Below are 46,151 nucleotides of genomic sequence, written 5' to 3' on the forward strand. Positions count from 1 at the left end.
TTAATTCCGGATTTGGCGTTTTTCACAATGCCATTGTTCAGCAAAAACTCAGGGCTTACTTCTGTACCCGCTGCAAAACTGTTCAAATCTTCGATATTCAAAACCGCATACTCTTTACGAGTAGGATTTACGAAACCGCGTTTAGGCAAGCGACGATACAGTGGGTTTTGACCACCCTCGAAGCCCGGACGTACACCACCGCCGGAACGAGCGTTTTGACCTTTATGACCACGACCAGAAGTTTTACCCGTACCGCTACTAGGACCACGACCCAAACGTTTACGTTCTTTGCGGGAGCCTGGAGCTGGGGAAAGCTCATGTAACTTCATCGTTCGTTGCACCTCCTTGATTATTGTTAAAATACTTTATTTCTTAAGCCTCAATTTCTTTAACAGAAACCAAATGGCTAACTTGATTAATCATCCCGCGAATAGCTGCATTGTCGGGTTGAACTACTTTATGGTTGATTTTACGCAAGCCGAGCGTTTTAACAGTCGTTCTCTGATTACCAGGACGGCCGATCAACGAACGAACGAGGGTAATTTCTAATTTCGCCATGATATTCCCTCCTTAGCCCAGCAGCTCTTCGATGGATTTGCCGCGCAATTTTGCAACTTCTTCAGCGCGTTTCAAGCGGGACAAACCTTCCAAAGTCGCATTGACCATATTCATGGAATTCGAAGAACCCAAAGATTTTGTCAAGATATCACCTACACCAGCAAGTTCCAGTACAGCACGAACCGGACCACCAGCGATAACTCCAGTACCTTCCGATGCCGGTTTCAACAGAACCCGGCCAGCACCGAACTTACCTGTAACAAGGTGAGGAATTGTTGTTCCTACGAGTGGAACGTGAACCAGGTTTTTCTTAGCATCTTCAATACCTTTGCGAATTGCATCAGGTACTTCGCCAGCTTTACCGATTCCAGCGCCTACCCAGCCGTTGCCGTCGCCCACTACTACCAGAGCACTGAAGCTGAAACGGCGTCCGCCTTTGACAACTTTAGCTACACGATTAATATTTACTACTCTTTCAGTCAGTTCCAAAGTATTCGGATCTACACGCAAGTCGTTAACCTCCTTTTGAGAAATGTCTTAGAATTCAAGGCCTGCTTCGCGAGCTGCATCAGCCAAAGCTTGAATCCGTCCATGATACAAGTATCCACCACGGTCAAATACGATGTTAGCATGACCTTTTTCTTTCGCACGTTTAGCAACGAGTTCGCCAACTTTACGAGCTGCTTCTACACTACCGCCGTTTTTGATTTCGCTGCTCAGTTCTTTATCCATAGTGGATGCAGATACCAATGTTACACCAGCTACATCATCAATCAGTTGTGCGTAGATATGCTTGGAAGAACGGAACACGTTCAAACGAGGACGTACAGCCGTACCTTCGATTTTCTTACGTACACGCAGATGTCTTCTGACACGTGCTTTATTTTTATCTTGTTTTGTAATCATCTCAAGTTTTCACTCCCTTCAGTTTGCCTTTTAAAACTTTATACTAAGACGCACTGGATAAAAAAGAAGTACGAAGTCTTTCCAGCAGAAAGACCGCACAAAGTCGGTAAGAAACTTATTTCTTCTTACCGGCTTTACCTTCTTTACGAATGATGCGCTCGCCTTCGTATTTAATCCCTTTACCTTTGTACGGTTCAGGTTCACGAACGGAACGAATTTTAGCAGCGTAGGCACCTACACGCTCTTTATCAATTCCGCGAACGATGATTTTAGTGTTCGAAGGAACTTCGAATTCGATGCCCGCTTCCGGTGTGATTTCAACCGGGTGAGAGTATCCAACGTTCAGAACGATTTTATCTCCGGATTTGCTTGCACGATATCCGACCCCAACCAGCTCCAGAGATTTTGAAAACCCTTCAGTTACACCACTTACCATGTTGTTGACAACGCTGCGGGTTGTTCCATGCAAAGAGCGGTGAAGTTTGTTGTCCGAAGGACGAACTACATTAATTTCATTGTTTTCCACAGTAACGGACATGTCTTTATGAAGCTCACGAGTCAATGTTCCTTTAGGACCTTTAACTGTGATTGCTGTGTTGTTCAAAGTCACGTCAACACCACTTGGTACTGTGATTGGTTTACGACCAATACGGGACATATCTGTTGCACCTCCTATCTTTTAAACGTTATCTTACCAAACGTAGCAAACAACTTCTCCGCCGGCTTTGGACTGACGCGCTTCTTTGTCAGTCATGATACCTTTGGATGTTGAAATGATTGCGATCCCGAGTCCACCCAGTACGCGTGGAATCTCATTGCTCTTCGTGTAAACGCGAAGACCTGGTTTACTGATTCTTTTCAAACCTGTAATAACACGCTCGTTGTTCGCACCGTATTTCAAGAAAATACGGATGATCCCTTGTTTGCTATCTTCAACAAATTCCGCATCACGAATGAATCCTTCACGTTTCAGGATGTCGGCGATTTGTTTTTTCATTGTAGATGCAGGCATTTCTACTGTTTCGTGACGAACTGTGTTCGCGTTACGAATACGAGTAAGCATATCTGCAATTGGATCAGACATAGTCATTGTGTATAAACCTCCTTCCCAAACAGGACTTTTTACCAGCTTGCTTTTTTCACGCCAGGAATCTGGCCTTTATAAGCTAATTCACGGAAGCAAATTCTGCAGATCTTAAACTTTTGCAGTACCGAATGTGGACGACCACAACGCTCGCAACGAGTGTAAGCACGAACTTTAAACTTTGGTGCGCGTTGTTGTTTGACTTTCATTGAAGTTTTTGCCACTTAGCCTGACACCTCCTAAATAGTTTCGGAGAACAGGGTGTCTTTAAAATCAGACGCCCGAAACGTTATGCCAACATTATTTTGCGAAAGGCATGCCCAGCTGAGTCAGAAGCTCACGGGACTCTTCGTCAGTTTTGGCAGTCGTTACGATAACGATGTCCATACCACGAACTTTATCAACTTGATCATACTCGATTTCCGGGAAGATCAACTGTTCTTTCAGACCAAGCGTGTAGTTACCACGTCCGTCAAAAGCTTTTGTCGATACACCATGGAAGTCACGTACGCGAGGAAGAGTAATGTTGAACAATTTGTCCAAGAAATAATACATACGCTCGCCACGAAGTGTTACCTTTACACCGATCGGCATGTTTTCACGCAATTTAAAACCTGCAATAGATTTTTTTGCGCGAGTGATTACTGGTTTTTGACCAGCGATCAGCTGCATGTCGTTGAGAGCTGAATCAAGCACTTTGGAGTTTTGGACTGCGTCGCCAACACCCATGTTGATTACAACTTTCTCGATTTTAGGCACTTGCATCACTGTTGTATAGTTGAACTTCTGCATCAAAGCAGGAGTGATTTCTTTCAAGAAACGTTCTTTCATTCTTATTGTAGCCATGAATCATATACCTCCTTTCTTCAAAAAATAATTAGTCGATCACTTCGCCAGAACGTTTTGCAATGCGCACTTTTTTTCCGTTGTCCAAAACTTTGTAACCAACACGAGTTACTTTTCCGCTCTTCGGATCAATGTGCATAACGTTGGAAACGTGAATCGGAGCTTCTTTCTCGATGATGCCGCCTTGTGGATTCAGCTGATTAGGCTTTTGGTGTTTTTTAATCATGTTAACACCTTCCACAAGCACACGGTTTTGACGAGGGTAAGCAGCGATAACGCGACCTTTTTTACCTTTATCTTTACCTGTAATCACCAGAACAGTGTCGTCTTTTTTGACGTGCAGCTTGTTGTTATGGGATTCCAGAACTTTTTTCACTTTTGGCATTTCGTACACCTCCTACGGGCACATTTTAAGGTGAGTTTAGATCACTTCCGGAGCCAAGGAAACGATTTTCATGAAGTCCTTGTCACGAAGTTCGCGAGCAACTGGTCCGAAAATACGAGTACCACGTGGGCTCTTGTCTTCTTTAACGACCACTGCTGCGTTTTCGTCAAATCCGATGTAGGAACCGTCTTTACGGCGGATAGAACGTTTAGTACGAACAACAACCGCTCTTACTACATCACCCTTTTTGACAACGCCGCCTGGTGTTGCTTGTTTTACGGAACAAACGATCAGGTCACCAATTTGAGCTGTACGACGTCCCGTACCACCGAGCACACGGATACACATCAGTTCCTTCGCGCCGGAATTGTCAGCTACAGTCAAACGTGTAAATGGTTGAATCATTTATTTATCCTCCTTTCGGAAAAACTACACTACATTAGATTATAACAGCTTTTTCAACGATTTCGACCAGTCTCCAGTTTTTGTCTTTGGACAAAGGGCGAGTTTCCATGATTTTAACAGTATCACCAATTTGTGCGGTGTTGTTTTCATCATGAGCTTTGAATTTCTTAGTTACTTTAATGCGTTTATGGTAGAGATCATGTTTTTTGTAAGTTTCTACAGCAATCACAATCGTTTTATCCATTTTGTCGCTGACTACTTTACCGACTAATACTTTACGGGCATTACGTTCGCTCATTGTTGGCCTCCTTCCTAATTACAGGCGGATTTTCCACCCGGTCTGATATCTTAGCTAATCCCAAGTTCTCTTTCACGGATCACAGTTTTAGCACGAGCAATTTCCTTACGCACAGCGCCGATCCGAGTCGGGTTATCAAGCTGACCGGTAGCGAGTTGAAAACGAAGGTTGAAAAGTTCTTCTTTAAAACCGGAGATCTTTTGTTCGATTTCAGCAGTGGTTAGGTTGCGGAATTCACTAGCCTTCATTTGCTTCACCACCCAATTCTTCACGTTTCACAAACTTAGTTTTGATTGGCAGTTTGTGAGCGGCAAGACGCATTGCTTCACGAGCAATCTCTTCCGGAACACCAGCAAGTTCGAACATAATCTTGCCTGGTTTCACTACTGCAACCCATTTTTCTACGTTACCTTTACCACTACCCATACGAACCTCAAGAGGCTTCTGAGTAATAGGTTTGTCAGGGAAAATTTTAATCCAAACCTTACCACCACGTTTGATGTAACGAGTCATCGCAATACGAGCAGCTTCGATTTGACGGTTAGTAATCCATGCAGGTTCAGTAGCTTGCAAACCGTACTCACCAAAGTTCAGTGTAGTACCGCCTTTTGCACGACCCTTCATATGACCACGTTGTTGTTTACGATGTTTTACGCGTTTTGGTACCAACATGATTAGTTGCCTCCTTCCTGAGGAGCTTGTTTCTTAGCTGGAGGAAGAACCTCTCCACGATAGATCCATACTTTTACGCCAAGACGACCGTAAGTAGTATGAGCTTCCGCTGTACCATAGTCAATGTCGGCACGAAGCGTATGCAGTGGAACAGTTCCTTCGCTGTACCCTTCGGAACGAGCGATTTCGGCACCGCCAAGACGTCCGCCTACTTGAGTTTTAATTCCTTTTGCTCCGGAACGCATAGTTCTTTGAATTGCTTGTTTCAAAGCACGACGGAAAGAAACACGACGTTCCAATTGTTGTGCAATGCTTTCAGCAACCAGAATTGCATCCAGTTCAGGATTTTTAATTTCAGAAATATTGATGTGTACCTTTTTACCGCCTGCGATTTTAGTAATTTCATTACGCAGATTTTCAACTTCGGAACCACCCTTACCGATAACCATACCTGGTTTCGCAGTGTGAATCGTTACGTTGACACGGTTAGCTGCTCTCTCGATTTCAACACGGGATACAGCGGAGTCTTTCAATCTTTTTTTCAGATGTTCACGAATTCTAACGTCTTCCAGCAAAAGATCACCGAAATCTTTGCCTGCATACCATTTGGATTCCCAATCACGGATAATACCGATTCGGAGTCCGACGGGATTTACCTTTTGGCCCACACGTTTTCCCTCCTTATTTTTCAGATACCACCAGAGTAATATGACTGGTGCGTTTGTTGATGCGACTTGCACGACCCATTGCACGCGGGCGGAATCGTTTCATTGTAGGACCTTGGTTTACAAAAACCTGAGATACTACCAATTTATTTACGTCCAAAGAGTAGTTGTGATCTGCATTTGCAATCGCAGAATTCAACAATTTCTCAACGACTGGAGAAGCGGACTTTGGAGTGTGACGAAGAATTGCGATCGCCTCACCAACCTGCTTACCGCGAATCAAATCGATAACAAGTTTCACTTTGCGAGCAGAAATCCGTACGGACTTAGCATGTGCTTTTGCTTCCATTGAGTTTACCTCCTCTCAAACACTACGCTGTGTTGATTATCTTCTTGTTTTCTTATCGTCATCCGTATGGCCTTTGTAGGTACGTGTTGGAGCAAATTCGCCCAATTTGTGTCCGACCATATCTTCCGTTACGTATACTGGCACGTGTTTACGACCATCATATACACCAAACGTATGTCCGATAAATTGTGGGAAAATCGTAGAGCGACGGGACCAAGTTTTGATTACCACTTTTTTGTCCGACTCATTCAAAACCTCTACTTTTTTCAACAGGTAACCATCAATGAATGGTCCTTTTTTGAGACTGCGACCCATTTATGAATCCTCCCTTCGTTAAAACGTAGTCGTTCTTTAATATGTTAACGTGCGACTCAAGCGCACGTTTTATTACTTAGTACGACGACGAACGATGTACTTATCAGATGCTTTACCTTTTTTACGTGTCTTGTAACCAAGGGTTGGTTTACCCCATGGAGACATTGGAGATTTACGTCCGATTGGAGCGCGACCTTCACCACCACCGTGCGGGTGATCGTTAGGGTTCATTACAACACCGCGAACTTCAGGACGTTGTCCCAACCAGCGACTACGACCAGCTTTACCGATTTTCACCAGTTCGTGGTCTTCGTTACCTACAGAACCGATTGTAGCGCGGCAAACTTTCAGAATGCGACGAACTTCACCAGAAGTCAAACGAATTGTAACATACTTTTCTTCTTTACCAAGAAGTTGGGCTTCCGTACCAGCGGCGCGAACGAGTTGGCCACCTTTACCCGGTTTCAATTCGATGTTGTGGATAACCGTACCTACTGGAATGTTTTCCAACGGCAAGGAGTTACCGATTTTGATATCGGAACCCGCACCGGATACCACTTCGTCTCCTACTTTCAGACCTTTAGGAGCGATGATGTAACGTTTTTCACCATCCACATAGTGGATAAGTGCGATGTTGGACGTACGGTTTGGATCATATTCGATCGTAGCAACGCGGCCCGGTATTCCATCTTTGTTACGTTTGAAGTCAATAATACGGTATTTACGTTTGTGTCCGCCGCCTTGATGACGAACTGTAATTTTACCTTGGTTATTGCGTCCAGCTTGCTTGCTCAGAGGTGCCAGCAACGATTTCTCGGGCTGATTAGTTGTAATCTCCTCGAAAGTAGATACAGACATAGCACGTCTGGCCGGGGACGTTGGTTTATACTTTTTAATTGGCACTGAGTTTCCCTCCTTACTTTACAGTTTCAATTATACCGTTTCAAAAAACTCAAGCGGCTTACTGTCTTTGCTCAGCGTTACGAACGCTTTCTTCCACTCGCTCGTATAGCCGGAATGACGTCCGTAGCGTTTTGGTTTTGCAGGAACACGAAGCGTATTTACGTTACTTACTTTCACGTTAAAAATGGCTTCGATTGCTTTTTTTACTTCGACTTTGTTAGAACGAATGTCAACCTCGAAAACGTATTTCAAGTCATTCATCATACCAGCCGTACGTTCGGTGATAACCGGACGTTTGATAATATCACGAGGATCCTTCATTACGCGAGCACCTCCTCTACCTTCTGAACTGCTTCCTTCGTAATGATCAGTTTGTCGTGTCCGAGCACATCAAGAACATTAATGCCGTCTGCGGCTACAAACTTCACACCAGGAATATTACGAGCGGACAGTGCTACATTATCATCATAGCTAGGAGCTACGATCAATGCTTTACGATCAGCTTTAAGGTTATTCAAAATGGCTGCGAATTCTTTCGTTTTAGGTCCGTTCAGTGTAAGAGCGTCCAATACGATAATTTCATTCTCAATCACTTTGGATGACAACGCCGATTTGATCGCCAGACGACGAACTTTTTTAGGCAATTTGTAAGCATAGCTGCGTGGAGTCGGACCGAATACAGTACCGCCACCAACCCATTGCGGTGCACGGATCGAACCTTGACGAGCGCGACCAGTACCTTTTTGTTTCCAAGGTTTACGTCCGCCACCACGTACTTCAGAACGTCCTTTTACTTTGTGAGTACCTTGACGCAGGGAAGCCAATTGCATAACAACAGCGTCATGAAGAACGTGCTTATTCGGCTCGATACCGAACACTGCGTCGTTCAATTCAATTTCACCAACTTGGCTGCCGCTAATATTAAATAGTGCTACTTTTGGCATTTCGTGTTCCTCCTTTCTTCAGTTGTTTATTTTTTCACCGTTTCTAATACTTTAACGAAGCTATTTTTAGGTCCTGGAATGGAACCTTTCACGAGCAATACATTACGTTCTGTATCGATCTTAACAACTTCAAGACGTTGGATCGTTACCGTTTCATGCCCCATGTGTCCTGGAAGGTGTTTACCTTTAGGAACGCGGTTAGCTTGAATGGAACCCATAGAACCTGGACCTCTGTGGTAACGCGAACCGTGTGCCATTGGTCCGCGGCTTTGTCCCCAACGTTTGATAACGCCGGCAAAACCTTTACCTTTAGAAATACCTGTTACGTCAACGAACTCGCCTTCTGTGAAGACATCAGCCTTCAGTTCTTGGCCAACCTCGTACGCAGCAAGGTCGATGCCACGAAGTTCACGAACGTAGCGCTTAGGTGCAGTATTTGCTTTTTTCGCATGTCCTGCTTCAGGTTTGTTGGATCTTTTTTCTTTCTTATCAGAGAAACCGAGTTGGATAGCTTCGTATCCATCGTTTTCCAGATCTTTCTTTTGCAGAACAACACAAGGACCTGCTTCGATAACCGTAACAGCAAGTACGTTACCTTCAGGGGTAAACACTTGAGTCATTCCGAGTTTTTTTCCTAAGATACCTTTCATGTTGACACCTCATTTCTTTTCCTAATTACATATTACAATTTAATTTCGATATCTACACCGGACGGCAGGTCCAAGCGCATCAAGGCATCCACAGTTTGTGGAGTCGGGTTAACAATGTCGATCAAACGCTTGTGTGTGCGCATTTCGAACTGCTCCCGGGAATCCTTGTACTTGTGTACCGCACGGAGAATAGTAATGATTTGTTTTTCAGTTGGCAGCGGAATTGGCCCGGATACACCTGCGCCCGAACGTTTAGCTGTTTCAACAATTTTCTCAGCGGATTGATCAAGAATTCTATGATCGTAAGCTTTCAAACGAATACGAATTTTTTGCTTTGCCATTTTAGTCCCTCCTTCTATCGCCCAATTTGGTATCGGACATACTCCGTGAAAATTTTCCGACAGCCCTCCCATGGCAAAGGGGCCGGGTGTGTCAGTAACCTCTCACATCATCGCACAGTCACAAACAACATTAGTTATTATATCGAATAGTTCTGCCTATTGCAAGCAAAAACGAAAAAACAATGCATCTTATTTTCAAGAGATGCAGTTGTGCTCGCAGCTCGCGATTTTCCCCAAGAGAAAAGCCCCCGCACCAGGGCAGGGGCTCGTTTAGCTTCGTTCCAATACAACGTTACTCGTTCCAGTACACTGTTGCTCTATTTAAAGGCTAAAGCCTTCTTATTTGGAGATTGTTGCTACAGCACCAGCGCCAACTGTACGTCCACCTTCACGAATAGAGAACTTAGTTCCTTCTTCGATAGCGATCGGGTTGATCAGTTGAACAGTAACTGTGATGTTATCACCAGGCATTACCATTTCGGAACCTTCTGGCAAAGTAATGATACCAGTTACGTCAGTTGTACGGAAGTAGAACTGTGGACGGTAACCAGTGAAGAAAGGTTTGTGACGTCCGCCTTCTTCTTTAGTCAAAACGTAGATTTGAGCAGAAAATTCTGTATGTGGGTTAACAGAACCTGGTTTAGCCAATACTTGGCCACGCTCGATTTGTGCACGATCTACACCGCGAAGCAGTGCGCCGATGTTGTCACCAGCTTGAGCGGAATCAAGCAATTTACGGAACATTTCTACGCCTGTTACTACGGATTTACGGGATTCTTCTTGAATACCGATGATTTCGATTTCGTCGCCCACTTTAACTGTACCACGCTCTACACGGCCTGTAGCAACTGTACCACGACCAGTGATGGAGAATACGTCCTCGACAGGCATAAGGAAAGGCTTGTCAGTGTCGCGTTCTGGAGTTGGGATGTAAGTGTCGATTGTTTCGAACATTTCAACGATTTTTTTAGCCCAGTCGCCATCTGGGTTTTGCAGTGCTTCACGAGCGGAACCGCGAGTGATTGGAGTGTCGTCGCCTGGGAAGTCATACTCGCTCAGCAAGTCGCGAACTTCCATTTCAACCAATTCCAGCAACTCTTCGTCTTCAACCATGTCGCATTTGTTCAGGAATACAACGATGTAAGGAACACCAACTTGGCGGGACAACAGGATGTGCTCACGAGTTTGCGGCATTGGGCCGTCAGCTGCGGATACAACCAGGATCGCTCCGTCCATTTGTGCAGCGCCAGTGATCATGTTTTTAACATAGTCGGCGTGACCTGGGCAGTCAACGTGTGCATAGTGACGGTTAGGTGTTTCATATTCCACGTGTGCAGTGGAGATTGTGATACCGCGTTCGCGCTCTTCTGGAGCTTTATCGATTTGATCGAATGCTACAGCAGCACCACCGTAAGTTTTGGACAATACAGTTGTGATTGCAGCAGTCAAAGTAGTTTTACCATGATCGACGTGACCAATAGTACCGATATTAACGTGCGGTTTGTTACGTTCAAACTTAGCCTTTGCCATTTGAACAATTCCTCCTCAATAACTTGTTTTATTTTAGGCTGCCGGATGCCTTTTTGGTAAAACCTTAAGCATACCGGTCAGCTGATACATTGTATTACTCGCCGCCTTTGGTTTTGGCAACGATCTCTTCAGCAATGCTCTTCGGTACTTCTTCATAATGAGAGAGTTCCATGGAGAACACGCCGCGTCCTTGTGTACCGGAGCGAAGTGTAGTCGAGTATCCGAACATTTCGGACAAAGGCACCTTCGCACGAATGATTTGAGCTCCACTGCGGGAATCCATACCTTCAATCCGACCACGACGGGAGTTCAACATACCCATTACGTCACCCATATATTCCTCAGGAACCGTTACTTCAACTTTCATAATCGGCTCGAGCAATACTGGTTTACATTTGTCTTTCGCTGCTTTCAGCGCCATTGATCCGGCAATTTTAAATGCCATTTCATTGGAATCGACATCATGGTATGATCCGTCCACGATTGTAGCTTTAACGTCCACAAGCGGGAAGCCTGCGATAACGCCGTTTTTCATTTGTTCCTCAATACCAGCAAGAGCAGGAGCGATGTACTCTCTAGGAACAGAGCCGCCGACTACCTTACTTTCGAATTGACTACCAGTACCTGGCTCGAGTGGTTCGAACTCAACCCATACGTGACCATATTGACCACGACCACCGGACTGACGAACGAATTTACCTTCGACACGTGCTGGAGCACGGAACGTTTCACGGTAAGCAACCTGTGGTTTACCCACATTTGTTTCTACCTTGAACTCACGACGCATACGGTCAATGATGATGTCCAAGTGAAGCTCACCCATACCCGCCAAGATGGTTTGACCTGTTTCTTCGTTAGTATGAGCGCGAAGAGTTGGATCCTCTTCAGTCAACTTACCGAGAGCTACAGACATTTTATCTTGGTCAGCTTTGGTTTTAGGCTCAACCGCGATTTCAATAACCGGATCAGGGAAGTTCATGGACTCGAGAATAACAGGACTCTTCTCATCACACAGTGTATCACCTGTACCTGTATCTTTCAAACCTACGGCAGCCGCAATATCACCAGAGTAAACTACAGTGATTTCTTGACGACTGTTCGCATGCATTTGAAGAATACGTCCGATACGTTCGCGTTTACCTTTTGTTGCATTCAATACGTAAGAACCGGATTGAAGAACACCGGAGTATACGCGGAAGAATGTCAACTTACCAACGTAAGGATCCGTCATGATTTTGAATGCCAATGCGGAGAATGGCTCTTCATCGGAAGAGTGACGTTCAACTTCCGTACCGTCTTCCAAATGCCCTTGAATACTTGGCACATCAATAGGAGCCGGCAAATAGTCGAGAACAGCATCCAACATCAGCTGAACACCTTTATTGCGGTAAGAAGATCCACAGATAACTGGGAAGATTTTAACTTCTACAACACCTTTACGGAGAGCGGCTTTAATTTCGGCAACCGAAATTTCTTCGCCTTCCAGGTATTTCATTGTCAATTCTTCGTCCAGTTCAGCAACCTTCTCGATCAATTCATTACGAAGTTCTTCAACTTGATCTTTGAATTCCGCAGGAACTTCTACTTCTTCGATATCTTGACCAAGATCATCTTTGTACATATGAGCTTTTTGTTCAACGATATCGATAATACCAGTAAAATCATTTTCTGCGCCGATTGGCAATTGAATCGCAACTGCGTTCGCTTGAAGGCGATCACGCATGTCAGAGACAACATTCAGGAAGTCGGCACCAATGATATCCATTTTGTTTACATATGCGATCCGTGGAACGCCGTAGCGATCAGCCTGTCTCCATACGGTTTCGGACTGAGGCTCAACGCCTTCTTTCGCACTGAAAACACCAACTGCTCCGTCCAATACACGAAGGGAACGTTCAACTTCAACAGTGAAGTCAACGTGCCCCGGGGTGTCGATGATATTGACGCGGTGACCTTTCCAGGCAGCGGTCGTCGCAGCGGAAGTAATCGTGATTCCGCGCTCTTGTTCTTGTTCCATCCAGTCCATTGTCGCAGCGCCTTCGTGAACTTCACCGATTTTGTGCGTACGGCCTGTGTAGAACAAGATCCGCTCTGTTGTTGTGGTTTTACCCGCGTCAATATGAGCCATGATCCCGATATTACGTGTATTTTTCAAGGAGAACTCTCTTGCCATGAAATGGGTCTCCCTTCAAAATTGAAGTTATTTTTTTGAGCTGAATCCTACCAACGATAGTGAGCAAACGCTTTGTTCGCTTCAGCCATTTTGTGCGTGTCTTCACGTTTTTTCACGGAAGCGCCTGTGTTGTTGGAAGCATCAATAATTTCAGCCGCCAAACGCTCTTCCATGGTTTTCTCACCGCGGTTGCGGGAGTAGTTTACGAGCCAACGTAATCCCAGGGACGTACGTCTTTCTGGTTTTACCTCGATTGGTACTTGGTAGTTGGCACCGCCGACACGGCGTGCTTTAACTTCCAGGACTGGCATGATATTCTTGATAGCTGCTTCAAAAACTTCCATCGGGTCATTCCCCGTACGTTCTTGGATAAGCTTGAACGCATTGTACAGAATGCTTTGAGCAACGCCTCGTTTTCCGTCGAGCATGATGCGGTTGATCAAGCGGGTAACCAACTTGCTGTTGTATACCGGATCTGGCAACACGTCTCTTTTGGTAACTGGACCTTTGCGTGGCATGGATATCCCCCTTTCTTACATGTTAAACCGACATACGCGGTTTATATTCATTAGGATTTTTTAGCTTTAGGGCGTTTTGCGCCGTATTTGGAACGAGCTTGCATGCGGTTGTTTACGCCTGCAGTATCCAAAGCACCGCGAACGATGTGGTAACGCACACCCGGAAGGTCTTTTACACGACCGCCGCGAATCAGCACTACGCTGTGTTCTTGAAGGTTATGTCCAATACCTGGAATGTAAGCAGTCACCTCTACACGGTTCGTCAAGCGAACACGAGCATATTTACGAAGTGCGGAGTTTGGTTTTTTCGGAGTCATAGTACCTACACGAGTGCACACTCCGCGTTTTTGCGGGGCACTGATGTCGGTAGCTTCACGTTTCAAGGCATTAAAACCTTTTTGCAAAGCCGGTGATTTCGATTTCTCGATTTTGGCTTGACGTCCTTTACGAACCAGTTGGTTAATAGTTGGCATGTTGGTTGCCACCCCCTTCCTCAATTTTTGCTGTTACTTTACAAACCTTATCTAAGCCCACAGACCCAGGCGGTTCATAAAAGAACAAATGAAAAGTCTTTGCCGCCAAGAATAACAATTCCTTAGACAAAAACGTTCCTTACCCTATTGTTTTACGATAGCAGCCATTGCGGCTCCCACTTCAATCCCACATGCAGCTCCGAGATTTTTCATTGTGTCTACGAGAGTCACTTTGACTCCTTGCTTGTTGCACAAAGCAATGATGTTGGAAGTGAGACGCTGATCTGCGTCTTCTGCCACATATACTTCTGAGGCAAAGCCCAATTCTACCATAAGAATGGTTTGTTTGGTACCGATTTTGACATGAGCATCTTGCAGTCCTTGTTCTTTAGACATATCTCATTCCTCCGAAAAGACCCAATAGCATATAGGCTGCTCACGCACCTTTGCTATATTAGCATTGACTATAAGTAATGTCAAGACAATTATAAACTATAATTCATTTAAACAGAATAGTACGATTCATTTTTGAAAAGCACCGGAGCACCGTCTGCTGTAGCTTTTATGCAAAGCTTATGTCTACGGTGTTCCGGCAATCATACTATTTTTATATTACTCGGCCGAAATTGGTTCGAGCTCCTCAGATGGAGACTGCCCCTCTTCCGGTTGGGCAAATTTCACGCTACGGTAACGGTTCATACCTGTTCCCGCAGGAATCAATTTACCAATAATTACGTTCTCTTTCAGTCCAAGCAACTGATCGACCTTGCCTTTAATAGCTGCATCAGTCAGGACACGAGTAGTTTCCTGGAAGGATGCTGCTGACAAGAAGGAGTCAGTTTCCAGAGATGCCTTGGTAATACCGAGCAGTACCGGCTTGGCTACCGCTGGTTCTTGGCCGCTGAGAATCGCTATCTTGTTTGCATTTTCATACTCATGGACATCAACAAAGGAGCCTGGAAGTAAGATCGTGTCGCCCGCATCAATGATACGGATTTTACGCAACATTTGACGAATCATAACTTCTACGTGCTTGTCGTTGATTTCTACGCCCTGGTTCCGGTATACGCGTTGAACTTCCTGAAGGATATAGTTCTGTACCCCGCGAATACCTTTAATACGCAGCATTTCTTTAGGATCAATCGAACCATCCGTCAGTTCGTCCCCAGCTTCAACAGTCATACCTTCGCTTACGCGCAGGCGGGAACCATACGTTACTGAGTATGTTTTCGTTTCGGCTTCACCCTGAATGTCGATCTCACGGCGGTCTTTACCTTCACGAACTTCTTTAACTGTACCGTCAATTTCACTAATAGTTGCCTGACCCTTAGGATTACGTGCTTCAAAAAGCTCCTGGATACGAGGCAAACCTTGTGTAATATCGTCACCCGCTACGCCGCCTGTGTGGAACGTACGCATAGTAAGCTGTGTTCCTGGCTCACCGATGGATTGTGCAGCGATGATACCAACTGCTTCACCAATCTCAACGTGTTTACCAGTAGCCAGATTGCGACCGTAACATTTCTTGCAGACGCCATGTTTAGCACGGCAACTTAGTACAGAACGAATCTGAACTTTGTGTACACCAGCTTTAACAATCGCTTCAGCTTTATCGGAGTCAATCAATTCGTTACGTCTAGCCAAAATCTCGCCAGTCTCAGGATGACGTACTGTTTCAAAGCAATAGCGACCTTCCAGACGGTCATAGAGATCCTCAATTACTTCTTTACCGTCCTGGATACGACTTACTGTGAAGCCTTTATCCGTTCCGCAGTCTTCTTCGCGCACGATAACATCCTGCGCCACATCTACGAGACGACGAGTCAGGTAACCGGAGTCAGCCGTACGAAGGGCTGTATCCGCCAAACCTTTACGCGCTCCGTGAGTAGAGATGAAGTACTCGAGTACTGTCAGACCTTCACGGAAGTTTGATTTGATTGGGAGTTCGATAATACGTCCGGATGGATTGGCCATCAGACCACGCATACCGCCGAGCTGAGTAATCTGTGATTTGTTACCCCGCGCTTTGGAGTCCACCATCATCATGATGGAGTTGTAGCGATCCATGGACTTCATCAATACTTCAGTAATATCATCTTTCGCTTTAGACCAAATATCGATAATCCGGTCATAGCGTTCTTCATTCGTAATCAGACCACGACGGTACTGATTCGTTACAACTTGCGCTTTGTCTTCGGATCCCTTAAGAATCTCTTGTTTTTCCACCGGCACGATTACGTCCGACACAGCAACGGTTACCCCTGCACGAGTGGAATACGTAAAGCCAAGCTGCTTGATTTTATCCAGAATTACAGCTGTTTCTGTTGTATGGTAAGTCTCAAAACAACGTGCAATGATATTACCAAGGTAATCCTTGCCTACCCCGCTAGCTTGCGGAGCGTTTTGAATGGCTTCTGTAAGATTTACACCCTTCTCGTAAACAAAGAACTCCTCCGCAGTACCATAAAGCAGGTTCGCACGGGTAGCATCATTGATGTACGGGAAGCTTGCCGGGAAAATTTCATTAAAGATAATTTTACCAACCGTTGTGATCAACATCGCTTCCTGTTGTTTTTCCGTAAAGCTCGTTTTATTCAAAGCTTTAACCGGAATAGCTACACGAGCATGAAGTCCAGCTGTACCACGTTGGTAAGCCGATATAGCTTCATTCATGTTGCGAAGGATCATATTGCTTCCTTCTTCTTCTTTGTTATCCATAGTCAGATAGAAAGAACCAAGAACCATATCCTGGGAAGGTGTAACAACTGGCTTGCCGTCTTTCGGATTCAAAATGTTGCCGGATGCTAGCATAAGCAAACGAGCTTCAGCTTGGGCTTCCGCAGACAACGGAACGTGAACAGCCATTTGGTCACCGTCAAAGTCGGCATTATATGCAGTACATACGAGCGGATGCAGACGAATCGCACGGCCTTCAACCAAAATCGGTTCGAACGCCTGGATACCGAGTCTATGCAGCGTAGGGGCACGGTTCAGAAGAACTGGATGCTCCTTGATTACTTCTTCCAGCACATCCCATACTTCTGCACTCACACGCTCAACTTTACGCTTCGCGCTCTTGATATTGTGCGCCAAACCTTTGTTCACCAGTTCCTTCATAACAAAAGGTTTGAACAGTTCCAGTGCCATTTCTTTTGGCAAACCGCATTGATACATTTTCAAGTACGGGCCTACAACGATAACGGAACGACCAGAGTAGTCAACACGTTTTCCGAGCAAGTTCTGACGGAAACGTCCTTGTTTACCTTTCAGCATGTGGCTGAGGGATTTTAAAGGACGGTTACCTGGACCTGTAACAGGACGACCACGACGACCATTATCAATCAAGGCGTCAACAGCTTCCTGCAACATCCGTTTTTCATTTTGCACGATAATATCTGGCGCACCTAGATCTAACAACCGTTTCAGACGGTTATTACGGTTAATAACACGACGATACAAGTCGTTAAGGTCAGAGGTAGCGAAACGACCACCATCCAACTGTACCATCGGACGAAGCTCAGGAGGAATAACAGGAAGTACGTCCATGATCATCCAATCCGGTTGGTTGCCCGAGTTACGGAATGCCTCAATAACTTCAAGGCGTTTGATCGCACGGTTACGACGTTGTCCTTGAGCTGTACGCAGCTCTTCTTTCAAGAATTCTAATTCTTTGTCTATATCCAAATCTTGAAGAAGCTTTTTAACCGCTTCAGCACCCATACCTGCCTGGAAGCCATAGCCGTATTTCTCACGGTAGCTACGGTATTCTTTCTCGGACAGGAGTTGCTTTTTCTCCAAAGGCGTATCTCCTGGATCGGTTACAACATAAGATGCGAAGTAAATGATCTCTTCCAGAGATCTTGGAGACATATCAAGAGCAAGACCCATACGACTTGGAATGCCTTTAAAGTACCAAATGTGCGATACAGGAGCAGCCAACTCAATATGGCCCATACGCTCACGGCGAACCTTAGCGCGAGTAACTTCTACTCCACAACGGTCACAGACAACACCTTTATAACGTACACGTTTGTACTTACCGCAATGACATTCCCAGTCTTTCGTAGGTCCGAAAATTTTCTCGCAAAATAGTCCTTCTTTTTCCGGTTTAAGCGTACGATAGTTAATCGTCTCCGGTTTTTTGACTTCTCCGCGGGACCAAGAACGAATCTTTTCGGGGGAAGCAAGCCCGATTTTCATATATTCGAAATTGTTAACGTCCAACAAGGAGCAACCCTCCTTAACCAAATCCTGAGTTTTTAGGTTTGATACCGCCCAGCAGCACCGGGCGGTATCAAGAAACCTGATCCATCCTAGAATGGATCAAGGTATATAACAAAGCTGATATGAGTCAGTCAGCAGTCAAACTACTCTACGCCAACCTCAGAGCCTTCCAGATTCAAACTCAACTTATCGCCGGTTGTGTCATCCTCATCATCAAGCTCTCTCATTTCGATCTCTTGTTCGTCTTCAGACAGAATCTTCACGTCCATACCCAAGCTTTGCAGCTCTTTGATCAAGACCTTAAATGATTCTGGAACACCCGGTTCAGGTACATTTTCACCTTTGACAATGGATTCGTAAGTTTTAACACGTCCAACCACATCATCAGATTTCACAGTCAAAATTTCCTGAAGCGTGTACGCTGCACCGTAGGCTTCCAATGCCCATACTTCCATCTCCCCGAAGCGCTGTCCACCGAATTGAGCTTTACCACCCAATGGTTGTTGCGTAACGAGAGAGTAAGGACCTGTAGAACGAGCATGGATTTTATCATCGACCATGTGCGCCAGTTTGATCATGTGCATGACACCGACAGTAACTTCACGTTCAAAACGATCACCCGTACGTCCGTCATACAACACAGTCTTACCATTACGCTGCATGCCTGCCTCTTCCATTGTATCGAATACGTCATATTCCTTGGCACCATCGAATACTGGAGTTGCCACATGAATACCAAGACGCATTGCAGCCATACCCAGATGGACTTCAAGCACCTGTCCGATGTTCATCCGTGAAGGTACGCCCAGCGGGTTCAGAACGACCTGTACTGGTGTGCCATCCGGCAGGAACGGCATATCTTCTTCAGGCAGAATACGGGCAACTACACCCTTGTTACCGTGACGTCCAGCCATTTTATCGCCTTCGGAGATTTTACGTTTTTGAGCAATATATACACGAACCAACTGATTTACACCTGGTGGCAGTTCATCGCCATTTTCACGTGTAAATACCTTTACATCTACAACAATCCCGTCTGTTCCGTGAGGAACTCTCAAAGAAGTATCGCGAACCTCGCGTGCCTTCTCACCAAAGATTGCGTGTAAGAGACGTTCTTCAGCTGTCAATTCAGTCACACCTTTAGGTGTTACTTTACCAACGAGAATGTCACCTGCGCCAATTTCAGCACCAATACGTATGATTCCACGCTCATCCAAGTTGCGAAGCGCTTCTTCACCGACATTTGGAATGTCGCGAGTGATTTCTTCCGGTCCAAGCTTCGTGTCACGAGCCTCGGATTCGTATTCCTCAATATGGATCGAGGTGTATACATCTTCCTTAACCAGTTTCTCACTCAGCAAGATCGCATCCTCGTAGTTGTAACCTTCCCAAGTCATGAAGGCAACGACAACGTTACGTCCCAACGCCAACTCACCCATCTCTGTAGAAGGACCATCCGCAAGAATATCGCCAACTTTGACAATATCTCCTCTGTTCACAATCGGACGTTGGTTGATGCAAGTTCCTTGGTTAGATCGCATAAATTTGTGTAATTTATACTTAACAATGTCGCCCTTCACCTCAGCGCCATCTACAGTTTCGATACGACGCAACCAAATTTCGTTAGCCGAAGAACGTTCGATAACTCCGTTGTATTTGGATACAACGCAAACACCGGAATCTTTTGCAGACTTGTGCTCCATTCCTGTTCCGACCAATGGAGACTTCGGAATCAGAAGCGGGACAGCCTGACGCTGCATGTTGGAACCCATCAATGCGCGGTTAGAGTCATCATTCTCCAAGAACGGAATCAGTGCAGTCGCGACCGATACGACCTGTTTAGGCGATACGTCCATGTAATCGACACGGCTACTAGCCATCGGAATAATGTTATCAGACTGTTTGTTATAACGGACAATGACAACCTCATCCTTAAAGGTGTTTTCCTCCGTCAATTCCGCATTCGCCTGAGCTACGATGTAGTTATCTTCCTCATCAGCAGTCAGGTAATCAATCTGATCTGTAACTTTTCCGGTTTTCGGATCTACCCAACGATAAGGAGCTTCGATAAATCCGTACTCGTTAATGCGTGCAAAAGTGGACAAAGAGTTGATCAAACCAATGTTTGGTCCCTCTGGTGTCTCGATAGGACACATGCGGCCGTAGTGACTCGGATGGACGTCACGCACTTCCATGCCCGCACGTTCGCGCGTCAAACCGCCGGGTCCGAGTGCGGACAGACGACGTTTGTGCGTTAATTCAGCAAGCGGATTCGTCTGATCCATAAACTGAGACAGCTGCGAGCTACCAAAGAACTCTTTAATCGAAGCAATTACTGGACGTATGTTAATCAATGCCTGTGGCGTAATTACATTAGCATCCTGAATCGACATTCTTTCGCGCACTACGCGTTCCATACGGGATAAACCGATACGGAACTGGTTTTGGAGCAACTCACCTACAGAACGCAAACGACGGTTACCCAAATGGTCAATATCGTCCGTACTTCCGATTCCGTGAAGCAAGTTAATAAAATAACTAATGGAGGAAATAATATCGGCAGGCGTAATATTCTTAACCGATTTATCAATATTTCCGTTAGCAATCAGTTTTACTACTTTACCATCCTCAATTGGTGAGAACACATCGATTGTTTGAAGTGGAATATCATTGCTTTCTAGCACACCACTCGCAACATGATACGTACGATGTCCTACTGATTCCTCCAGTTGGGCCAAAATCTCGTCCAACAGGCGGCGATCTACCATTTGACCGGCTTCAGCGATGATTTCACCAGTTGTTGTATCAATCAAAGTCTCAGCAAGTCGTTGATTGAACAAACGGTTTTTAATGTGAAGCTTTTTATTGATTTTGTAACGGCCTACGTTGGCCAGATCATAACGTTTAGGATCAAAGAAGCGAGCAACTAGCAAGCTCTTTGCGTTATCCAGTGTAGGCGGCTCACCTGGACGAAGACGCTCATAAATTTCAATCAGCGCTTTCTCGGTGGAATCCGTGTTGTCTTTATCGAGTGTGTTGCGGATATATTCGTCATTGCCGAGCAAATCCAGAATCTCAGCATCAGTGCCAAAGCCCAGCGCACGCAGCAACACCGTAACCGGAATTTTACGGGTACGGTCAATCCGGACATAGATAATATCCTTCGCATCCATCTCCAGTTCGAGCCAAGCCCCCCGGTTAGGAATTACCGTTGCGGTGTATGTTGTTTTCGCATTCTTGTCGACTTTTGTGCTGAAATAGACGCTGGGAGAGCGAACCAACTGGCTGACAATAACCCGTTCCGCACCGTTAATAATAAACGTACCCGTTTCAGTCATCAGCGGGAAGTCTCCCATGAATACTTCCTGCTCTTTCACTTCCCCGGTTTCTTTATTAATAAGCCGGACTTTTACCCGAAGCGGTGCTGCATACGTAACGTCGCGTTCCTTTGCGTCGTCAACGGTATATTTGGGTTCTCCGAGAGAATAGTCGATAAACTCCAGAATCAGATTTCCAGTGAAATCCTGAATTGGAGAAATATCCCGAAACATTTCCCTTAATCCTTCCTCCAAAAACCAATCATAGGATTTTTGTTGGATCTCAATCAGGTTCGGAACCTCGAGTACCTCATTAATACGTGCATAACTGCGCCGAGTGCGTCGACCATATTGAACAAGATGTCCTGCCAACTTAAACTCACCCCTCATGTCTACTCACTTTAAAAATACATTGCGAACCTCTGTTTGTGACCTTATAATAAGACACATACAGAAGATTCAATCTTACAAATACAGAAAAGCCCTTACTCGAATGCATTCGAAAAAAGAGCACCGTATCTGCAGAATCCTCTTACCGGAAGATCTTCATCACTTGTAGATTTGCCCAAAATGGTTGTATTATACGTAATAGAGATAAATAGTATACCTACTACGCATAAATCTATTGACATTTCAACAAACTAAAGCCATGGAGGGCATCCTAATACTGACATTTTATAATAATATCACAGACCAGGATTCAAGTCAATGGTCCTATTGCATTTTCTTAAAAACTTTTTTCAGCCTTCAAAATTCGATAACCTTTATCCTTTGTAACTTCCTCTACATGACCGAAAAGGCTCTCTATCTTAGCACTCGCCGAAGGGGCCCCCTGCTTTTTCTGAATGACTACCCACAAAGCTCCACCTTCGTTTAAATGCTCATAAGCAAGCTCAAAAATGGTATGCACTGTTTCTTTTCCTGCACGTATAGGAGGATTCGTCAAGATCACGTCAAAGCGTTCATCCTTCACTTCCGCAAACAAATCGCTTTGCTTAATGGTGACATTCTTAACCCCATTACGTTCCGCATTCTCTATCGCAAGTTGAACGGCTCGTTCATTAATATCAACCATTGTAACGTGTCCCTCTGGGACAAGCGCGGCTGCCGCCAGACCAATCGGGCCGTAACCGCATCCTACATCCAATACCGAGGCTTGTACAGGAAGCTGCATCGCTTCAATCAGCACACGACTCCCGTAATCAATTCCCTGCTTCGAAAAAACGCCTGAATCGCTGGCAAAACGGTATGACCGACCCCGCAGCACTGTTTCCAGGCTCCGTCGTTCATGTGCCGTCTCTGGCCGCTTGGAGTAATAATGATCAGCCATTCATGCCCACCTCTTTCGGTTGTACTACCATCATAGCCTTTACAATAACCTTTCAGACATGCTGGTACTACCGTTTTACAGCAACAAACCCCTTGAAGATCACCTCAAGGGGTTTGTTTTAGTCCATTGTCTGCTAGAAAGCAGTCAATTATTTTACTTCTACAGAAGCGCCTGCTTCTTCCAATTTTGCTTTAATGGATTCAGCTTCTTCTTTAGCGATTTTTTCTTTCAGTGGTTTTGGAGCGTTGTCAACCAGTTCTTTTGCTTCTTTCAGGCCAAGACCTGTGATTTCGCGAACTGCTTTGATAACGTTGATTTTGGAAGCGCCAGCGCTTGTCAAGATTACGTCGAACTCGGATTGCTCAGCTTCAGCTGCGCCACCTGCTGCGCCACCTGCTACAGCTACTGGAGCTGCTGCAGTTACGCCGAATTCTTCTTCGATTGCTTTCACGAGATCGTTCAGTTCCAATACGGACATACCTTTAATTGCTTCCAAGATTTGCTCTTTACTCATGGTTGAACCTCCATTTAAATTCGTATTTTTTTGTTCTCAACTGCTATACAGCAGGTTTAATCCCTAACTTATGCGCTTTGCTCTTCTTTTTCTGCAACAGCTTTAACTGCAAGCGCGAAGTTGCGCACAGGAGCTTGAAGCACGCTGAGGAGCATGGAAAGGAGACCTTCGCGGGATGGCAGTTCTGCCAGTGCTTTGATTTCCTCAACACCGATAACGCGACCTTCTACAACTGCACCTTTCAGTTCCAGTGCATTGTTCTTCTTAGCGAAATCGTTCAAGATTTTAGCTGCAGACACTGCATCATCTTTGCCGAACGCGATTGCAGTAGGACCTGTCAATACTGCGTCCAGTTCAGTCAATTCTGCTGCCGCAGTTGCACGGCGGAGCAGTGTGTTTTTCAGCACTTGAAATTCGATTCCGGCTTCGCGAAGCTGCTTACGCAGCTCAGTTACTTGGGCAACATTCAGACCGCGATAGTCTGCAACCACAGTCGTTACGCTCTCGCGCAATTTTGCAGCTACAACTTCAACAGCTTCTTGTTTTGCTTGAATCACCTTTGCATTTGCCAAACTGTACACCTCCTGATCAATTTATCCGCTTTGTTCAAAGCACCCAATCTGGTGATCTTACAAAGCTTGCTTTCATAAGCATGAAAAAAGCCTCCGTAGAGTACGAAGGCTTGATAAATCTACATGGACGGGACAAGCCCGTCACATGAAACGTTCTATCATAACACCTCGGTAGGAAATTAAGCCCAAAAGCACCTACTGTCTACGGTAAGCATATTCAACTTTAATGGTCAGTCACAAGGACTCACAACTTTTATAGAATAACAAATTTGATTGAACATGTCAATCAAAATATTATCTGTAAACAGATGCGTTCACACGTGCACTTGGTCCCATAGTCGAAGAAATAGCGATGTTTTTCAGGTATACACCTTTAGCAGCCGCTGGCTTCGCACGGTTCAAGGCTTCAACCAAGGCTTTAAGATTCTCGTTCAGCTGTTCAGCACTGAAGGAAGCTTTGCCGATTGGCGCGTGAATTTGACCGGCTTTGTCGAGACGGTATTCGATTTTACCGGCTTTAATTTCTTGAACAGCCTTGGCAACGTCGAAAGTAACTGTGCCTGCTTTAGGGTTAGGCATCAAACCTTTACCACCGAGCAAACGACCCAGTTTACCAACCTCGCTCATCATATCAGGTGTCGCAACGCAGACGTCGAATTCGAACCAGCCTTGTTGGATTTTGTTGATCATATCTTGATCGCCAACAAAATCAGCGCCAGCCGCTTCCGCTTCTTTCACTTTGTCACCTTTTGCAAATACCAGAACGCGTTGTGTTTTACCCGTACCATGCGGCAGGACAACAACACCACGAACAGCCTGGTCTTGTTTACGGGAATCTACGCCCAGACGAACTGCTGCTTCAACGGTTTCGTCGAATTTAGCAGTCGCAGCCTTTTTCACCAGTTCAACGGCTTCTAAAGGCTCGTAAGTTACTTCGCTGTCAATCAGCTTAGCAGCTTCCAGGTACTTCTTACCATGTTTAGCCATAATGTTTTCCTCCTTATGTGGTATTAGCGGATATTCCTCCCACACTTGCCGGACAGTCAAACTGCCGGCACACGTAGATTAATAAAATTAATCTACGATGGTGATACCCATGCTGCGAGCAGTACCTTCAACCATACGCATTGCCGATTCTACGGAAGCTGCGTTAAGGTCAGGCATTTTTTGCTCTGCAATTTGACGAACAGCAGCGCGATTTACAGTTGCAACTTTCGTTTTATTCGGTTCACCGGAACCTTTTTCGATTTTAGCAGCAACTTTCAACAGAACAGCAGCCGGTGGAGTTTTGGTGATGAACGTAAAAGAACGATCCTCAAACACCGAAATTTCAACCGGAATAATCAGGCCTGCTTGATCAGCAGTACGAGCATTGAACTCTTTACAGAATGCCATGATGTTGACACCTGCTTGACCCAAAGCTGGACCTACTGGAGGCGCTGGATTAGCTTTCCCTGCAGGAATCTGCAGTTTTACCATTTTAATTACCTTTTTTGCCATGGATGACACCTCCTTGACTCAATAGTGGTAGACGGACCTATCGATCCTCCCACAAGAAACCTGTAAGAAAAATCTATATTTTCTCCACTTGAGTATAATCCAACTCAAGCGGGGTTTCCCGTCCAAACATGTTGACGTGAACTTTAAGCTTGCTCTTCTCAACCAAAATTTCTTCCACGGAGCCCACAAAATTCGCAAAAGGACCAACTTTAATTCGCACGGATTCCTTAACATCGAATTCAATCTTCGGTTTCGGCTCTACCATGCCCATATGCTTCAGAATCTGTTCAACTTCTTCTGGAAGCAATGGCGTCGGTTTGGAACCCGAGCCTGTCGACCCTACAAATCCCGTAACACCTGGTGTATTGCGCACAACATACCAAGAGTCGTCGGTTTGGACCATTTCGACTAAGACATAACCAGGGTAGACTTTACGCATAACGGTTTTTTTCTTACCGTCCTTGGTTACCAGTTCTTCTTCCATAGGAACAAGAACACGGAATATCTTGTCTTCCATGCCCATGGACTCAACGCGTTTTTCCAAATTGGCTTTGACTTTGTTCTCATACCCTGAATAGGTATGAACGACGTACCATCTTTTTTCCATATCAAGCCACCTGGAACCCTTCCTAGATAATCGCTTCGATCACAGCGGAAATGCCGATATCGAGAACCCAAAAATAAATCGTGACGAACGCAATTGTCCCTATGACAATCAACGTATAGTTGGTCAGTTCTTTACGATTGGGCCAGCGAACCTTCTTGAGTTCAGCCCAGCTTTCAGAGAAAAAGGAAAACAGAGACTTGAAACTGCGTTTCACGCCGACTACACCTCCAAAAACTATCTGGTTTCCCGATGAGAAGTCTGTTCGTTACAGGACTTACAGAATTTCTTCATCTCCATGCGGTCGGGGTGATTACGCTTGTTTTTCGTCGTTGTGTAATTTCTTTGTTTGCATGTTGTACAAGCCAAAGTAATAATTACCCGCATGATGTGCACCTCCCGAAGACATCCAACACCGGAAGTCTCATAATTGATCCTAAAAAAAACCGCGAATTTAGGCCTACCTAAAACACTTTATCACACGGGGTTTTCCATGTCAACGAATGTTTGCATACAATTCGCAGTCCCGGCTGTGGTGCATTTTAACATCTGTGCATCCTTTAAAACTGTTCTCTGAAAAGCTGCTTCAAAAATCAAGGCGATATCTATTATTCATCTTTTTTAGTATAAATCATTTGTAACACTTATAAACCTGCATAGCCTACCTATAACGAATAAAAAAAGACTCGGACTCGAGCCTTTTCCCTGTCAGCCTCTACTTTCAACTATCTCTTACTTCCAGATACTTTTCAAGTTTACGCTTGACCCGTTGCAGCGCGTTATCAATGGATTTCACATGGCGGTCAAGATCCTCTGCAATCTCCTGATACGAACGTCCGTCCAGATACAACATAAGTACCTTGCGTTCCAGCTCGCTCAGAATCTCGGACATCTTGTCCTCAAGGCCCACAAACTCTTCCTGATTGATTATCAGCTCTTCAGGGTCACTTACTTGTGTTCCGCAAATCACATCGAGCAACGTGCGGTCTGACTCTTCATCATATATGGGTTTGTCCAGAGATACGTAAGAGTTCAGAGGAATGTGCTTTTGTCGTGTAGCCGTCTTAATTGCCGTAATAATCTGTCGTGTAATGCACAACTCGGCGAAAGCCTTGAACGAAGCAAGCTTGTCTCCCTTAAAATCACGAATGGATTTGTAGAGACCAATCATGCCCTCCTGAATAATATCCTCGCGATCAGCGCCAATCAGGAAGTAGGATCTGGCCTTGGCCCGCACAAAGTTCCGGTATTTATTAATCAGAAACTCCAGCGCTTCCCCATCACCTTCATGGACTGCTCCGACAATGTCTTCATCATTTTTGTAATCAAACTTTGACAACATGATATCCTTGAGGTCCACACTCACTAACAATCCCTCCGGCTGCAACGCAAGGTACCCGTTACTCTCTCAAATATACGACAAGTATACGCGATGTAACCTGATACCGTCAACCACAACAACCTAAAAAAGAAGAGCGCTAACAAAATTGTCAATGGTTTCAAAATGGAGTAGTCCCCAATTATTGGTTTATTCTCTTCTCCATCGTTCAAACAACTTTCGAAGCTCCGGACTCAGTTTGGCATCTAGCGGGTTACGGGACAATTTGGCACTATCCTGCTGGATTCGCTTCTGTACTTCCCTTTCGGATTCCTCAATCTCGATCAGTAATTCCCGCGCCGACACCCTGAGTGCACCTTGTCCAAATGCGACATGTTGCTCTACCTGATCGCTTGTCGCTACGTAAATACTTCTTCTTTTACTGCTCAGCTCCCGAACCAATCGCTCGATACACTCATCAGCAGTTTCTTTTTCTCTGGTAAAATAAATCTGGACTTTGCTCTGAGCAAAAGTTTTACCTAATCCTGGCACCCTGTAAGCATCAAATACGACGATGACTCTTCTGCCGGAATACGCCTGATGATCCGCCAGTCGTTCAAGAAGTCTGTCCCTCGCTTCCTGCATACCAGATTGTACCAGTGCGGAAAGTTCGGGCCAGGCTCCAATCATGTTGTAACCGTCCACAAGCAGAACATCCCGCGTGTCAGCCATATCGTTAGCCCCGTGCCTGTCGTCCGCGCAATACTTCGTACATGACAACACCCGCAGCTACAGAAGCATTAAGGGAATTAATTTGCCCCGCCATTGGCAGCTTGACGAGTACATCGCATTTTTCACGGATCAAACGGCCCATTCCTTTATTTTCGTTACCAATGACAATAGCTACTGGCCCCGTGAATACTCCATTCCCAAAGACAGGATCTGTCGCTGTAACATCCGTGCCAACTACCCATACACCTTCTTCTTTAAGACGATCAATGGTTTGTCCCAGATTGTTTACACGCGCCACCGGGACGTACTCCACAGCACCTGCCGATGTTTTGGACACTGTTACAGTTACAGCTGCAGAGCGCCTTTTCGGCACAATAACACCATGTGCTCCAGTACAGTCCGCTGTACGAAGGATGGAGCCCAAATTATGAGGATCTTCAATCTCATCCAGCAAAATTAAAAACGGCTCTTCTCCCTTATCACGAGCAGTGGCGAGCAATTCTTCCACTTCAACATAGGCAAAAGGCGCAGCTTGCGCGACCACTCCCTGATGCTGAATGCCCGGAACCATTTGATCCAGCTTACGCTTGTCCACCTGCAAGACAATAATTCCTGCTTTTTTGGCCTCAGCTGTAATCGGCAGCGTCAAATGTTTTTGTGCATTATCCGCAATCCATATTTTATTTATCGTTCTGCCTGAACGCAATGCCTCCGTTACCGAATGCTTACCGGCAATCCATTCTTCTTCCATCTCTAGCTTCCTCCCGGGACACGGCCGATGCTTGTTCCATCCAGTCCGTTCCCATTTATGATTTTTCTGTATTTTCCATCTGTGCAATTCCGTACGTAATCAACTCTCTTAATCTGTCCAAATGTCCATCACAATAAAGAGATCCAATTAACCCTTCCAGTGCAGTGGCATGACGATACTCAAGCATATCAGCATTTTTAGGCAAACTTCCTGATTTAGCATTTCTTCCTTGTCGGACAATATCGCGTTCTTCTTCCGTCAGTACCTTTTCCAATAGCCCCAACATGCGACTCTGCGCCTTGGCGGAGACTAGCCCTGTGGCTCGGCGGTGCAGATGATTTGGACGCAGGTTGGGTTGTGCCAACAAATATTGCCGGACAGCTACCTCATACACTGCATCACCAATATAAGCTAGTGCAATGGGAGGCATCAAACGAGCTGGCTTGGACGCAGGGTACGGGAACCAGTTCCCCGTACCTGCCGATGCTCCTGAGTTCAGTGGTTTATCACTCATTTTCGCCGCCACCGCATACCCTGCGCCGTATCTTCAAGCACAATACCTTTTGCAGCCAACAGATCGCGAATTTCGTCAGCTCTACCCCAGTTTTTGGTCTTACGAGCTTCGACACGTTCTGCAATTAACTGCTCAATTTCGTCATCCAGCAACTCTTCACTCGGTTCCGAATAAATGCGAAGAACGTTATTCATCGATTGAAAGGTATGCAATACAGCTTGTAGTTCCGCCTGATGTACGACATCTCGCTGCAACAAATGGTTTGCTTCGCTAACCCAATCAAATACAGCAGTAATCGCATCAGGTGTATTGAAATCATCATTCATTTTTTCGCCAAACTGCTGCAAAATTCCGTCGAGCTTCGTTTGCAGTTCCGTCGATACTCCCCCATTACCTTCCAGCGCATTAGCTAAACGATGCTTCACATTGGCAACTGCATTGGCGATCCGCTCGACACTGTTCTCTGCCTGACTCATAGTCTCTTGGTTGTAGTTCAAAGGATTCCGATAATGCGTCGACAACATAAAATAACGTAAAGCCTCCGGCTTGTGATGAGCGCGCAAATCTTTAACCAAAATACCATTACCGAGTGATTTCGACATTTTTTCATTATCTATGCGAATATAGCCGTTATGCATCCAGTAGCGAGATAATGGCTTACCCGTGATCACTTCGGATTGTGCGCATTCACATTCATGATGCGGAAATTGCAGATCCTGTCCGCCCCCATGAATATCCAGTGTATCCCCCAAATAATGGCGAGCCATAGCAGAGCATTCGATATGCCAGCCTGGTCGTCCATCTCCCCAAGGGCTCGACCAATAAATTTCGCCCGGTTTCGCTGCCTTCCAGAGTACAAAGTCCTCAGCATTTTCCTTGCGCTCATCCACATTGATGCGAATACCGAACTGAAGCTCTTCCAGATTTTGACCTGACAGTTGTCCGTAATCTTTGAACTTTTTGGTTCGATAGAACACATCGCCATCATTCTCATAGGCATAGTCCTTGTCTACCAATTCCTTAATAAAATCAATAATCAGGTCCATGCTCTCTGTTACACGAGGGTTCATACTGGCAGCAGGAACATTCAATCCTGCCAGATCCTCATGGTAGGCAGCAATAAATTTCTCAGCAACTGCCGAAACATCCATATCAAGTTCCCGAGCTTTGCGGATTAATTTATCATCGACATCCGTAAAATTCACCACATAGTTTACATCATAGCCCAAGTACTCCAGGTAGCTGCGCACCACGTCAAATACAATTACAGGTCGTGCATTGCCAATATGAATGTAATCATACACGGTAGGTCCGCATACATACATTTTAACCTTTCCAGGCTCCAGTGGCACAAAAGGCTCCCGACTCCTCGTCATTGTATTATAAATTTGAAGCGGCATTGTTATGTTCCTCCCTCATGAAAATCATTTTTCTAATTTATTCTCTTGGGTCACCTGATGTTTCTGAGCAGATGCCCCATCCTTCAAATCAGACATTTCTGCACGCAAACGTTCTATTTCCCGTTGAAGTTCTCGCATAGAGTCCACAACCGGATCAGGCAATTGATGACTAAGTCGGTCTGGACGCCTACCATCCTGTCTGACAACTCGCCCCGGGATGCCCACCACCGTACTGTTTGGTGGAACTTCTTTGAGCACAACCGAGTTAGAGCCAATGTTGGATTGTGCCCCAATCGTGAAAGAGCCTAATATCTTTGCACCCGAGCCGATAACAACATTATTCCCAATGGTCGGATGGCGCTTCCCTTTCTCTTTCCCAGTCCCGCCGAGTGTGACCCCCTGATACAATATGACATCGTCGCCAATCTCACAGGTTTCACCGATGACAACTCCCATGCCATGATCAATGAACAGCCGATTTCCGATACGAGCGCCAGGATGAATTTCAATGCCTGTCATAAACCTTGATACCTGGGATATAACACGGGCTAGAGTACACCAGTTTCGCAAATAAAACCAATGTGCGATTCGATGTGCCCAAAGGGCATGAACGCCGGAATACGTAAAAATGACCTCCAGCTTACTCCGGGCGGCCGGATCATTATCCAAAACAGTCTGAATGTCGGATTTGAAATGTCTGAACATGTCGCCCTCCTTTTCCCTTCATATCCTTGCCGCATCATCACAACACTTCACGTTCCGCCAATTTTCGCATCCACCAGCACTCTTCGACATTTTTCAATCTATAACGAGTCTGAGTCTGATAAAAAAGAAAAAGCGTCTCCGCAGCCTAAGCTGCAGAGACGCATGAACGTGGTCCCACTCTGCTTCGAACATATCTGCTGCATAAAAAGCAGACAGTCCGTCTTTGGCGTCCTGTAACGGGAACGACTCGGCACGCCCTTGTCACATCAGCATTTGACGCTAATGAAAGTTCGGGCGCACGGCTCCCAGGCGCATTTCCTCCGCAGGTCATCTGGACGGCTCTCAGCCTGGAGTTTCCCCTCGACCGTCCTCTCTGGCAGATGCCCCTATGCAGTGTACTTCTCCTGTTCGCAGCCTTTACACGTAAATATCAATCCGTATCAATGGAGTCATTATAGCGAAAAGACAACAAATTGACAAGAAATATCAGCCTTTAATTTGTGCCTTGAGACGATCCAGTACCTTGTCACGTCCGAGCAAAAAGATGGTTTCATTCAGATCTCGTCCATGCGTTTGGCCTGTAAGAGCCACACGAATCGGCATGAATAGTTGTTTTCCCTTAAAACCCGTTTCCTTTTGAACTTCCTTGATCAGCTTAGCCATTTGTGGAGCTGTAAATTCCTCGCTCGTTTCAACTTTACCCGTAAAAGCTCTAAGTACCTCAGGAACCTGCTCTTCGGCCAATACAGCTGCTGCTTCAGCATCCAGTTCCAGATGTGAACGGAAAAACAACTCAGACAACGCTACAATATCGGATGCAGAAGTCATCTGTTCCTGGTATAAACGAACAAGGGCCTTAGCCCAATCCAGTTGTTCCGAAGACAGTTCAGTTGGCAACAGCCCCGCTGCCTGGAGATGTGGAATCGCCATACTGGCAATTCGCTCAGGATCAGCCTTTTTAATATAGTGATTGTTTAGGTAAGCAAGCTTATTTGTATCAAACACAGCTGGACTTTTGGACAAACGATTAGGATCGAAAATCGAAATCAGTTGTTCCCGATCATAGATCTCTTCTTCGCCTTCCGGGGACCAGCCCAGTAGTGCAATGAAGTTGAATATAGCTTCTGGCAAATAGCCCAACTTATCATACTGCTCCATGAACTGAATAATGGATTCGTTACGCTTACTGAGCTTTTTGTGATCCTCGCCTACAATCAGCGTCATATGACCGAAGCGTGGCGGTTCCCAGCCGAGAGCTTCAAAGATCATCAACTGCCGCGGTGTATTGGAAACATGGTCTTCGCCCCGTAGTACATGCGATATTTTCATCAAATAATCGTCAACCGCTACAGCGAAGTTATATGTCGGAATACCATCCTTTTTGACGATAACAAAATCGCCGCTTTCCTTGGAATTAAACGTAATTTGACCTTTAACGATATCGTCAAACGTATATTCACGATCTTCCGGTACGCGAAAACGAATACTTGGTACACGGCCCTCTGCTTCGAATGCCTGGCACTGTTCTTCTGTTAGATCACGATGTTTTCCAGAATAGCGTGGTGTCTCCCCACGTTCCGTCTGTTCTTCACGCTCGCGCTCCAGCTCTTCTTCAGTGCAGTAACAGCGATAAGCCAAACCACGATCCAGCAAATCCTGCCAGTACGTTTTATATATGTCCAAGCGTTCCGTCTGACGATAAGGTCCAAACTCGCCTCCCACGTCTACGCTCTCATCCCAGTCCATACCCAACCATTTCAAATATTTAAGTTGGCTTTCTTCTCCGCCCTCAATATTGCGCTTCACATCTGTGTCTTCAATACGAATAATAAATTTTCCACCTTGATTGCGAGCAAACAAATAATTAAATAATGCCGTTCTGGCATTTCCAATGTGCAGATGCCCTGTAGGGCTTGGTGCATAGCGTACACGAACTTCCGTGCTCATATAATCTCCTCCAAATTGAATTACTCAAGATGATAGCATTTACTTGATAAGACAGACAACCGATTGAGCCGCGATTCCTTCACCCCGTCCGGGAAACCCGAGTTGCTCTGTCGTGGTCGCCTTGACGTTCACCTGGGATAGCTCCTCTGCTTCCAGCGCCCGTGCGATGACTTCATTCATCTGCGGAATATACGATGCCATTTTGGGCTTTTGTGCGATAATCGTAGAATCGATATTCCCCAAGCGATATCCTCGCTCTTTAGCTAGCCCCCACACATGCTCCAGTAGCTTAAGACTGTCGGCATCCTTAAATTCTGGGTCATTATCCGGAAAATGCTTCCCGATGTCTCCCAAGCCAAGCGCGCCTAGGATAGCATCACTAATGGCATGCAGCAGCACGTCTGCATCGGAATGGCCCAACAAACCTTTTTCATACGGAATATTCACACCACCGATGATGCATGGCCTTCCTTCCACCAGCTGGTGGACGTCAAATCCTTGTCCCACTCTGATCATTTGATATCCTCTCCCTCTGTTTTTACCCATAACGCCGCCATATCCAAATCCTCAGGCGTAGTAATTTTGATGTTCTTGTAGCTGCCTTGAACGACAGTAACCGGAATTCCTAGCCGCTCTATCAGCATAGAATCATCTGTTCCCAAGAATCCCGACTGCTCCGCTTCCTCATAGGCTCGCAGCAGATCGGAAAGACGAAAAGTCTGTGGCGTTTGAATACTCCACAGACTTCGGCGATCCGGCGTTGCTGTAATGATACCATCCCCGTTCACTTGCTTGACTGTATCCTTTACAGGTACTGCCGCTACAGAAGCACCAGTACGCTGGGCTGCCTCAAGGCATGAACGTACAAGCTCAGGTTGAATGAGTGGACGCACACCATCATGCACCATCACCCAATCCACTTGTAAGTGGCGCAGACCGCGATAAACCGAATGCTGGCGTTCATTGCCACCAGCCACCACCCGTACATTTTTACCGATTTTGTATTGATGAATCCAATCTCGGCAGCGTTCCACATCTCCTGTCCCAGTCACCATCACCATTTCATCCACTTCGGGCATAGCTGCGAATATTTCAAGTGTATGTATGAAGATGGGCTTGTCCCGCAAAAGCAGAAATTGCTTGCTCTCCTGCGTCCCCATACGGGAGCCGCGCCCTGCTGCCACAATGACAACTCCTACCCGATTGTTCATTCAAATAACTCCTGCCCTGATCGCTTTGGACGATCCGTATGATAACACATCTACTTCATCATACCGCGTTTATTGAGCTTTTTCCAATAATTTTGGTTTAGCAAAGATCATACGGCCGGCAGAGGTCTGAAGTACACTCGTGACCAGTACCTCCATCAGAGAGCCAATATAGTCACGTCCGCCTTCCACAACAATCATCGTGCCATCATCCAGATAGGCTACGCCCTGCCCATGCTCCTTGCCGTCTTTAATAATCTGCACCATAATTTCCTCACCGGGCAATACGACAGGCTTCACTGCATTGGCCAAATCGTTAATATTCAGCACCGATACACCTTGCAGTTCGCATACTTTATTCAGGTTAAAATCATTAGTTACAACTTTACCCTGCAACACCTTTGCCAGCTTGACCAGCTTACTGTCGACCTCTGAAATTTCCTCAAAATCACCTTCGTAAATGAGCACATTCACATCCAGCTCTTTTTGGATTTTATTCAAAATATCCAGCCCCCGGCGTCCACGATTACGCTTAAGTAAATCTGATGAATCTGCAATATGCTGAAGCTCCTCCAGCACAAATTCAGGAATCACAATCGTTCCTTCAATAAAACCTGTCTTGCAAATATCTGCAATACGTCCATCTATAATGACGCTGGTGTCCAATATTTTATGTTCCTCCAGCTTGCGTTCTTCTACACCCGTTCCCCGACCAAAAAAACCAGAACTCCAAAAGGAAGATAGCTCGTCCCGCTTTTCTAGTCCAACCATCAGTCCTACATATCCGCATATCACGGTAACAGCGGTCTGGATAAGTTGACCCGGGGCCCCCAACCATGAAAAAAGCGGATAAACTGCTAAGGAAAGCGTCAATCCCACCGCTAAACCAATCACACCTGCCATCATCTCGTTCATCGGAATTCGTACCAAGCCTTCAATGCCCTGCTGCAATCGATTTGCCACGGATGCCCCTGCGAATGAACACCCAGCCATAAATAGCACTGCTCCCGCCATCATCCAAACAATCATTCCCGGTAAAGACCCATCACTCAACCATTGTGGCATCCACGATACAATGCCTCCTACCCGCTGGTATAACGTATAGCCAAACCATGCTCCGCACAATCCTGTAAAAGTTAAAATAGCCTTTCTCCACATTGAGTCTCTATACCTCCTTTATTTTCTTTGCATATAGTCTGCTGCTTGTTGGATACATAGCATTTCTCTTACCAGTATGATCCATTTCCCACATAACTAACCCTGTGTTTTCACTTTTTATGCATAAAAAAAAGCATTTATCTCCCTAAAATGATTCAAGGAAATAAATGCTTATTCTTGTTCTTGCTTGATACTAGCGCTGTGAATGACGATATTGATCGTCCTGTTCTTCCTGACTGGAACGCTCCCGATCACGTCCACGTCTGCGTGACAGCTTACGAATGTTCAGCTTCATACCATACAATGCATACAGCACCAGCGGTACAAAAATCAGCTTCGACAGCTGGTCAGGGAATTTAACAGCCAACACCACCGCTGCAATTACGACCCATGGAGCAACCCAGATCGCTTTTTTCGGAAGGCCGACCTTTTTAAAATTCGGATATCTCATGGAGCTGACCATCAAATAAGAAACCAGCAACATGGCAATCGACATGTATAACAATGAAATATCGTTATGGAATAAGGACAAAGTGGCTAATACGCCACCTGCTGCCGGAATTGGCAACCCCGTAAAATAACCTGGTACACCAGGACGTACGTTAAATCGAGCCAAACGCAACGCTCCGCACATCGGGAAAATGGCAGTAACCGTCCAAGCGAGAGCCGAATTCGCATCATGAAAAGCAACCATGTACATAATAACTGCGGGAGCAACACCAAAAGATATCATATCTGATAAGGAGTCCAGTTCTTTACCGAATTCGCTTTGGGCATTCAGGACCCGGGCCATCCTACCATCCAGTCCGTCCAACAACATGGCGACAATAACCATAATAGCGGCAAGACTGTATTTTCCGTCTACAGCCAATAAAATGGCGATCATTCCGAGAAACAAGTTACCTAAGGTACACATGTTCGGAATTGATTTGGTAATCATCTCTTCACCTCAATGTATGAATTGTTCCATTATAATCCTTTCACTGTATTACATTTACATTTGCCTGTCAATGAAAACTTGTTCCTGCAAACGTTTAAGACCTTCTTTAATCGTACGCGCACGAACCTCTCCAATACCATCCACTTCATCCAATTCTTCTATCGTTGCTGTGATGACATGTGGAAAACGTCCAAACCGCTCCACCAGATTATGAATAATCACATTCGGCAAACGCGGTATCTTGTTCAGTACCCGGTAGCCACGTGCAGCAATATACTCCTCTGATGTCGCAGCTGAAGAAGGGTAGCCTAGTAAACGTACAATATGATTCACATCCAACAATTCATCGTCCGTAGAACGTTTGAGTCCCAATATAATTTCACGAATCTTCTCGTCGCTATCGTCTTTGGCATAATCCTTATACAGCAACCAAGCTTCTTCCTCAATGTTGCTGACAAGCTCTTCCATCTGCATACTAATCAGACGGCCCTCATTTCCGAGCTCGTTAATAAATCGTTTGATTTCCATTTTGATGCGCAGCACCATTTCGATCCGCTGGATGACATTAACGACTTCCGGCATGGTAACCAGCTCTTCAAATTCAGATGCTGTCAAATTCGTAGAGGCTTGCCCCAACACGGATCTATATTTTTCTAATGTCTGAATAGCCTGATTGGCTTTCGTTAAAATAACTCCGATTTCCTTGAGCGCATACCGTAATGTCCCCTGATACAAGGTAATAATATTACGCCGTTGGGAAATAGACACAACTAATTTGCCAGTCTGCTTTGCAACTCGTTCTGCTGTCCGGTGCCGAATTCCCGTCTCAATTGAAGAAATGGAGGAGTCCGGAATCAGTTGCGTATTGGCATATAAAATTCGTTTTAAATCCTCGCTCAATATGATTGCGCCGTCCATTTTAGCCAATTCATACAAATAGTTCGGTGAAAAATCACAATTGATGGAGAAACCGCCATCCACGACTTCCATAACTTCTGGGCTATAGCCAACGACCAGAAGAGCACCCGTTTTGGCACGCAAAACGTTTTCCAACCCGTCGCGAAAGGGAGTTCCCGGTGCCACAAGCCGCAGCAAATCGTTCATTTTATCCAGTTGGCTCGCTTCTTTCATTCTCAATGCCCCCTAATCTAATGCGGCTGCCAGTGCATCTGCCACCGTTCCTACTCCTATAATTTGTATCCCTTTCGGATGTGTCCAGCCCTTCAAGCTTTTCTCCGGCATGATCACCCGTTTGAAACCTAGCTTCTCCGCTTCTCGTACTCGCTGTTCTGCTCGGGATACCGCGCGCACCTCACCTGTCAGTCCCACCTCGCCAAAAATCACATCATACGGCTTTGTAGGAGCATCTCTAAAGCTGGAAGCAATACTCACAGCTATAGCCAAATCCACCGCCGGTTCATCCAACTTCACGCCTCCGGCTACGTTGAGATAAGCGTCCTGGTTTTGCAAAAACATGCCCATCCGCTTTTCTAGCACGGCTATGATTAATCCCATTCGATGATGGTCGACTCCTGTGCCCATTCGGCGTGGAGAGGGAAAATGTGTAGCTGCAATCAATGCTTGCAGTTCAACCAATACAGGTCGGGTTCCTTCCATACTGGCTACAACAGTAGAACCTGCCACACCCAGTGGTCGTTCAGACAGGAAAAGTTCAGAAGGATTCGACACCTCACGCAAACCGCTTTCAGCCATTTCAAAAATACCAATTTCATTTGTAGAACCGAAACGATTTTTAACTGCACGCAAAAGCCGATACGTATGGTGACGCTCTCCTTCAAAATAAAGTACACAATCAACCATATGCTCCAACAAACGCGGACCTGCAATGGCCCCTTCCTTGGTCACATGTCCTACCAATACCGTAGCAATACCTAGCCCCTTGGCAATTCGCATAAAGCGTGAAGTACACTCCCGCACCTGAGCCACACTACCTGGTGCACTCGTCACCTCAGGCAAATATACAGTCTGTATCGAGTCGATGACCAAAAACTCCGGCTTCAAGCTGTCCACCGCTTCTTCAATCGTCTCCAAATTCGTCTCACATAATACGTATAGGCTGGGGGACAAGGCACCAAGCCGATCTGCACGGAGTTTCGTTTGACGGACAGATTCCTCACCAGACACGTACAGCACCTTTAAACCAGTTAAAGCCAGTTCATTAGATGTTTGCAGCATGAGCGTAGATTTACCGATTCCCGGATCACCGCCCACCAAAACGAGTGAACCCGGCACCACACCTCCACCGAGTACTCGATTCAATTCGCCAATTCCCGTCAAAATTCGTGTTTCTTTGCCACTCTCCACCTCTATAATAGGGAGTGGCTTGTCTTTTGTGCTATGAGTAAGAAGGGAAGACCCCATTCCTTGAGTTTTTACAACGCTTTCCGTTTCTTCGACCATGGAATTCCATGCCTGGCATCCAGGACATTTTCCGTACCATTTGGGCGATTCATAACCACATTCCGTACAGGAAAATTTAGTTTTCACTTTAGCCATACTTTGTTCCCTGGCTCCTTATTGACGACGATGATGTCAAATTTATGTTCATACAACCCAGAAAGAGCTGTAACAATAAAAGTTTACCATTGAAGCTTGGCGGACGTAAAGCAATATCACAAACTTTCCCAAAGCATTTACCCAACCTTTTCACCGTGTTTTATACACAAAAAGGGTGTCTTCGCAATAGCTTTCCAGCTTGCGAGACACCCTTTTCTGCTATCTTATTTAGTAAACTGCTTTAGGACTTGGCAGATACATTATCCTTTTTGGTTACAGTCAATGCACCGTTCTCCTCATCAATGAAGAGTGAGTCACCTTTAGTAATGTTGCCAGTCAACAGTTCCTCGGACAGGCGATCTTCAATATGCTTCTGGATTGCACGACGCAATGGACGCGCACCATACGCTGGATCAAAGCCTTCCTTGGCAAGGAATTTTTTAGCGTTGTCTGTCAACTCGAAGTCCACCTCATACTCATTCAGGCGCTTACGCAGCTCTTCAGACATGAGTGACACAATTTCGGCAATATGTTTTTCTTCGAGAGAATGGAAAACGATAATTTCATCAATCCGGTTCAAGAACTCAGGACGGAAGCTTTTCTTCAGCTCATCCATCACTTTGCCCTTCATATTATCGTAATCCGCTCCAGCGTCCACTACAGCTGTAAAACCAAGCGTGGAGTTACGTTTAATCGCCTGTGCACCAACATTAGATGTTAAGATGATGAGTGTATTACGGAAATCAACGACACGACCTTTGGAATCTGTCAGACGACCATCTTCCAGCACTTGCAGAAGAATATTGAATACTTCTGGGTGTGCTTTTTCAATTTCATCCAGCAACACAACAGAGTATGGCTTACGACGTACCTTCTCAGTCAGTTGACCGCCTTCTTCATATCCAACGTACCCTGGAGGCGCTCCTACCAGACGGGACGTGGAGTGTTTCTCCATATATTCGGACATATCGATACGGATAACCGCATTTTCATCTCCAAACATGGATTCAGCCAAAGCACGTGCCAACTCTGTTTTACCAACCCCAGTTGGACCGAGGAAAATAAAGGAACCAATTGGACGCTTCGGATCTTTCAGTCCGGCACGTGCCCGGCGAATCGCCCGGCTTACTGCCTTAACTGCTTCATCCTGTCCAATTACCCGCTCATGCAGCAACTCTTCCATATTCAACAAGCGGTGTGTTTCTTCCTCTTTCAGCTTGCTGACTGGAACACCTGTCCAGATTGCAACGACTTGAGCGATATCCTCTGGGGTAACTTCGGAATCTGTACGACCCTGTTGTTCTTTCCATTGGTTTTTCGTCACGTCTAACTCTTCACGGATTTTTTGCTCTGTATCACGCAGCGCTGCCGCTTTTTCAAACTCCTGACTTTGTACCGCTGAATCCTTTTCCTTACGGATATCTTCCAGACGGTTTTCCAGCTGTTTCAGGTTTGGCGGTACAGTGTAAGAATTCAGCCTTACTTTGGAGCCCGCCTCATCAATAAGGTCAATAGCCTTATCTGGCAGGAAGCGGTCGGTGATATAACGATCTGACAATTTTACGGCCGCTTCAATAGCCTCATCTGTGATCTTTACACGGTGATGCGCTTCGTAACGGTCACGCAGACCATACAAGATTTGAATCGCCTCTTCTGGAGAAGGTTGATCCACTGTAATTGGTTGAAAACGACGCTCCAAAGCAGCATCTTTCTCAATATATTTGCGGTATTCATCCAGCGTGGTCGCACCGATGCATTGCAGCTCGCCACGTGCCAGAGCAGGTTTCAGGATGTTGGACGCATCAATTGCGCCTTCTGCTCCACCAGCACCAATCAGCGTATGCAGCTCATCAATGAACAACACGATATTACCCGCTTGACGAATCTCGTCCATAATTTTTTTCAAACGATCCTCGAATTCACCACGATACTTGGTGCCTGCTACCACAGAACCCATATCCAGTGTCATTACGCGCTTGTCGCGCAACGTTTCGGGAATCTCATTCGCTATGATTTTTTGGGCCAATCCTTCGGCAATCGCCGTTTTACCTACCCCAGGCTCACCAATCAGAACCGGATTGTTCTTTGTACGGCGGCTGAGCACCTGAATTACGCGTTCGATTTCCTTGCTACGCCCAATAACAGGGTCCAGGTTGTTTTCCTTCGCAGATGCCGTCAGATCGCGTGCCAGACTGTCCAGAGTTGGCGTGCTGACATTAGCTGGAGCACCGTGATGGCTGGAAACAGCCTCGCTGCTACCGAGTAATTGAAGCACTTGCTGACGCGCTTTGTTCAGGCTAATGCCCAGGTTATTCAGTACACGTGCTGCTACGCCTTCGCCTTCACGAATAAGACCAAGCAAAATATGTTCTGTACCTACATAGGTATGGCCCAGTTTGCGGGCTTCATCCATAGACAGTTCGATGACTTTTTTGGCGCGTGGAGTATAGGCAATGTTCGTCGGTTGCTCTTGACCGCGTCCAATCAGCGTTTCCACTTCATCCTGGATTTTTTCCAGTCCCAGTCCTAAACCGATTAAGGCTTTCGCTGCTATTCCTTCACCTTCACGAATGAGGCCTAGCAAAATGTGCTCTGTGCCAATGTTGTTGTGTCCCAATCGAACAGCTTCTTCCTGAGCCAAAGCAAGCACTTTCTGTGCACGTTCCGTAAATCTTCCAAACATCATATATCCTGCACCTCCACAGTGTGTATTTCAGATCATTCTATATATTAAAGGGTTGTGCCTAATTTTTGCCGGATCAGCTTCGCCCGGTACATATCGCGCTCTTCGGTATTCATTTTATCCCCAAAGCTTTTTTGCAGGAACCCGGGTTGTGTCATCACATTCAGCTCATTCATCGCTGCGGTGGAAGGACGCTCCAAAATTCCTAAATCTACGCCAAGACGCACATCGGACAGCCGCTGTGCAGCCTCCTTGGAATCCAATACTGCTGCATATGACAAAATACCGAATGAACGCATCACCCGATCTGTAATTCGCAGCATAGATTCATTCATTAGCCGTTCTCTGGCAGAACGCTCGTGCTCAATAATTTGTAGCACCACGCCATGTAGATTCTCTATAATTTCCGCTTCGGTTTGTCCTAGTGTAATCTGATTAGACACTTGAAACAAGTTTCCAACAGCTTCGCTGCCTTCACCGTAAATGCCGCGAACCGTTAGACCTACCTGTGAAACAGCAGACAATATACGATTGATTTGATGAGTCATGACTAATGCGGGCAAATGCATCATCACCGAAGCTCTCATACCTGTGCCGACATTCGTCGGACAACTGGTCAGAAAACCTCTCCGATCATCAAATGCATAATCAACATGCGCTTCAAATGCATCATCAATAATCATAGCGCGTTCCCAAGCTTCCCTAACCTGACATCCCGGATATAAGCACTGGATACGCAGATGATCCTCTTCGTTTATCATAACACTAACCGATTCATCATCGCTAATTAAAACAGCACCGTTACGAGATTCGTTCGCCAAATTAGGACTAATCAAATGCTTCTCAACCAGCACCCGCTTGTCGATCTCATCCAACTCGGATATTTTCAATGTATGAAAAGTACCAAAACCACCTAAATCATCATACTGAAGGATATCCGTTAAGCGTTGAAGTGCTTCTTCCGACTGCTGATTGGTAGCAAGCATGGGAAAAGGCAGATGCTGCAAGTTACGCGCAATTCTCACCCGGCTGCTAATGACAATCTCCGAATCCGCAGCATCACCACGCATCCAGTCACTTAGCGGCTTCTCCGTAAACCGAATATTGGGCATTACGCATCCCTCCTACTCTTCACAAACTTTACTCTTCAGTCATTTCTTTTTCAAGCTCTCTGATTTGATCCCTAAGCTCAGCAGCTGATTCAAATTCTTCCTGTACAATATGCTGTTGCATCTCTTTTTTCAAATCGTCAATTTGCCGTTTAACCTTCAGGCGACCTCCAGTGCGAACTGGAACTTTACCAACATGATTCGTACTGCCATGCACACGCTTGAACAGAGGGTCCAGACGACTATCAAAGTATTGATAGCACGACGGGCATCCGAAACGTCCCAGCTTACTAAACTGTGCATAGGTCATGCCACAATCCTTGCATTGCAGGTTTTGCGGACCACTGTGGCCTGGAGACTGGCTCTTTGTACTGGAGTCAAAATCCAGCATCCCCGACAACAAGCTATGAATCGAAAAGCCGTTAGGTGTTCCAGGGATCATCTCCCCTTTTTCCTTGGCACACGTCTCACAAATATGAAACTCTGTCTTTTCGCCATTCACAATTTTGGTGAAATGCAAAGTTGCCGGCCGCATATTACATTCTTGGCACAGCATAAAAGCACCTCCTTTAATGTCAGGATTTATACCAATCCCTACATCCAAACGTTAGTCTCTTTTCACACACTATTTGGTCGCCAGCAACGAGATCAGCATAGCCTTAAGCAATCTTGCTCGCAGTTGATCACGATAGGGAAGCTTCAGTAATAATGTATCCCTCGATAAGGCAGCCTTCATTAGATTAGCTTCCCTTTTGCTTAAAAAATGGGCCTCCTCTAACTGATAAATCAGTCCTTCTGCTGCCGATTGGCTTATTTCCTCCCCGATGCTCTGATGAAGATGTGTATGGATGGCATGCTGTGCAGGCAGCTGAATTCGCTGAATACGAATGTAGCCCCCGCCACCGCGTTTACTTTCCACCACATAGCCTTTTTCCAGCGTAAACCGGGTGCTAATTACATAATTAATTTGCGACGGCACGCAGGAAAAGCGGTCAGCCAGATCATTGCGCTGAATCTCCACTAAACCTTGGGGACTTTCCAGCAATATACTCTTTAAATATTGTTCAATAATATCGGAAACATTGCGCATTTCATCATCCTCCACTAACGGAAACGCAAGTATTCAAGTACATTTCACGCTCCACAGAGTCCGCCGTATATTGAACTTAACCAAACGGTAAAGTCACGAATCTAAGCTGTATTCAGGCTGTTGCCTGTTCTACATTCATTTGAATTGTACCGTTTTGTCTCTAGTGTGGCCTTTATTTGCGATTAGTCATACACTTCTCTTATTTTCATAAAAGGCAGTTCCTAACTATACGCAAATCATTTCGATCCTCGTTTGCTTCTTTGCTATCAAAATTACTTTATACGGCCCACCAAAATACTTCTACAGAATCTCAGGAGGTTTGATTGACTTTGACTTTCTTTGACTATATTCATATTATAGCACATTATTCATTTTTGCCAAGGGGTCAATACCATTTTTCGCAATCTAATTATGTTTTATACAATACCATAAAAAACTCTTCCCAATTACAGAAAGAGTTTTGAAAATTATAATAATCACACATATTCCCTGAAAAACGGAACATAAGAAGATCTAAATGGGCCTTTATCAGAAAAAATCTAATAAAAACGTTTGTTTTACTGGTATTACACGTTTAAGCGCAGACACAGATTCACTGCCCCCTTCAATACGCCCCCACTTATACAGATCATCAGCCTGCTGGTAGCCAAGCATCAGAGTCGTCAGTGACTGAATCCCAAGTTTCAAGTCAGATACCATAGCGTTTTCAGATGAATTGCTTGTATCCACTCTCACCAGATGACCTTTCCCTTCCGTAGTAATTGTTAATCTCCATACTCCTTCATTCCATGGTGCATACCGATCAGTCAGATTTAAGGTTAAACGTGTTACCTCTCCAACCTGCTCAAAAGGGTATCTTTCTACAAAAGCAGCTGCATCCACAATACGGCCCATAAAATAAGGCACGGTCTCCTGTTGAATTCGCGGATCATCAAGTAAAAATGGCAGATTGTCATCTGCTGGAACGTAAATAAATTTACCATGGGTTATCATGGAGTCATGATTTGCAAAATAAGTCCATAAAGCCTGACGGGCCGTCTCATTTTCATAAACCAACTCATCACAATTGAATTGTTTATCTTCAATTTTGTACAGTGCATATCCCTGAGGATCGCCTGTTTCTGAGTAATATACCGCAGTTCGATAGTTCTCATTTAAAATCCGCTCTTGCCACCATTCCTTATCTCGTACCAGTGTGCCATTATAACGAGATGCAAACGCTTGATACACTTGGTCCAGTGCTAAAATATCTTTGACATCGCGTTTGACTGTACCTTCTGTTTTAAGTTTTGCAGGGAATTTATCAATGGGAATGACGTACTTTTTGTATTCAATATACGTTTCCCATCCAAATTTACGATAGAAGGCAAAGGAGAAGGGATGCAGAAAAGAAAGGCTTTGTCCCGCAGACTTCATCTCTTCAAGCGCATGCGTCAACAAACGTGAAACCATGCCTCCGCGACGCTTTTCTGGCCATGTTGCCACACCAGCAATGCCTCCCATATCAAAAACCTGACCGTTTATGTATACCTGTAGCGGTAACAAAGTCAGTTTAGCATTCAAGTCATGTCCGTCGAATATTCCCCATGTTTGCTCAGGTTTGAATTTCTTCTTGGATTTTTCCAAGTCTTCCTGGGACATTGTAAACTGAAAAGCATATTGGGATAATTCAATAGCCGCTTCAAATTCCTTACGTTGTAATTGTCTGATCTCCATAACTTCGTCACCTCGCTTGTATACTTGGGCATCCATAAAAAGATTACACACTTAGAGTGTGGCAAACCCCATTCTCTCTGTCAACCTTAGAAACAGGTGGTCATCTAAAAACGCACAAAAAAAGGATGATAATCTCATTGAGATTATCATCCTTTTCACTTTTGCTTGGCGACGTCCTACTCTCCCAGGACCCTGCGGTCCAAGTACCATCGGCGCTGGAGGGCTTAACGGTCGTGTTCGGGATGGGTACGTGTGGAACCCCTCCGCTATCGCCACCAAACATGAAT

The 46,151-nt window shown here is 45.5% G+C and carries 54 protein-coding genes, 1 rRNA gene and 1 other annotated feature (1 of these 56 only partly in view); all 55 genes read right to left on the reverse strand.

Annotation, left to right across the window (positions count from 1 at the left end):
* On the reverse strand, positions 1–329 hold the 5' portion of the coding sequence (gene rplO, locus WA407_RS23810) for a 50S ribosomal protein L15 (RefSeq protein WP_013312149.1). 112 nt of this gene lie to the left of the window's left edge; 329 of the gene's 441 nt are visible here — the first part of the coding sequence; the start codon lies at positions 327–329; the stop codon falls past the left edge of the window.
* A 43-nt stretch (positions 330–372) separates the two neighbouring features.
* Positions 373–558 carry a 50S ribosomal protein L30 gene (gene rpmD, locus WA407_RS23815; protein ID WP_013312150.1) on the reverse strand — a complete coding sequence of 62 codons (186 nt, stop codon included), beginning with the start codon at positions 556–558 and terminating at the stop codon, positions 373–375.
* A 12-nt stretch (positions 559–570) separates the two neighbouring features.
* The gene (rpsE, locus tag WA407_RS23820; RefSeq protein ID WP_013312151.1) at positions 571–1,068 is read right to left on the reverse strand and encodes a 30S ribosomal protein S5; all 498 of its coding nucleotides are present in this window, start codon (positions 1,066–1,068) and stop codon (positions 571–573) included.
* Positions 1,069–1,095: 27 nt separating this feature from the next.
* Complete coding sequence (gene rplR / locus WA407_RS23825; protein WP_007432568.1) at positions 1,096–1,464, reverse strand: 50S ribosomal protein L18; 369 nt, start codon at positions 1,462–1,464, stop codon at positions 1,096–1,098.
* A 115-nt stretch (positions 1,465–1,579) separates the two neighbouring features.
* Positions 1,580–2,122, reverse strand: coding sequence for a 50S ribosomal protein L6 (gene rplF / locus WA407_RS23830; RefSeq protein WP_013312152.1), 543 nt, complete (start codon positions 2,120–2,122; stop codon positions 1,580–1,582).
* Between the two features lie 33 nt (positions 2,123–2,155).
* Complete coding sequence (rpsH, locus tag WA407_RS23835; protein WP_007432570.1) at positions 2,156–2,554, reverse strand: 30S ribosomal protein S8; 399 nt, start codon at positions 2,552–2,554, stop codon at positions 2,156–2,158.
* A 32-nt stretch (positions 2,555–2,586) separates the two neighbouring features.
* Positions 2,587–2,772: a type Z 30S ribosomal protein S14 gene (locus WA407_RS23840; RefSeq protein WP_010348808.1), complete on the reverse strand. Its 186-nt coding sequence runs from the start codon at positions 2,770–2,772 to the stop codon at positions 2,587–2,589.
* Between the two features lie 76 nt (positions 2,773–2,848).
* Complete coding sequence (rplE, locus tag WA407_RS23845; RefSeq protein ID WP_254330775.1) at positions 2,849–3,394, reverse strand: 50S ribosomal protein L5; 546 nt, start codon at positions 3,392–3,394, stop codon at positions 2,849–2,851.
* A 31-nt stretch (positions 3,395–3,425) separates the two neighbouring features.
* Entirely contained in the window at positions 3,426–3,779 is a 354-nt protein-coding gene (gene rplX, locus WA407_RS23850) for a 50S ribosomal protein L24 (protein ID WP_013312155.1), read from the reverse strand.
* 36 nt (positions 3,780–3,815) lie between these two features.
* Positions 3,816–4,184 carry a 50S ribosomal protein L14 gene (gene rplN / locus WA407_RS23855; protein WP_007432573.1) on the reverse strand — a complete coding sequence of 123 codons (369 nt, stop codon included), beginning with the start codon at positions 4,182–4,184 and terminating at the stop codon, positions 3,816–3,818.
* 34 nt (positions 4,185–4,218) lie between these two features.
* Positions 4,219–4,482: a 30S ribosomal protein S17 gene (gene rpsQ, locus WA407_RS23860; protein ID WP_007432574.1), complete on the reverse strand. Its 264-nt coding sequence runs from the start codon at positions 4,480–4,482 to the stop codon at positions 4,219–4,221.
* A gap of 50 nt (positions 4,483–4,532) precedes the next feature.
* On the reverse strand, positions 4,533–4,730 hold the full coding sequence (rpmC, locus tag WA407_RS23865) for a 50S ribosomal protein L29 (protein WP_007432575.1): 198 nt from the start codon (positions 4,728–4,730) through the stop codon (positions 4,533–4,535).
* Positions 4,720–5,154, reverse strand: coding sequence for a 50S ribosomal protein L16 (gene rplP / locus WA407_RS23870; RefSeq protein ID WP_007432576.1), 435 nt, complete (start codon positions 5,152–5,154; stop codon positions 4,720–4,722). Before rplP ends, rpmC begins: the two co-directional genes overlap by 11 nt.
* A gap of 2 nt (positions 5,155–5,156) precedes the next feature.
* Positions 5,157–5,822 carry a 30S ribosomal protein S3 gene (rpsC, locus tag WA407_RS23875; RefSeq protein ID WP_013312156.1) on the reverse strand — a complete coding sequence of 222 codons (666 nt, stop codon included), beginning with the start codon at positions 5,820–5,822 and terminating at the stop codon, positions 5,157–5,159.
* Positions 5,823–5,835: 13 nt separating this feature from the next.
* Positions 5,836–6,168, reverse strand: a complete 333-nt coding sequence (gene rplV / locus WA407_RS23880; RefSeq protein ID WP_013312157.1) for a 50S ribosomal protein L22 — start codon at positions 6,166–6,168, stop codon at positions 5,836–5,838.
* 36 nt (positions 6,169–6,204) lie between these two features.
* Positions 6,205–6,483, reverse strand: a complete 279-nt coding sequence (rpsS, locus tag WA407_RS23885; RefSeq protein WP_007432579.1) for a 30S ribosomal protein S19 — start codon at positions 6,481–6,483, stop codon at positions 6,205–6,207.
* A gap of 72 nt (positions 6,484–6,555) precedes the next feature.
* Positions 6,556–7,386 carry a 50S ribosomal protein L2 gene (gene rplB, locus WA407_RS23890; RefSeq protein WP_013312158.1) on the reverse strand — a complete coding sequence of 277 codons (831 nt, stop codon included), beginning with the start codon at positions 7,384–7,386 and terminating at the stop codon, positions 6,556–6,558.
* Positions 7,387–7,416: 30 nt separating this feature from the next.
* Positions 7,417–7,707 carry a 50S ribosomal protein L23 gene (gene rplW, locus WA407_RS23895; RefSeq protein ID WP_013312159.1) on the reverse strand — a complete coding sequence of 97 codons (291 nt, stop codon included), beginning with the start codon at positions 7,705–7,707 and terminating at the stop codon, positions 7,417–7,419.
* The gene (gene rplD, locus WA407_RS23900) at positions 7,707–8,330 is read right to left on the reverse strand and encodes a 50S ribosomal protein L4 (protein ID WP_013312160.1); all 624 of its coding nucleotides are present in this window, start codon (positions 8,328–8,330) and stop codon (positions 7,707–7,709) included. Before rplD ends, rplW begins: the two co-directional genes overlap by 1 nt.
* Positions 8,331–8,356: 26 nt before the next feature.
* A complete protein-coding gene (rplC, locus tag WA407_RS23905) occupies positions 8,357–8,980 on the reverse strand; it encodes a 50S ribosomal protein L3 (RefSeq protein WP_013312161.1) in 624 nt (207 codons plus the stop codon).
* A gap of 32 nt (positions 8,981–9,012) precedes the next feature.
* Positions 9,013–9,321: a 30S ribosomal protein S10 gene (rpsJ, locus tag WA407_RS23910; protein WP_005544556.1), complete on the reverse strand. Its 309-nt coding sequence runs from the start codon at positions 9,319–9,321 to the stop codon at positions 9,013–9,015.
* A gap of 339 nt (positions 9,322–9,660) precedes the next feature.
* Complete coding sequence (tuf, locus tag WA407_RS23915) at positions 9,661–10,851, reverse strand: elongation factor Tu (protein ID WP_023990558.1); 1,191 nt, start codon at positions 10,849–10,851, stop codon at positions 9,661–9,663.
* Between the two features lie 94 nt (positions 10,852–10,945).
* Positions 10,946–13,024 carry an elongation factor G gene (gene fusA / locus WA407_RS23920; protein WP_029514491.1) on the reverse strand — a complete coding sequence of 693 codons (2,079 nt, stop codon included), beginning with the start codon at positions 13,022–13,024 and terminating at the stop codon, positions 10,946–10,948.
* A gap of 47 nt (positions 13,025–13,071) precedes the next feature.
* Positions 13,072–13,542 carry a 30S ribosomal protein S7 gene (gene rpsG, locus WA407_RS23925; RefSeq protein WP_007432586.1) on the reverse strand — a complete coding sequence of 157 codons (471 nt, stop codon included), beginning with the start codon at positions 13,540–13,542 and terminating at the stop codon, positions 13,072–13,074.
* A 50-nt stretch (positions 13,543–13,592) separates the two neighbouring features.
* Positions 13,593–14,015, reverse strand: a complete 423-nt coding sequence (gene rpsL, locus WA407_RS23930; protein WP_007432587.1) for a 30S ribosomal protein S12 — start codon at positions 14,013–14,015, stop codon at positions 13,593–13,595.
* Positions 14,016–14,159: 144 nt separating this feature from the next.
* A complete protein-coding gene (locus WA407_RS23935) occupies positions 14,160–14,411 on the reverse strand; it encodes a ribosomal L7Ae/L30e/S12e/Gadd45 family protein (protein WP_336078566.1) in 252 nt (83 codons plus the stop codon).
* Between the two features lie 216 nt (positions 14,412–14,627).
* Positions 14,628–18,242, reverse strand: a complete 3,615-nt coding sequence (gene rpoC, locus WA407_RS23940; protein ID WP_029514492.1) for a DNA-directed RNA polymerase subunit beta' — start codon at positions 18,240–18,242, stop codon at positions 14,628–14,630.
* A gap of 140 nt (positions 18,243–18,382) precedes the next feature.
* Positions 18,383–21,928, reverse strand: coding sequence for a DNA-directed RNA polymerase subunit beta (gene rpoB / locus WA407_RS23945; protein ID WP_061831396.1), 3,546 nt, complete (start codon positions 21,926–21,928; stop codon positions 18,383–18,385).
* Positions 21,929–22,283: 355 nt separating this feature from the next.
* On the reverse strand, positions 22,284–22,886 hold the full coding sequence (locus tag WA407_RS23950) for a class I SAM-dependent methyltransferase (RefSeq protein WP_336078567.1): 603 nt from the start codon (positions 22,884–22,886) through the stop codon (positions 22,284–22,286).
* A 148-nt stretch (positions 22,887–23,034) separates the two neighbouring features.
* Positions 23,035–23,400, reverse strand: coding sequence for a 50S ribosomal protein L7/L12 (rplL, locus tag WA407_RS23955; protein WP_010348819.1), 366 nt, complete (start codon positions 23,398–23,400; stop codon positions 23,035–23,037).
* A 68-nt stretch (positions 23,401–23,468) separates the two neighbouring features.
* Positions 23,469–23,972 (reverse strand): 50S ribosomal protein L10, encoded by a 504-nt coding sequence (gene rplJ, locus WA407_RS23960; protein ID WP_013312168.1) that lies wholly within the window; start codon positions 23,970–23,972, stop codon positions 23,469–23,471.
* Positions 23,973–24,046: 74 nt separating this feature from the next.
* Positions 24,047–24,198, reverse strand: a sequence feature (ribosomal protein L10 leader region).
* A 68-nt stretch (positions 24,199–24,266) separates the two neighbouring features.
* On the reverse strand, positions 24,267–24,959 hold the full coding sequence (gene rplA, locus WA407_RS23965; protein ID WP_235306428.1) for a 50S ribosomal protein L1: 693 nt from the start codon (positions 24,957–24,959) through the stop codon (positions 24,267–24,269).
* An 87-nt stretch (positions 24,960–25,046) separates the two neighbouring features.
* A complete protein-coding gene (rplK, locus tag WA407_RS23970) occupies positions 25,047–25,472 on the reverse strand; it encodes a 50S ribosomal protein L11 (RefSeq protein ID WP_007432595.1) in 426 nt (141 codons plus the stop codon).
* Between the two features lie 73 nt (positions 25,473–25,545).
* A complete protein-coding gene (nusG, locus tag WA407_RS23975) occupies positions 25,546–26,079 on the reverse strand; it encodes a transcription termination/antitermination protein NusG (RefSeq protein WP_007432596.1) in 534 nt (177 codons plus the stop codon).
* Positions 26,080–26,101: 22 nt separating this feature from the next.
* Complete coding sequence (gene secE, locus WA407_RS23980; protein ID WP_013312170.1) at positions 26,102–26,293, reverse strand: preprotein translocase subunit SecE; 192 nt, start codon at positions 26,291–26,293, stop codon at positions 26,102–26,104.
* Positions 26,294–26,313: 20 nt separating this feature from the next.
* Positions 26,314–26,463, reverse strand: a complete 150-nt coding sequence (rpmG, locus tag WA407_RS23985; protein ID WP_023990562.1) for a 50S ribosomal protein L33 — start codon at positions 26,461–26,463, stop codon at positions 26,314–26,316.
* 334 nt (positions 26,464–26,797) lie between these two features.
* A complete protein-coding gene (gene sigH / locus WA407_RS23990; RefSeq protein ID WP_016324748.1) occupies positions 26,798–27,442 on the reverse strand; it encodes an RNA polymerase sporulation sigma factor SigH in 645 nt (214 codons plus the stop codon).
* A 162-nt stretch (positions 27,443–27,604) separates the two neighbouring features.
* Positions 27,605–28,126: an NYN domain-containing protein gene (locus tag WA407_RS23995; protein ID WP_235306429.1), complete on the reverse strand. Its 522-nt coding sequence runs from the start codon at positions 28,124–28,126 to the stop codon at positions 27,605–27,607.
* A gap of 4 nt (positions 28,127–28,130) precedes the next feature.
* A complete protein-coding gene (gene rlmB, locus WA407_RS24000; RefSeq protein ID WP_013312173.1) occupies positions 28,131–28,877 on the reverse strand; it encodes a 23S rRNA (guanosine(2251)-2'-O)-methyltransferase RlmB in 747 nt (248 codons plus the stop codon).
* Positions 28,878–28,932: 55 nt separating this feature from the next.
* Positions 28,933–29,391, reverse strand: a complete 459-nt coding sequence (locus tag WA407_RS24005) for a Mini-ribonuclease 3 (RefSeq protein WP_336078568.1) — start codon at positions 29,389–29,391, stop codon at positions 28,933–28,935.
* Positions 29,388–30,791 (reverse strand): cysteine--tRNA ligase, encoded by a 1,404-nt coding sequence (gene cysS / locus WA407_RS24010; RefSeq protein WP_235306430.1) that lies wholly within the window; start codon positions 30,789–30,791, stop codon positions 29,388–29,390. Before cysS ends, WA407_RS24005 begins: the two co-directional genes overlap by 4 nt.
* Before the next feature lie 24 nt (positions 30,792–30,815).
* Complete coding sequence (cysE, locus tag WA407_RS24015; RefSeq protein ID WP_061831391.1) at positions 30,816–31,496, reverse strand: serine O-acetyltransferase; 681 nt, start codon at positions 31,494–31,496, stop codon at positions 30,816–30,818.
* A gap of 486 nt (positions 31,497–31,982) precedes the next feature.
* Positions 31,983–33,443, reverse strand: a complete 1,461-nt coding sequence (gene gltX, locus WA407_RS24020; RefSeq protein ID WP_061831390.1) for a glutamate--tRNA ligase — start codon at positions 33,441–33,443, stop codon at positions 31,983–31,985.
* A gap of 39 nt (positions 33,444–33,482) precedes the next feature.
* Complete coding sequence (gene ispF, locus WA407_RS24025; protein WP_025723806.1) at positions 33,483–33,959, reverse strand: 2-C-methyl-D-erythritol 2,4-cyclodiphosphate synthase; 477 nt, start codon at positions 33,957–33,959, stop codon at positions 33,483–33,485.
* Positions 33,956–34,654, reverse strand: coding sequence for a 2-C-methyl-D-erythritol 4-phosphate cytidylyltransferase (ispD, locus tag WA407_RS24030; RefSeq protein WP_336078569.1), 699 nt, complete (start codon positions 34,652–34,654; stop codon positions 33,956–33,958). Before ispD ends, ispF begins: the two co-directional genes overlap by 4 nt.
* Positions 34,655–34,723: 69 nt before the next feature.
* Positions 34,724–35,809 (reverse strand): PIN/TRAM domain-containing protein, encoded by a 1,086-nt coding sequence (locus tag WA407_RS24035; protein WP_039274953.1) that lies wholly within the window; start codon positions 35,807–35,809, stop codon positions 34,724–34,726.
* Between the two features lie 193 nt (positions 35,810–36,002).
* Positions 36,003–36,749: a CDP-diacylglycerol--serine O-phosphatidyltransferase gene (gene pssA / locus WA407_RS24040; RefSeq protein WP_025723803.1), complete on the reverse strand. Its 747-nt coding sequence runs from the start codon at positions 36,747–36,749 to the stop codon at positions 36,003–36,005.
* A gap of 54 nt (positions 36,750–36,803) precedes the next feature.
* Positions 36,804–37,880 (reverse strand): DNA integrity scanning diadenylate cyclase DisA, encoded by a 1,077-nt coding sequence (gene disA, locus WA407_RS24045; protein WP_013312183.1) that lies wholly within the window; start codon positions 37,878–37,880, stop codon positions 36,804–36,806.
* A gap of 12 nt (positions 37,881–37,892) precedes the next feature.
* Positions 37,893–39,266, reverse strand: coding sequence for a DNA repair protein RadA (gene radA, locus WA407_RS24050; protein WP_013312184.1), 1,374 nt, complete (start codon positions 39,264–39,266; stop codon positions 37,893–37,895).
* A gap of 241 nt (positions 39,267–39,507) precedes the next feature.
* On the reverse strand, positions 39,508–41,952 hold the full coding sequence (gene clpC, locus WA407_RS24055; RefSeq protein ID WP_023990572.1) for an ATP-dependent protease ATP-binding subunit ClpC: 2,445 nt from the start codon (positions 41,950–41,952) through the stop codon (positions 39,508–39,510).
* Between the two features lie 44 nt (positions 41,953–41,996).
* The gene (locus WA407_RS24060) at positions 41,997–43,061 is read right to left on the reverse strand and encodes a protein arginine kinase (protein WP_039274956.1); all 1,065 of its coding nucleotides are present in this window, start codon (positions 43,059–43,061) and stop codon (positions 41,997–41,999) included.
* A 28-nt stretch (positions 43,062–43,089) separates the two neighbouring features.
* The gene (locus WA407_RS24065) at positions 43,090–43,614 is read right to left on the reverse strand and encodes a UvrB/UvrC motif-containing protein (protein WP_023990574.1); all 525 of its coding nucleotides are present in this window, start codon (positions 43,612–43,614) and stop codon (positions 43,090–43,092) included.
* Between the two features lie 69 nt (positions 43,615–43,683).
* The gene (locus tag WA407_RS24070) at positions 43,684–44,148 is read right to left on the reverse strand and encodes a CtsR family transcriptional regulator (protein WP_013312188.1); all 465 of its coding nucleotides are present in this window, start codon (positions 44,146–44,148) and stop codon (positions 43,684–43,686) included.
* Positions 44,149–44,676: 528 nt separating this feature from the next.
* Entirely contained in the window at positions 44,677–45,864 is a 1,188-nt protein-coding gene (locus WA407_RS24075) for a GNAT family N-acetyltransferase (protein WP_235306435.1), read from the reverse strand.
* Between the two features lie 163 nt (positions 45,865–46,027).
* Positions 46,028–46,144, reverse strand: a 5S ribosomal RNA gene (rrf, locus tag WA407_RS24080).
* Positions 46,145–46,151 lie beyond the last annotated feature (7 nt).

This window comes from Paenibacillus sp. 203, from assembly GCF_037027525.1.
Classification (GTDB): domain Bacteria; phylum Bacillota; class Bacilli; order Paenibacillales; family Paenibacillaceae; genus Paenibacillus; species Paenibacillus polymyxa_B.

Excerpts from the sequence above, each read along its gene's own strand:
- rplV (WP_013312157.1), bottom strand. The coding sequence starts at position 6,168 with ATGGAAGCAAAAGCACATGCTAAGTCCGTACGGATTTCTGCTCGCAAA.
- WA407_RS23950 (WP_336078567.1), bottom strand. The coding sequence starts at position 22,886 with ATGGCTGATCATTATTACTCCAAGCGGCCAGAGACGGCACATGAACGA.
- rpmD (WP_013312150.1), bottom strand. The coding sequence starts at position 558 with ATGGCGAAATTAGAAATTACCCTCGTTCGTTCGTTGATCGGCCGTCCT.
- rplX (WP_013312155.1), bottom strand. The coding sequence starts at position 3,779 with ATGCCAAAAGTGAAAAAAGTTCTGGAATCCCATAACAACAAGCTGCAC.
- rpmC (WP_007432575.1), bottom strand. The coding sequence starts at position 4,730 with ATGAAGGCTAGTGAATTCCGCAACCTAACCACTGCTGAAATCGAACAA.
- rpsH (WP_007432570.1), bottom strand. The coding sequence starts at position 2,554 with ATGACTATGTCTGATCCAATTGCAGATATGCTTACTCGTATTCGTAAC.
- rplA (WP_235306428.1), bottom strand. The coding sequence starts at position 24,959 with ATGGCTAAACATGGTAAGAAGTACCTGGAAGCTGCTAAGCTGATTGAC.
- pssA (WP_025723803.1), bottom strand. The coding sequence starts at position 36,749 with ATGATTACCAAATCAATTCCGAACATGTGTACCTTAGGTAACTTGTTT.
- WA407_RS23995 (WP_235306429.1), bottom strand. The coding sequence starts at position 28,126 with ATGGCTGACACGCGGGATGTTCTGCTTGTGGACGGTTACAACATGATT.
- cysS (WP_235306430.1), bottom strand. The coding sequence starts at position 30,791 with ATGCCGCTTCAAATTTATAATACAATGACGAGGAGTCGGGAGCCTTTT.
- rpmG (WP_023990562.1), bottom strand. The coding sequence starts at position 26,463 with ATGCGGGTAATTATTACTTTGGCTTGTACAACATGCAAACAAAGAAAT.
- rplF (WP_013312152.1), bottom strand. The coding sequence starts at position 2,122 with ATGTCCCGTATTGGTCGTAAACCAATCACAGTACCAAGTGGTGTTGAC.
- rplK (WP_007432595.1), bottom strand. The coding sequence starts at position 25,472 with ATGGCAAAAAAGGTAATTAAAATGGTAAAACTGCAGATTCCTGCAGGG.
- disA (WP_013312183.1), bottom strand. The coding sequence starts at position 37,880 with ATGAAAGAAGCGAGCCAACTGGATAAAATGAACGATTTGCTGCGGCTT.
- nusG (WP_007432596.1), bottom strand. The coding sequence starts at position 26,079 with ATGGAAAAAAGATGGTACGTCGTTCATACCTATTCAGGGTATGAGAAC.
- rplR (WP_007432568.1), bottom strand. The coding sequence starts at position 1,464 with ATGATTACAAAACAAGATAAAAATAAAGCACGTGTCAGAAGACATCTG.
- rplN (WP_007432573.1), bottom strand. The coding sequence starts at position 4,184 with ATGATTCAACCATTTACACGTTTGACTGTAGCTGACAATTCCGGCGCG.
- WA407_RS23935 (WP_336078566.1), bottom strand. The coding sequence starts at position 14,411 with ATGTCTAAAGAACAAGGACTGCAAGATGCTCATGTCAAAATCGGTACC.
- rpsG (WP_007432586.1), bottom strand. The coding sequence starts at position 13,542 with ATGCCACGCAAAGGTCCAGTTACCAAAAGAGACGTGTTGCCAGATCCG.
- rplE (WP_254330775.1), bottom strand. The coding sequence starts at position 3,394 with ATGGCTACAATAAGAATGAAAGAACGTTTCTTGAAAGAAATCACTCCT.
- rpsQ (WP_007432574.1), bottom strand. The coding sequence starts at position 4,482 with ATGAGCGAACGTAATGCCCGTAAAGTATTAGTCGGTAAAGTAGTCAGC.
- rplL (WP_010348819.1), bottom strand. The coding sequence starts at position 23,400 with ATGAGTAAAGAGCAAATCTTGGAAGCAATTAAAGGTATGTCCGTATTG.
- WA407_RS24070 (WP_013312188.1), bottom strand. The coding sequence starts at position 44,148 with ATGCGCAATGTTTCCGATATTATTGAACAATATTTAAAGAGTATATTG.
- cysE (WP_061831391.1), bottom strand. The coding sequence starts at position 31,496 with ATGTTCAGACATTTCAAATCCGACATTCAGACTGTTTTGGATAATGAT.
- WA407_RS24075 (WP_235306435.1), bottom strand. The coding sequence starts at position 45,864 with ATGGAGATCAGACAATTACAACGTAAGGAATTTGAAGCGGCTATTGAA.
- rlmB (WP_013312173.1), bottom strand. The coding sequence starts at position 28,877 with ATGGAAGAAGAATGGATTGCCGGTAAGCATTCGGTAACGGAGGCATTG.
- rplP (WP_007432576.1), bottom strand. The coding sequence starts at position 5,154 with ATGTTGGTACCAAAACGCGTAAAACATCGTAAACAACAACGTGGTCAT.
- tuf (WP_023990558.1), bottom strand. The coding sequence starts at position 10,851 with ATGGCAAAGGCTAAGTTTGAACGTAACAAACCGCACGTTAATATCGGT.
- clpC (WP_023990572.1), bottom strand. The coding sequence starts at position 41,952 with ATGATGTTTGGAAGATTTACGGAACGTGCACAGAAAGTGCTTGCTTTG.
- rpsS (WP_007432579.1), bottom strand. The coding sequence starts at position 6,483 with ATGGGTCGCAGTCTCAAAAAAGGACCATTCATTGATGGTTACCTGTTG.
- rplC (WP_013312161.1), bottom strand. The coding sequence starts at position 8,980 with ATGAAAGGTATCTTAGGAAAAAAACTCGGAATGACTCAAGTGTTTACC.
- radA (WP_013312184.1), bottom strand. The coding sequence starts at position 39,266 with ATGGCTAAAGTGAAAACTAAATTTTCCTGTACGGAATGTGGTTATGAA.
- WA407_RS24060 (WP_039274956.1), bottom strand. The coding sequence starts at position 43,061 with ATGCCCAATATTCGGTTTACGGAGAAGCCGCTAAGTGACTGGATGCGT.
- ispF (WP_025723806.1), bottom strand. The coding sequence starts at position 33,959 with ATGATCAGAGTGGGACAAGGATTTGACGTCCACCAGCTGGTGGAAGGA.
- fusA (WP_029514491.1), bottom strand. The coding sequence starts at position 13,024 with ATGGCAAGAGAGTTCTCCTTGAAAAATACACGTAATATCGGGATCATG.
- WA407_RS24065 (WP_023990574.1), bottom strand. The coding sequence starts at position 43,614 with ATGCTGTGCCAAGAATGTAATATGCGGCCGGCAACTTTGCATTTCACC.
- ispD (WP_336078569.1), bottom strand. The coding sequence starts at position 34,654 with ATGAACAATCGGGTAGGAGTTGTCATTGTGGCAGCAGGGCGCGGCTCC.
- rplW (WP_013312159.1), bottom strand. The coding sequence starts at position 7,707 with ATGAAGGATCCTCGTGATATTATCAAACGTCCGGTTATCACCGAACGT.
- WA407_RS24005 (WP_336078568.1), bottom strand. The coding sequence starts at position 29,391 with ATGAGTGATAAACCACTGAACTCAGGAGCATCGGCAGGTACGGGGAAC.
- WA407_RS24035 (WP_039274953.1), bottom strand. The coding sequence starts at position 35,809 with ATGTGGAGAAAGGCTATTTTAACTTTTACAGGATTGTGCGGAGCATGG.
- rpsJ (WP_005544556.1), bottom strand. The coding sequence starts at position 9,321 with ATGGCAAAGCAAAAAATTCGTATTCGTTTGAAAGCTTACGATCATAGA.
- rpsL (WP_007432587.1), bottom strand. The coding sequence starts at position 14,015 with ATGCCAACTATTAACCAACTGGTTCGTAAAGGACGTCAAGCCAAAATC.
- gltX (WP_061831390.1), bottom strand. The coding sequence starts at position 33,443 with ATGAGCACGGAAGTTCGTGTACGCTATGCACCAAGCCCTACAGGGCAT.
- rplD (WP_013312160.1), bottom strand. The coding sequence starts at position 8,330 with ATGCCAAAAGTAGCACTATTTAATATTAGCGGCAGCCAAGTTGGTGAA.